At 53.7% G+C, this 45,153-nt stretch carries 32 protein-coding genes; 7 read left to right on the top strand and 25 right to left on the bottom strand.

The genetic code is table 11. The features are described from left to right. Positions 1-474 precede the first annotated feature (474 nt). The 12 genes from BLV85_RS06925 to gspG form a co-directional block, all read right to left on the bottom strand. Entirely contained in the window at positions 475-2,148 is a 1,674-nt protein-coding gene (locus BLV85_RS06925; RefSeq protein WP_245725116.1) for a tetratricopeptide repeat protein, read from the bottom strand. A 149-nt stretch (positions 2,149-2,297) separates the two neighbouring features. Beyond that, complete coding sequence (locus BLV85_RS06920; protein ID WP_090413634.1) at positions 2,298-2,918, bottom strand: hypothetical protein; 621 nt, start codon at positions 2,916-2,918, stop codon at positions 2,298-2,300. Beyond that, the gene (locus tag BLV85_RS06915; protein WP_090413632.1) at positions 2,918-3,292 is read right to left on the bottom strand and encodes a type II secretion system protein; all 375 of its coding nucleotides are present in this window, start codon (positions 3,290-3,292) and stop codon (positions 2,918-2,920) included. The genes BLV85_RS06920 and BLV85_RS06915 overlap by 1 nt, the downstream gene beginning before the upstream one ends. A gap of 97 nt (positions 3,293-3,389) precedes the next feature. Next, the gene (locus tag BLV85_RS06910; RefSeq protein WP_090413630.1) at positions 3,390-3,926 is read right to left on the bottom strand and encodes a type II secretion system protein; all 537 of its coding nucleotides are present in this window, start codon (positions 3,924-3,926) and stop codon (positions 3,390-3,392) included. Positions 3,927-4,041: 115 nt separating this feature from the next. Then, complete coding sequence (locus tag BLV85_RS06905; RefSeq protein ID WP_090413627.1) at positions 4,042-6,330, bottom strand: secretin N-terminal domain-containing protein; 2,289 nt, start codon at positions 6,328-6,330, stop codon at positions 4,042-4,044. Next, positions 6,327-6,893: a hypothetical protein gene (locus BLV85_RS06900; protein ID WP_090413624.1), complete on the bottom strand. Its 567-nt coding sequence runs from the start codon at positions 6,891-6,893 to the stop codon at positions 6,327-6,329. Before BLV85_RS06900 ends, BLV85_RS06905 begins: the two co-directional genes overlap by 4 nt. A 77-nt stretch (positions 6,894-6,970) precedes the next feature. After that, positions 6,971-7,489 carry a hypothetical protein gene (locus BLV85_RS06895; protein ID WP_245725115.1) on the bottom strand — a complete coding sequence of 173 codons (519 nt, stop codon included), beginning with the start codon at positions 7,487-7,489 and terminating at the stop codon, positions 6,971-6,973. A 17-nt stretch (positions 7,490-7,506) separates the two neighbouring features. Then, complete coding sequence (locus BLV85_RS06890) at positions 7,507-8,043, bottom strand: hypothetical protein (RefSeq protein ID WP_090413620.1); 537 nt, start codon at positions 8,041-8,043, stop codon at positions 7,507-7,509. Next, positions 8,036-8,896, bottom strand: a complete 861-nt coding sequence (locus BLV85_RS06885) for a hypothetical protein (RefSeq protein ID WP_090413618.1) — start codon at positions 8,894-8,896, stop codon at positions 8,036-8,038. The genes BLV85_RS06890 and BLV85_RS06885 overlap by 8 nt, the downstream gene beginning before the upstream one ends. Beyond that, complete coding sequence (locus BLV85_RS06880) at positions 8,877-10,565, bottom strand: GspE/PulE family protein (RefSeq protein ID WP_090413615.1); 1,689 nt, start codon at positions 10,563-10,565, stop codon at positions 8,877-8,879. The genes BLV85_RS06885 and BLV85_RS06880 overlap by 20 nt, the downstream gene beginning before the upstream one ends. Continuing rightward, positions 10,565-11,749, bottom strand: a complete 1,185-nt coding sequence (locus tag BLV85_RS06875) for a type II secretion system F family protein (RefSeq protein WP_090413613.1) — start codon at positions 11,747-11,749, stop codon at positions 10,565-10,567. Before BLV85_RS06875 ends, BLV85_RS06880 begins: the two co-directional genes overlap by 1 nt. 19 nt (positions 11,750-11,768) lie before the next feature. Further along, positions 11,769-12,203, bottom strand: a complete 435-nt coding sequence (gene gspG, locus BLV85_RS06870) for a type II secretion system major pseudopilin GspG (RefSeq protein ID WP_090413611.1) — start codon at positions 12,201-12,203, stop codon at positions 11,769-11,771. A gap of 962 nt (positions 12,204-13,165) precedes the next feature. On the opposite strand from gspG, the gene dapF reads away from it, so the two are divergent. Continuing rightward, positions 13,166-14,020, top strand: a complete 855-nt coding sequence (dapF, locus tag BLV85_RS06860; RefSeq protein ID WP_090413608.1) for a diaminopimelate epimerase — start codon at positions 13,166-13,168, stop codon at positions 14,018-14,020. Positions 14,021-14,242: 222 nt separating this feature from the next. Beyond that, positions 14,243-15,991 (top strand): ABC transporter ATP-binding protein, encoded by a 1,749-nt coding sequence (locus BLV85_RS06855; RefSeq protein WP_090413606.1) that lies wholly within the window; start codon positions 14,243-14,245, stop codon positions 15,989-15,991. On the opposite strand, the gene BLV85_RS06850 is transcribed toward BLV85_RS06855, so the two are convergent. From BLV85_RS06850 to gltX, 7 genes are all read right to left on the bottom strand, one after another. Next, on the bottom strand, positions 15,951-17,204 hold the full coding sequence (locus BLV85_RS06850; RefSeq protein WP_090413604.1) for a multifunctional CCA addition/repair protein: 1,254 nt from the start codon (positions 17,202-17,204) through the stop codon (positions 15,951-15,953). The two genes, BLV85_RS06855 and BLV85_RS06850, sit on opposite strands and share 41 nt — an antisense overlap. A gap of 11 nt (positions 17,205-17,215) precedes the next feature. Continuing rightward, positions 17,216-19,123, bottom strand: coding sequence for a transglycosylase SLT domain-containing protein (locus BLV85_RS06845; RefSeq protein WP_090413602.1), 1,908 nt, complete (start codon positions 19,121-19,123; stop codon positions 17,216-17,218). A gap of 240 nt (positions 19,124-19,363) precedes the next feature. Continuing rightward, positions 19,364-20,707, bottom strand: coding sequence for an NADP-specific glutamate dehydrogenase (gdhA, locus tag BLV85_RS06840; protein WP_090413642.1), 1,344 nt, complete (start codon positions 20,705-20,707; stop codon positions 19,364-19,366). A 239-nt stretch (positions 20,708-20,946) separates the two neighbouring features. Continuing rightward, entirely contained in the window at positions 20,947-22,173 is a 1,227-nt protein-coding gene (locus tag BLV85_RS06835) for a hypothetical protein (protein ID WP_176973961.1), read from the bottom strand. 131 nt (positions 22,174-22,304) lie between these two features. After that, positions 22,305-24,098 carry an SLC13 family permease gene (locus tag BLV85_RS06830; protein ID WP_090413597.1) on the bottom strand — a complete coding sequence of 598 codons (1,794 nt, stop codon included), beginning with the start codon at positions 24,096-24,098 and terminating at the stop codon, positions 22,305-22,307. 108 nt (positions 24,099-24,206) lie between these two features. Next, complete coding sequence (metH, locus tag BLV85_RS06825; RefSeq protein WP_090413594.1) at positions 24,207-27,920, bottom strand: methionine synthase; 3,714 nt, start codon at positions 27,918-27,920, stop codon at positions 24,207-24,209. 574 nt (positions 27,921-28,494) lie between these two features. Further along, on the bottom strand, positions 28,495-29,886 hold the full coding sequence (gltX, locus tag BLV85_RS06820) for a glutamate--tRNA ligase (protein ID WP_090413592.1): 1,392 nt from the start codon (positions 29,884-29,886) through the stop codon (positions 28,495-28,497). A 538-nt stretch (positions 29,887-30,424) separates the two neighbouring features. Between gltX and BLV85_RS06815 the strand changes: the two genes are divergently transcribed. From BLV85_RS06815 to mgtE, 5 genes are all read left to right on the top strand, one after another. Further along, a complete protein-coding gene (locus tag BLV85_RS06815; RefSeq protein WP_176973960.1) occupies positions 30,425-32,281 on the top strand; it encodes a ribonuclease catalytic domain-containing protein in 1,857 nt (618 codons plus the stop codon). 24 nt (positions 32,282-32,305) lie between these two features. After that, entirely contained in the window at positions 32,306-33,181 is an 876-nt protein-coding gene (locus BLV85_RS06810; RefSeq protein ID WP_245725114.1) for an energy transducer TonB, read from the top strand. A gap of 66 nt (positions 33,182-33,247) precedes the next feature. Continuing rightward, positions 33,248-34,081, top strand: a complete 834-nt coding sequence (aroE, locus tag BLV85_RS06805) for a shikimate dehydrogenase (protein WP_090413584.1) — start codon at positions 33,248-33,250, stop codon at positions 34,079-34,081. Beyond that, positions 34,078-34,812, top strand: a complete 735-nt coding sequence (gene mtgA / locus BLV85_RS06800) for a monofunctional biosynthetic peptidoglycan transglycosylase (RefSeq protein WP_090413581.1) — start codon at positions 34,078-34,080, stop codon at positions 34,810-34,812. The genes aroE and mtgA overlap by 4 nt, the downstream gene beginning before the upstream one ends. A 465-nt stretch (positions 34,813-35,277) precedes the next feature. After that, positions 35,278-36,714, top strand: a complete 1,437-nt coding sequence (gene mgtE, locus BLV85_RS06795) for a magnesium transporter (RefSeq protein WP_090413580.1) — start codon at positions 35,278-35,280, stop codon at positions 36,712-36,714. Between the two features lie 54 nt (positions 36,715-36,768). Here the strand turns inward: mgtE and BLV85_RS06790 are convergent, their stop codons facing one another. The 6 genes from BLV85_RS06790 to BLV85_RS06765 all read right to left on the bottom strand — a co-directional run bounded on the left by BLV85_RS06790 (position 36,769) and on the right by BLV85_RS06765 (position 44,803). Next, a complete protein-coding gene (locus BLV85_RS06790) occupies positions 36,769-37,887 on the bottom strand; it encodes a nucleotidyltransferase domain-containing protein (RefSeq protein WP_090413578.1) in 1,119 nt (372 codons plus the stop codon). Next, positions 37,880-38,785, bottom strand: a complete 906-nt coding sequence (locus BLV85_RS06785; protein WP_090413576.1) for an HprK-related kinase A — start codon at positions 38,783-38,785, stop codon at positions 37,880-37,882. The genes BLV85_RS06790 and BLV85_RS06785 overlap by 8 nt, the downstream gene beginning before the upstream one ends. Then, positions 38,782-39,072 carry an HPr-rel-A system PqqD family peptide chaperone gene (locus BLV85_RS06780; RefSeq protein ID WP_090413573.1) on the bottom strand — a complete coding sequence of 97 codons (291 nt, stop codon included), beginning with the start codon at positions 39,070-39,072 and terminating at the stop codon, positions 38,782-38,784. Before BLV85_RS06780 ends, BLV85_RS06785 begins: the two co-directional genes overlap by 4 nt. A 180-nt stretch (positions 39,073-39,252) precedes the next feature. Continuing rightward, positions 39,253-39,651 carry a hypothetical protein gene (locus BLV85_RS06775; protein WP_143032297.1) on the bottom strand — a complete coding sequence of 133 codons (399 nt, stop codon included), beginning with the start codon at positions 39,649-39,651 and terminating at the stop codon, positions 39,253-39,255. Between the two features lie 371 nt (positions 39,652-40,022). Then, positions 40,023-43,190, bottom strand: coding sequence for an efflux RND transporter permease subunit (locus BLV85_RS06770; protein ID WP_090413640.1), 3,168 nt, complete (start codon positions 43,188-43,190; stop codon positions 40,023-40,025). Positions 43,191-43,282: 92 nt separating this feature from the next. Beyond that, the gene (locus BLV85_RS06765) at positions 43,283-44,803 is read right to left on the bottom strand and encodes an efflux RND transporter periplasmic adaptor subunit (RefSeq protein ID WP_245725113.1); all 1,521 of its coding nucleotides are present in this window, start codon (positions 44,801-44,803) and stop codon (positions 43,283-43,285) included. Positions 44,804-45,153: the final 350 nt, after the last annotated feature.

Below are 45,153 nucleotides of genomic sequence, written 5' to 3'. Positions count from 1 at the left end.
GCCCTGACGGGCAACTCCAAATGTATCGGTAATCTTGCTTTTTTACACAAAAACCCTGTCAAGCACTTTTTGCATTTTTTTCGCTGAATAGTTACGATTATTCAAGCAATACTCCCCTCCCACCCACAATGTATCAAAGATACAAAACCAGGTCAAAAAAGCTATAGTAAATTAGGAAAGTACCCGCCTTACCTCGAAACCCAGGCACAAATGGCCTTGTTCAAACATCTGCTCATCCCACCAGCAAGCAAAGCCGCACTTCCATCAGCCACGCAGTAAAAAGCTCAGATCGGGTGAATTCATCTTATCCCAAATAATGAGGATTTGCAGCCGGCTACACCCATTCGCTGCAATCATATGGGCGATCGTCTGATTTCTTACTGATACTTTTCATGGTACTTCCGGTTCACAGCCGCTTGTATGCCTTGCATCCTCCTCGACCGAGAACAGTGAATTTCTGCTTTCACCGATCAATCACCTGCGTGGCTGCAGGAACCGTTGCATGGTATCCAGCAGGACTTCATTGCCAGGATAGGCTTCCAGTGCCGAGCGCCACACTTTCTCAGCATTGTCCTTTTCGCCATTCATCCATAGCAGCTCCCCCAGATGGGCCGCAATTTCCGGATCCGGGCGCGCGGCGAAAGCCAGATTCAAATAATTGAGTGCTTTTTTCAAGTTGCCCATGCGGTAATACACCCACCCCAGGCTATCCATGATATAGGGGTCATCCGGCGACAGTGCAATCGCCTTCTGGATCAATTCCAGCGCTTCCGGCAGGCGTTGGCCACGCTCGGCGAGACTGTAGCCCAATGCATTGTAGGCATGCGCACTCTCCGGCTTCAATTCGATCAGCCGGCGCAAATCCCGCTCCAGCACATCCAATTTGCCGATTTTGTCGGCCACCAGGGCCCGGTCGTAAAGCAAGTCAGCTTGATCGGGATTTTTTTGCAAGTGTCTGCTCAACAAATCGTAGGCCTCATGATCCGCATGGTTCTCCCGCAACAATTGCGCTTCTGACAGAACCAGTTGCATATATTGCTGCTCGTCACTCGCGCGCACTGTTTGCAAATGCTGCCTGGCTGGTGCAATACCATCCCGTTTGGCCAATAAGAACGCATACCGGATCTGGGCTGGAATATAGCGCTCTCCGCCCGTTACCCTGCGGTATGAATCCATCGCGGCGCTATCGCGTTGAGTGATCTCATTGACTCGCCCCAAATTGAAATTCACACTATTCGTGTCTTCAAAACCAAGCTGCAGCGCCTGTTTGAAATATTTTTCCGCGCGATCGAAATCATTCAACTCTGCAGACAACAAACCGATGGCCAGTGCGATATCGGGATTGGCAGGGTTTTCCTTTTCCAACTTCTGGAATTGCTGCCGTGACTGACTGTAATCCTTATCTTCCATGAGCATGCGGATATAGGCAATGCGCATGTCATTGGCCTTGGGAAATTGCTTGAGATATTGCTCATAGAATGCAAACGCTTCCGCATTGGCAATTCTCTGCAGAATTCGTCCTTGGTGAATCGCCGCCAGTTCCCAGTTTGGACGCAGTCTGAGCGCCTGCTTCATGGCATCGGATGCAAGTTCAAGCTGGTTGGCAGCCCATGCTGCCTGGGATACGGCGAAATGCGCCTCCGGCAGCTTGTTATGCGCCGAGGCAAGTTGCCGAATGAGTTTCAAGGTTTCGTTCTTGTCGCCGTGGCGGGAAAGCAGCTTGTTGATCTGCATGAAAGCCTTATCGATCGATTCCGGCTCGGAAACCAGTAATTTCTCGAGGTGAGGACGCGCGCGATCAAGCTGGCCAGCGCCTACGTACAGCACCACGGCAGCCTGACGCGCATGAATTGAATCAGGCTCCAGTTCTACCCACAAATTGATTGATTCCCGGGCTTCGACAAACCGCCGTGCATGCAAAGCGATATCGGTTGCGCGCTCGGCAATTCTTGGATCGCGCGTATGTCTGGCCAGCCGGGTGTAGCTTTCGACCGCAACATCCAGGTGATCGCGCTGCAGCGCAACTTCCCCCACTAAAAAATCAAACAGGATCTCGGCAGTCAGCTCTGAAGGCGCAGTAGCCTGATCCGACACCGCCACACTGGATGGGCTCGAATTTGTCGTGGCACTGTTTCCCGTCTTCGGCATTTGGGTACATCCCACCACGCTTAACAACAACATTACGCTAATCAATATGACATTCATCTTGTTTCAGCCTTCTGCAACCATAAATAATATTGAGACTCCCGGACAGCAAGCCTAGTTCTCACCTGCTGGCAGTCTAACTGATTTTGGCGCTATTCTTGAATAAAAGGGTTGCCACCAGCAGGGGACTGGTCTGGTGCAAAGGGATTGGCATCCGCCGCAGGTTGACTTTGGGAGAAAGGATTGAAAGGTGTCGCCGACGAACCAGATTGTGGTGTTGCCGTGGATGGATCAGCTTGTCCTGCGGCCGCACCCTTGGCATGAGAAAATTTCCAATCCTGATAATTCTTGGCCTTCTCGAAAATGGAATATTCCTCTGGAAAATTGGCACGCTTGAGTGGTGTCCCGGTAGACAAGCTATACACACCAGTAATGCCACCATCCTGTTGCTCGATCAATCCCCACTCATGACTGTTGGTCATTGGATCGATAAAAATTTTTCGAAGATGCCGCCGGATGGCCGGCGAACGTTCATCTTTGAGTAATTGCTCGAGTGATTCCGGGTAGCGACTGGTCCTCCCGGCCTGGGAGCTATCGTAATAGGATTCGATTGCCCGCCGGAACTGATCCCCCACGAAGAGCAGCTCCAATTCTTTCTCCCGTTTTGCTGCAGTTTGCCACATTTGCCCGGCACCGGCCAGCATGACCCCGGCCAGCATGACAGCAAACAAGGTCCACAAATAGATATATCCCTGAACTGCAGACCGTTTCATCACCACGATTCGTAGAATGTGCCATCCAGCGCCTGTCGATCGGAAAGGGTACGCACATCGTACACACCCTCCATCTCGTCATCGGGTGGTGGAATCTCCACCCAGACAGACTGGTCGGTAATCGGATCAACCGGTATCGCGCGAATATAGCGCTCCTCCACCAACTGATGCAAATCGTCTGGATATTTGCCAGTATCTGCATAATACTTATCGATTGCATCACGCATGATGCTGAGATTCTGCTTGAGTACAGTTTCCTTGGCCCGGTCGACAGAAGTGAAATAGCGTGGCGCAACAATCGTGAGCAAGGTGGCGATAATCGCCATGACCACCAGCAATTCGATCAAGGTAAAGCCGGGCGCACGTAGTCGCATAAAAAATTCACCTACTCACTAATTAATTGCCATGAAAATGAACGGACATCATCCGCTATCGCGCATACCGACCAGAAAGCAATCATATTGCCGGCACTCACCATTGATTATACGGAATCCCATTCAGACCGACCCGTTCCGAAAAGGAGTAGATGTCGTAAACATCATCCCCTTCCTCGGGACTGTCCGGCGCGCTGCCATAACTACGCTTCCCCCAGGTTTCCGCAGCAGGGACATCCGAATCCTGAAACATGGGGTCACGCGGTAATCGGCGCATGAAATATATTTTCTTTTTGTTCGGATCCTTAATATCCGGCACCCCCATATCGAGATCCTCCAGCTTCCGAGGGTAGCCGGTTTCATCGGCCTTTTTCTCCACCTGTCCCTCGTCTGCCGCCAGCTTGTAGGCATCGATTGCAGTCCGGATTTGCCGCAATGCAACCCGCAGCTCACGTTCTTTCTCCCGCTTGACAGCCATCTCCTGGAGGGGCATGGCAGCAGAAGCGAGAATCGCCATGATGGCAACCACGATCATCAATTCCACCAGCGTGAATCCGCGACAGGTTGTGTGCAATGGTCGCGAAAGGCATTTCAGCCATGGCCGGCCGGCCAATCGTGAGTCATTGTGCAACATAGGGCCCTTCTATTCCTTGTTTCAGCGGCAACAATGGCTCTCCATCGAAATATGTATCACCTCACCCTGACGGTTGATCCTGCCAATCGCCCGGCTCGGCCTATCATAGCGTGCCTCACTGGATTTCGACATTGATCGCCGATGGCAGTTCAGTTTCAACCGGTTGGCCTTTCTCATCCTGCACCTGCAGATTCTGGAGAGAAATTTCAGTTGTACCTGGATTGGCGCTGATCGCTTTGAAACGCAGCACGGTCGTCATACCTGTCGGTTGCTCTCGCCCCAGTTTGAGATTGCGCGATCCGGATTTCTCGCCGCCATCCATCAACTCCAGCATGTCCTGATCATACGCCAGATCCATTTCACCGGTCAGCATCGTATTCTGGGTCACCAGTCGAACAGTCGCGGTAAACTCCCGTCCCATCGCCACATTTGTCGGGGCCATCAGGGTCACCGAAGGCGTGGCAGCACGGGCTTGTGCAGCAGCGGCCGCAAATGGATTGAGCGCTGGATCAGAGGCATCGCCAAGCCCGGCGGATTGCACTGCTTGCTCAAACAGCGTACGCCCCCCCTCGCGCACCGCACCAGAAGCTGCCATGGCAAGGGATTGTGGCGCGGTTTTACGAATTTTGACAGGCATTCTGCCAGCCGTGCTGGCTGTCCCGGAATGAAACTCACTCTCGAAATGATTGGGCTGAATGATATTGCGCACTATACGTGGTGTCACCAAGAGTACAATTTCAGTTTTTTCCCGGTTCAAGTTCTGGTTAGAGAATAATCTGCCCAGTACCGGTATATCGATCAACCCGGGTAATCCGGTGAAGCCTTTCCTGTCCCGATCCTGGATCAACCCGGCAAGTATCTGGGTCTCACCATTTTTGGATGAAAGCAGTGTTTCCGCAGTCCGCGTCCCCACAACAGGCACCTGTCCGCCATTATCCAGATTGATGGTATCGGTAACATTGCTCACTTCCAGCGATACCTTGATTGACACTTCATCATTTTGGGAAATAATGGGCTCGACATCCAGCTTAAGCCCCACTTCGACGAAAGTCACCGATTGTGAAACCGTTGCAGCCACACCCGTCACATTGGATGTAATCACCGGGATCCTGTCACCGATCAGGATTTTTGCTTTTTCGCGGCTCTTTACGCGAATCCGCGGATTGGCTAGGATATCGTTCACGGTCAACACTTTCCTGAGATCGATAACCATCTGGCTATTGACTGTAAAACTTTTCAGGCCATCGAATCCCAGCTGATTGAATTGTGCAGGGTTGACTCCACCCCGGTCCAGCACTGCTGGCACGCCGGGCACTGCACTGAAACCGATTCGGTCGGGAATATTCGGACCCAGATTAAGCAAAGTATTCCGGTTGATTTCCAATATCTCAACATCCAGCATCACTTCAGGATCGGGAAAATCATTGATCGCGACCAGTCGCTCCACCAGCCGGACCATTTCCAGCGTATCGCGGATGACAAACAGGTTCAGCCTTTCATTGACGTAGATATCACGTGCCTTGACCAGTCCCCGGATCATGGCCACCATCTGCTTGGCATCCGTATTGGCGATATGAAAACTGCGGATAACCAATTCCTGATAATCCTTATGCTTGGCGGGTGTATCCGGGTAAATCAGCAATGAATTGTCATTGAGCACTTTATAAGCCAGCTGATTGGTCATGAGCAACAATTTGAGTACGTCCTCGATAGGATTGTTGCGTACAAAAATTGAAGTCTTGGCCTCCTGCTGCACGTTGCGATCAAATACGAAGTTAATGCCTGCCGTGCGGGAAATCAGCTCGAAGACTGTTTTCAGCGGGGTATCGCGGAACTCCATGGTAATCGGCTTGCTGAATTCAGAAATCAATGCCAGCTCTGAGCTCTCGGCGCGCGCGATCCGTTCGCTCAATTGTTTAATGAACAGTCTTGCCTCGACCTGCACTGGATTCTCCGCCAACACATGCCGGACAATCTTTTCGGCACCCTCAAGATCATCGTGCGCCAGCAACTCTTTCGCCTGCTTGATCAGCATGCTATGACCGCGGTCCTGATCGATGCCGGACAACCCTATCTGCGCACGCTCGCTTCTCGGATGGATTTCCAACGCGCGCTGGTAGTGCTGCTCGGCCGCTTCAAAATCACCGGCTGCCCGGGCATTGTCCCCTTCGAACAAAATTTGCCCCAGAATCGCGTCCCGCTCCCGGGAAAGAACGGTCCGTATTTCAATATTCTCCGGCTCCTCCTGAGCGGCCTGCTCGAGTTTGCCCAGGCCAGCTTCCAACTTGCCCTCGGCAATCAGCTGTTTCCCTTCGATAAAAGCTGGATTTCTGGTGGTATAGGTCGCACAACTGGCAAGCAGGGCGAACATAAGCAGCATGGAAATATATTTCCCGATAGTCATCGAATCCTTCCCGGATTTTTATCATTAATCAGTAGTGTTTGCTTGATACCCAGCGGGAGATAGGTCAGTTCGATGGTATCTTCCCTGATTCTATCGACCCGATATTTGCCATCGATACGCTCGCCCACTGCGGCCACATGGTTTTTATCCAGCTGAGTGAGAAAAACGCGGGTTTTTTGCCCATCGCTGACTCTGCCAAGATATTTGAGTTGCAAGGGAGGCGCCGTCGGCGCGGGCGGAGGCGCAACAGGCCGCGCAATCAACTGCTGAGCGCCAAATGGGGATGAAGAGGCACTGCCGGCAGGGGGCCGTTTGGGTTCCCAGGAAGTCACCGCAAAAATATCGTCCGCCTCGGCACTGAATGTGCGCTTGCCCAATTGTTCGACGGGTAGCGATTCATGGGATTTTGCCGCTCCAACCGCGTTTCCTGCAGCAGATTTCGCTGGCCGCACCGTCTCGATCGGTGCCTCTATTTCCGGTTCATCTTCCACCCATATCACTGCCAGCAGGGTGAGCGCCAATGCCCCCCAGAGTATGAGTTTACGGGTGCTTTCGCTAGCCATGTCGAGTCATCACAATTTTTGAGATCAAACAAATAGGAAAAGACCATGTGTATTCATACGTCAAGAAAACGCTGGCCTCAATCCACATTCAAGTATAAATGCATGCCCAGGCGGACATCGAGTCGCCCGGCCTGGATCGCCTCACGTTTGAAAGCAACATCAACCAGTGCCAAGGCAGGAATGGCACGCAGCGCATCGGCGATAAATCCGCGAATTTGCGGATAGCTGCCTTGCAACGGCAGCTGGATTTCATAGCGCGCCAACTTCGCATTTTGCTCTGTAACCAGACGGTAATCGCTGCTGCTCAATTCCACGCCCCGTTGCTTGGCGATCTTGTCCAGCTCACTGACCCAGTAAGGTGAAGAATCGCTGCGCGGGAAGAAATCGTAGAAAGCCTGCAAAGCCTGGCTATCATCCAGTTTGCGCGGTCCCGCCACATCGGTTTGTACCCGCTGCATCTTTTCCACTTTGGTGATGAGTTGTTGCAATGCTTGCCGCTGGGGGGCAACTGCCGCAAATAGCAGTATCAAGGCCAGCACGAGCAGTCCAACCCCGATTTTTCCGATATTGCCCAGACGCGCGATATACCAGCGCATCCTGGGCTGCCACTGTTCTAGTATGAATCGCGCCACGTTGTCGTAACAGAAAAAATGATCGGGCGGCGTGGATGATCCCGCCGCACTTTATAATTAAGCAAATGTGTATCCTTGAAAACAGGCTCGCGCTCCAGGGCCTCCACATATGCAACCAGCCCAGTAAGATTTCTCGCCTCGCCCGACATGCGGATCACGCGGCTGGCCACGTTAGGCTGCAAGGACAAAAGCGCCACCTCTTTGCTGGCGGCAAGCTCCAAGGAATCAAACAACTTTTCCCACGGCAGGTTGAGTTGGTGCAAAATTTCGCTGGCCAGCTTGATTTCCTGCTGTGTTGTCTGGCTGATGCGCGCAGCCGGGGTTCTGGGCAGTTTGCGATGTTGCTGCTGCTGGGCCATGCGCGCTTCGCGTGCCTCCCAGTAAGTGATGTCTGCCATGGTCGATTTGAGCTGATGGATGACTGCAAGCAATGCCAGCAAACCCAGTGCCAGTAACAGATATTCCACCACCGCACTGCGCTGCCCGCTATAGGGAAATGTTAGCTTGAGCTTACGCATGACTCCGCCCGCTGTGATCGGTCTCTACGGCCTGAGGAAAACAAGCGGGTGCGGATTGTTTCCCGCTCGGCAGATGGATAAATTGCCAGCCGCCATCATCGGCCAATCTCCAATCCATGTACGCGGGTGCGTAGACATACACTTGCTCGATTGATTCCCGCTGGCCCGAAATGATCGCTTCCTGTTCCAGTGCCGACAACAATTCCTCTTCAAGTGGCTGCACGATACGCTGATTGCGTACACAACGCCAACCATCGTTCATCAACAAAACTAGACAAAAGCGGCCCGGCTCGATCAATACAAACCATAGTCGTTTATCCGGCAACTCGCTTGACCAGTGGTCCAGGGCTGCGGCGAGGTAAGGCTCGGTCTGCCGGAGTCTGATGTCGTGGCGCAATGTGAATGCCTCGAGATCCGACAGCAAGTTGAGCGGGACCGCCGCACATAATGCCCCGTGGCAGGGATCCCACAGACTCAGGCTGAGAGCCCAGTCACCCACACGCTCACCATAAGTTTCGCGCATTTGGAAATTTGTATACGCCAGCAGTTCATCAGGATCTGCCAGTGATGATTGTGGCGCAACGATACCGTAGCGGACAAAATGATTCGACAGTGTGAAGGTGCATTCGCTGCCGCGCTTAATGGCGGCCATACCGGTGTCCTGACGGATTTCCCCAATCAGCTCTTCCAACACCTGCAAGGGCGCTTGCCATTGTGCAGGGCCCGCCGCTGGCGTCCATGTTCGTGTCTGTTTGAACAATTGCATGGGCTTGATGCCGGCGGACAGGCCCACAACATTTACCTCGCCCGGTGCCAGAAAAACCTGGATCTGGTTACGCCACAATGGTGACACGATTGGCCTCCTGCAAACTGGTTTGCCCTGCCTTGACCATCTCCAGCGCCGCTTCCCGCAGGAAATGCGTGCCATTGCGCCGCGCTGCCTCCTTGATGCGGCGTATCGGTGCCTGGGCGATGATCAGCTCGCGAATTTCATCATTCAATAACAAGATCTCGGCAATCGCGCTGCGCCCCCGATATCCACTCCCCCGGCACTGACCACACCCTTTCGCCGAACGGAAAATAAACTGCTCCGCTTCTTCCCGTGTGATGCCTGACTCTTCAATCAGCTGATCGTCAGGCCGTTCCGTCACGGTGCAATGCGGACACAGCAGGCGCACCAAGCGTTGGGCAACAATACCGTTCAGAGCCGAAACAAAGCTATAGGGGTCTACACCCATATGGGCAAAGCGCCCAATCACGTCAAATACATTATTGGCATGCACGGTTGTAAAAACCAGGTGGCCTGTGAGGGCGGCCTGGATAGCGATCTGTGCGGTCTCGGCGTCGCGAATTTCGCCAACCATGATTTTATCGGGATCATGTCGCAAAATAGAACGCAGTCCGCGCGCGAAGGTCAGGCCTTTTTTCTCATTGACCGGGATCTGCAACACGCCCGGTAACTGATATTCGATGGGATCCTCAATAGTGATGATTTTGTCGTTGCCGTGGTTGACTTCCGAAATCGCAGCATACAGCGAAGTTGTCTTGCCACTGCCGGTCGGGCCAGTCACCAACAGCATGCCGTATGGCTCTGAGCTGAGGCGACGTATACTGGTGATTGCCGCCGTATTGAATCCCAGCTGATTGAGCGTCAGTCCTTCGACGTGATCGGTCAGTGCCTGGCGGTCGAGAATCCGCAGCACCGCATCCTCACCAAAGATACTGGGCATGACGGATACCCGGAAATCGATTTCCCGTCCCTGGATCGAAACCTTGAAACGCCCATCCTGCGGAATACGGCGCTCGGCAATATCCAGATCGGACATGACCTTGATACGCGAGATCACTTGTTCGGCTAGATCTGCACCCTGCATGACCCCAACTGTGGTCAATACCCCATCGATACGATATTTGATGGACAACGCACCTGGCGCTGTTTCAAGATGAATATCACTGGCCTGCGATTTGTGCGCGTCGTACAAGGTCGAATGAACAAGGCGCACCACTTGACTGGTGCCTTCATGTATCGTCTTGAGCGATAATTCCTCAACACCGGTCCGCATCAGTTGCTCTTGCGCAGAAGGCAGCACATTATCCATCGCGCGCATATTCTGTTCTTGCTGCACAAAGAACGCGGCCAGATCGGCAGGATGCACAAGGTGCCAAAGCACATCTACCGGCACATATTCCTCCACCCAGGCACGCAAACCAGGACGAAATGGATCACCTGTCGCCAGCAGATAGGTTTGCGCTTTTTGCAGCAACACGCACTCCTGTTTGGCCGCTTGCGCAAACGGCAGGTGATCAAAAACCGGTTGCAGGCTGTGCAGATCTTCCATGGTCAAGACAGGCATATGCAAAGCCTGGCCCAATGCGGCAACCAATCCATCCGGTGTGCCCTGGAACGTTTCCTCGAGCGCCTTGATCAACGAGACACCACGCGCCAAAGCTTGCTCGCGTGCCAGTGCGAGCTGACCCGAATCCAAGTGGGGCACTTCCGTAAGCACTACAGTTGTCGGCATCAATTGATACTTCCTGCCAGCTCGAATATTGGAAGATACATGAGGATGATGATACCGCCGATGACCGTTCCAATTACCGCCATCAACACCGGCTCGATCAGCTTGGTCGTCCACTCGACCCAACGCCCGATTTCTTCGTCGTGGAAGTTACCGATACGTTCCATCATGTCACCCATGAGCCCTGTGCGCTCGCCGACCCGCAACATGCGGCTGCCCACTGCAGTGGTCAAATCGGCGCTTTGCATGGCAGTGGAAATCGGCCGGCCTTCCCGAATGAGTGCAGCGGCTATTTTCACTCGGGGCCGAAAATGTGGTTGCAGCAGGTCGCTGACCATTTCCAGCGCCTGGGTAATAGGAATGCCGCCGCGCAATAACATCCCCAGCGTTTTGTAAAAGCGAGCAAGTTGATAAACCCGCATTCTTTCACCGATTGCCGGTATGCGCCACAATGTTTGTAATAAGCGCGCGCGCACTTGCGGCTGCGCCAACGCGTAAAAGCTCGCGGCCAGCAGTACTGTCACGATACCCGCCAACATCCAGCCATTCTCCTGCACAAGATGCCCCCACCGAATCAGCAACATCGACATCCAGGGCAAATCCGAGCCGATATCCTCATAAATGGCGCTAAACTTGGGCACAACAAAAACCAGCAGGAAAATCGCCACCAGCAATCCCAGTACCAACAGCAAGACCGGGTAAATGGAGGCACCTACCAGCTTTTTGCGGACCAAATCCATTTGCGATTGATATACCAGGTAACGTGTCAATGCTTCGGCCAGATCCCCGGTGCGTTCACTTGCCCGAATGGTCGCCACGTATAAAGCGGGAAATACTTGTGGATAGGATTCAAGCGCCCGCGAGAAGGTCACCCCTTCGTATAGTCTCGCCAGCAATTTGTGGAGCAACTCGCGTACCGAACTGTCCTCTTCTTTCTCAGCCAGCGTTTCTATGCTTTCCACCAAACTGAGCCCGGCTGTCAGCAACGCGAGCAGCTCCTGAGAAAAATGGGTCAGCGGGAATCTGGAACCGGCTTGGGGCAGCAGACTGGTAAACTTTCGCCTGATGCTCAATACCACCCCGCCTTGTGCACTGATCTGGCTGCGAACCTCCGCCTCGCTGGCGGCTTCGAGCTCGAGCGACACAGTACCCTGCTTGGCGAGCAGCGCTTTGACCGTATATCGCATGTATCAGGACTACTCGCCGTTACCAGTTAGTGATATCCGCATCCTCGCCGGTGCCGCCCGCTTGACCATCCTTGCCATATGAAAACAAATCGAAGTCATTTTGCTCGCCGGGATATTTATATTGGTATGGTCTGCCCCATGGATCTTCAGGGATGCGCTTACTCAAATAAGGCCCCTGCCATCTGGGTTCATTGCCAGGCGCTGTCACCAAGGCATTCAAACCCTGCTCAGTGGAAGGGTAAGCGCCCACATCCAGTCTATATTGGTGCAAGGCTTTTTCCAGGGAATCGATCTGGGCCTGCGCCATTTTGACCTCGGACTTGCCTACTTGTGAGAAATACTTGGGCCCCACATAGGCGGCCAACAAACCGATAATCACCATGACCACCAGCAATTCCAGCAATGTAAACCCACGCATATGTGCCATACGCGTCTGTACAAATGCATGCTTCATATTTTAACAACCTTTGAATTTAGATTTTTTCTCAGAAAATCTCCCGACGGAGAATGCACAAGCAAAAGAAGTATGATACCGAAATAGACGGGGCTGATCACTTTATTGGAATCCTGGCAAAGCGCTATATCCTGCATCTGCAAGTAACAAAATCGCCAATCTGCAATTGCCTGCTCTGCCGGACATTCCGTCACATACGACAACACAGGACATTCATGTTTGCGCCATATAGTAGAGTTGCGAACAATCCTGGTCAAGCGGGAATAAGACATGATTTTCTGTCCATGACGATTCCATTATTTCGCCGGTTCTGTCCCCGGCGACTCATGCATGCCAGCCCGGTCACCCTGGTCGAGAACAATCACCGCCCACACGGTTATCCAGTACAGCATTAACCGGTCCTGAAAACAAGCGCGTCACTGTCTGCTGATCTGTCTGGGACAACTGGTGATGCAGGCATGTCTTCCCGCACAGAATGGCTTTAGAGGAACTTGATCGTGATTTTCAGAAAGCAAATGCCGATATTTGATTCGACAAGCCTTCCATCCAGCAAGTTCATGGCTGCAACACTTGTGCCAGACAAGCATTTACCCTTGCAAGGCAGCATGTTTGGTTACCATTCGGTTCGATAATGCATGAAACCACTCCACGATCGGTAGCGGTAGTCTACAAGGCAAATATTACCTGATTATTGCACATGTCACGATCACCGCCCCTGATTTCGGCTGTCGGCTGCAGATGGTTGCTTTCACACTCAGCCGTTTGGTGATGACGCTACCAGCTGGACTGCACAGTTACCAAGAAACTACCTGGAAAAAATGACCGCCGCCCTGGCGAGACCCAACGAGCTGTGGCCATCCAGATGGATTTCTGGCAACCATATCGCGCCACAATGGCTATGATTTTGAAAACCGCATATTTTTCAGTCCGTCCAACCAAAATTCTAGGATAGAATCCCTCCCATGAAACTAAAGTTCACGAAAATGCATGGAGTGGGAAATGATTTCGTTGTGATCGACGCCATCAGCCAGTCCGTCTCACTCTCCCCCGAAGTCATCCGGCAGCTGGCAGACCGCCACCTGGGAATTGGTTTTGATCAATTATTGCTGGTCGAAAGAGCCAGGGGAAATGCAGACTTTCGTTACCGTATATTCAACGCCGACGGGGGCGAGGTTGAGCAATGCGGAAATGGCGCCCGCTGTTTTGTCCGTTTTGTACATGACCATGGCCTGACCGACCAGCAGACCATTCGCGTCGAAACCATCCGAGGTATCATCACACCCACGCTCGAAGAAAATGGCGAGATTACCGTGAATATGGGTATTCCGCGCTTAGATCCTGCAGAAGTACCCTTCACCGCCCAACAACGCGCACTCACCTATCCCCTGCAAATCGATGACCACAGCGTCGAGATCACTGTGCTGTCGATGGGAAACCCGCATGCAGTGCAAATCGTGCCCGATATCGAGTTGGCACCGGTAGCGGGCGAAGGGCCGATGATCGAATCTCACCCAGCTTTTCCGCAAAGGGTCAACGCGGGTTACATGCAGATTATCGATCGCAGCCATATCCGGCTGCGCGTATTCGAACGCGGAGCGGGTGAAACGATGGCTTGCGGTACAGGCGCTTGCGCAGCAGTTGTCAGCGGTATCTTGCGCGGCGTATTGGATAACCAGGTCCTAGTCAGCATGCGCGGTGGCGATCTCCGGATTTGCTGGTTGGGAGAGAATCAGCCGGTCTGGATGACCGGCCCGGCGGTCACTGTATTTGAGGGTGTCATTGATTTACGGGACAGCGGACAACGCCGGCGCGATTAGCTTGTCAATCCACATCACCCTGAGCGGAACCTGGATCGCCCGGTTAACCGCCCGCTGGCGTTGGTCTAAACCGCTTATTGCGATGAAAAGAATAAGCACTTGTTTTCATTCTCTCTCCATGAGCGAGTCATCAACCAACCAGCCATACCTGCTTTTTCCTGCAAATAGCTGTAAAATTCCGGCCAGTCTTCTGAATATAGTCAACAAACCTCCACGCCCGTCATGCGCACTCTGATTACCTATATCATGGTTTTTCCCAAGCGTAGTGCATTTGTACTGATTGCACTGCTGCTGGCAGGCGTCGCAGAAGCACTCAGCCTGACCGCACTGCTGCCGCTGCTCTCCATTGCTGTGGGCGAATCGATAGATTCCGATATCGGGAAATTCATCGTTCAAATTTTCCATCGGGTTGGCATCGAACCCACACTGGAATTCATACTATTGTTCATCGTCAGCGGGATGTTGGTCAAAGGCTGCATCCTGCTTTTGACCAATCGACAGGTGGGCCATACGGTGGCGCATGTCGCGACTGCTTTGCGGTTGAATCTGATCGAAGCGCTGCTCGCCAGCCGCTGGCAATATTACCTGCGCCAGCCTGTCGGTGCACTGGCCAATTCGGTCGCGACCGAAGCCTATCGGGCGGCCAACGGTTTTGAGCACAGCGTCAATGTTCTCGCGCTGGCCATCGAGGTCCTGGTCTATAGCATCGTTGCCCTGTTCATATCCTGGGAAGCGACCCTGGGTTCACTGATTATTGGCATGATTCTGTTCATGGTCTTGCATCGCCTGGTCAGGGCGACCAAGCGGGCAGGGACGAAACAGACGCAACTTCTGCGCCATTTGCTGACTTATTTGTCCGATGTGCTGGGATCAGTCAAATCCCTGAAAGCGATGGCCCGCGATAATGTGGCCGATGCCATTTTGCATGATCAAACCCAGCAACTGGAAAAGGCCACCCGCAAAGAGGTTACCAACCGGGCTGCGCTGCTTGCCCTGCAAGAACCCATACTCGCAGCTCTGACCGCCAGCGGCCTGTATATTGCGCTGATAGTCTGGAATCTCTCGTTGCCTGAAGTCATGGTCATGGTATTTTTACTGACGAGAACCCTGGGATTGCTCAACAAGATGCAACGCCGCTACCAGCAACTCGCAGTTCAGGAAAGCGCCTACTGGGCTTTGCGTCATGCAGCCGAAGATGCGCGCAAAGAAGCCGAGCGCACTACCGGCACACTAACCCCAACCCTGGAACGGGGGCTGAGTCTGCGTCATATCGCCTTTTATTACGACCAGAAACCCATCTTCAAGGATTTAAGTATCGAAGTGCCGGTCAGATCTTTTACCGCTGTCATTGGTTCGTCGGGAGTAGGCAAAAGCACGCTGCTTGATTTGCTCTGCGGACTGGCCGAACCCAAATCGGGCGAAATCCTGGTCGATGGCGTCGCGCTGCACAATATTGATCTTCGCCAATGGCGGCACATGATAGGCTATGTCTCCCAGGATACCGTATTACTGCACGATACCATCCTGAACAATATCATCGTTGGCGAACCCACCCTCCAGGCTGAAGATGTGGAACATGCGTTGAAACAGGCTGGCGCCTGGGATTTCATCAGTGCATTCCCGGACGGGATTCATACCATCGTTGGCGAGCGGGGCGGATTGCTCTCGGGCGGACAGCGGCAACGCATTGCCATTGCCAGGGCGCTTGCCCACCGGCCCAAACTGCTATTGCTCGACGAACCCACCAGTGCGCTGGATCCAGAAAGCGAGCGCGTCATTTGTGAAACACTGCAAAAATTGGCGCAAGAACTTACAATTATCGCCGTTTCCCATCAGCCTGCGGTCATTCAAGCGGCAGACCGGGTGTTCATCCTTTCTGACGGCCGGGCGGAATTATTGTCAAATGCTCATCCCGACGCCAATCCTGCACTCAGTGAGCTGGATGCGGCGCAGGGTGAAGAAACGATCTGATTCTTTCGATACGCGCCTCGCGCACGCGTTGATTGATCAGCCGGGGCAAGGCTCGATCATCCGGATGCTCGCGGCCTAATTGCATGGCGATGGCACCCGCATCGACGCTATGTGCAGCGAGGAAAGCTTGTTTCAGACGCTCCGACTGCGGATAAGATTTTTCCGCATAACCGGGGCGGCCATGAAAATCACTGGCACAGGCTTGCAAGAATATCTTGAAGCGCTCTTGCTTGCGATAGGCATCGGTTGCCTGCAGCATATCGGCTATCGTGACCGGACAAAGCTCCAATGCGTGATGCACGTCGCCATGATAACGCGCCACCAATAAAGCAAAATCCCGCACATCCTTAGGCACCCGCATGCGTTCGCACAATGCCGCCACCAACGCCGCGCTACGCGCTTCGTGGTCGGTATGCCGTGGCCATTCATCGGGCGGCGTGATGCCTTTGCCCAGATCATGCATCAATCCTGCAAACCGGACTTCAAGCGGATAGTCCTGCGAGGCCGCATAATCGATGACCATCATGACATGCAGACCAGTATCGATCTCGGGATGTACCTGCGCAGGCTGCGGCACACCGAACAGGGCATTGACTTCGGGCAGGATGCGCGCCAGCGCGCCGCATTCCCGCAGCACATAAAACATGCGCGATGGATGCCGCTCCATCAATCCGCGGGCAATTTCCTGCCAGACACGCTCTGCCACCAGCGCCTCAGTCTCGCCGTTATGCACGATCTCGCTCATCAGCGCGAGCGTCTCCGGTGCAACCTGGAACCCAAAACGCGCGGCAAAACGCGCGACCCGCAACACGCGCACAGGATCCTCGACAAACGCCGGGCCAATGTGACGCAGAATACCGGCCTGCAGATCGGCAACCCCTCCAAAGGGATCGACGATATTGCCCGCCTCGTCCTTGGCCATGGCATTGATAGTCAAATCACGCCGGGCCAGGTCTTCCTGCAATGTGATATCCGGCGCGGCGTAGACCTCAAACCCCTTGTAGCCCCGGGAAATCTTGCGTTCGGTTCTTGCCAACGCATATTGTTCCTGCGTTTCGGGGTGCAGGAACACTGGAAAATCTTTGCCCACCGGACGGTAACCCAGCTGCACCATTTTTTCCGGCGTTGTCCCCACCACTACATAGTCGTGATCTTTAATCGGCAGTCCCAGTAACTCATCCCGTACGGAACCCCCTACTTGATAAACCTTCATAGATGAAATGGCTAATTTTTCGGTGCAACGATGCCCAGTCGCTGTTTCAAAGTCGGCCGGTGCGGCTGTTCGAAATGACTGGCGTAATACATTGAATTACTCAGCACCACTTTGACATAATCCCGCGTCTCATTGAAAGGAATCGTTTCTGCGTAGATCGCGCCTTCCAACGGCGTCGAATCCCGCCATCGTTTGGCCCGGCCCGGGCCGGCATTATAGGCAGCGGCAGCCAGTAACGGCTGATCATCAAACTGGGTCAGTACATGTTTCAGATAATAAGCACCCAATTGCAGATTGGTATTGATATCGGCCACCGTATTGACCTTGAAATGCTTCACCCCAAGTTTGCCAGCCACCCACTTGGCCGTGGCCGGCATGAGCTGCATCAGACCGATGGCGCCCGCACCCGATTTGATATCCGCGATGAAGCGGCTTTCCTGTCTGATAAGCCCGTACACAAACGCTTCATCCAGCTGATGCTGCTGTAGCACCGCGCGCATTTGGTCGCGGTAAGGTGCAAGATAACGCAAACTAAAATCATGCCGGGATACTGTTTTGATTGCCGTATTGATGGCGCGGTCATAAATGCCGTGGCGCTGGGCTACTCTGGCCGCTGCCAGCAGTTGCTCATCCGTGAAATCCTGTATCGTCCAGATCCACTCACGATTTGCTTCGATCCTCTGATTCAGTTGGTACAATGCCAGAGCCCGGCGGATTCCAGGGACTTTTTCCATGGCACTGACTTCATCCGGCCGAGGCTGATATGCAGTTGCCGGCACGCTGAACATCACGCCGAGCTCTTCCTTGGCCATCTGTCCATAGAAGCCATGTTCATGACTTAAAGGCGCCAGCAACGCGTTGGCCTGCGCATGCTTGCCAGTGGCGCTCAGCGCCCGCGCACGCCAGTAGCGCCAAACATCTTCCTGGCACATCTCGTCCGGCATCTGATCAATACTGTCCAGCAACAATGGCCAGTTGCCCGCACGCAAGGCCACCCGGGCCTGCCAGGCCAATTTGACATCGGAAAGCGGATAAACATGTTGGCCGCGCATGGCCTCCGAAAACCAGTTCAGGGCCCGCTCATCCTGCCTGATCGCGGCCCAATATGCGAGATTGCCCATGAAATAGGATTGATCCACTGCCGGAAAACGCTCGCGAACTTTGTGCCAACGCGCGAAAGCCTGATTAGTCTCGCTACGCAACAGACGCAGCAGCGCAAACAATGTGACCTCCCGTTCAGCACGCGAGCCATAGCCGGCCTGCTTGTCGAAAAAATAGCGGGGATCCTTGACTGCGGCGTTGACTTTTTGCGAATCGAGCGCCAAGTTACGCGGCAAATACTTGCTTGTATATTTAGCCACACCGGTATTGCCAGCTTCAAGCGCCGATCTGATTCTGGACCAGATATCTTCTGTCGATATTTTGCCAGATTTGATCAGCTTATCGAAAGCCGCGATACAACTATCCGGCATATTGCGCCCCGTCAGCCAGAGTGCGCGCACTGCCTCGACAGCCGCCTCATCCTGGTTAAGTAACCGGTGCTGCAAGGCGTAACACCTCAACGTATCATCCTGGTTGACCAGTTTCGGATATTCTTCGGCAAAAACTGCCCAGTGCTGGCGCTTTCCCAGCAGACGCAACCAGTCTCCCCGCAACTTATCGGCCACAAGACTGCCCTCATGCCGCACCAGAAATGCTCTGATTGCACTGACATTGCTGTCTTCCAACGACAAACGCAACTGAAAGTATTCAGCATAAGGCGACAACACATGATGCTTCATGCGGTCTGCGTATTTGGCGACACGCACCGCATCACCCACTCGGAATGCTTCCCGGATCGCTAAAAAATCATCGTCGACACCTGCAACCAGTGTCTCGACCCAGAATATCAGCATAAATCCAGCTAGAATTTTTTTCATCACCTACCCATCGGTTTAAAACCACGACACAAGCCATCACCCAATCCGCCGCCTGCTCGATTGTGGCAGTCTTCGGCCGTCAAGCAAAGACAACTCCGGTCATTCTCCGGGGTTGTCTTTGCTGCACACGTTAGCCTACAGGGAAAATTATGCATCGATGTCTGGATAAAAGCGGTTATCACCAATTTGCTCGGATCAGTTTGATGCAATGCCAGGAAGCTTACAACCAGTCATCCACCGTCAGATGACACCTTGAGCCCGCATTGCATCGGAAACCTTGACGAAACCAGCGATATTCGCGCCATCCACATAATTGACGCTGCCATCGTTTTTAGTGCCATAATCGATACAGGATTGGTGGATGGCTCGCATGATTTCCTGCAATCGCATATCCACTTCTTCATGTGTCCAGAAAAGTCGCATGGCCTGCTGACTCATCTCAAGGCCTGATGTCGCAACCCCACCGGCATTACTGGCTTTTCCCGGAGCGAAAATCACATTCGCATGTTCAAAACGTGCCACAGCTCCTGCTGTACAAGGCATGTTTGCGCCTTCAGCCACACAGCTTACGCCATGCTTGATCAAAATCGCCGCATCGTCATCGCTGATTTCGTTCTGGGTCGCGCAGGGCAGTGCGACATCCACTGGCACATGCCAGGGCTTTTCGCCAGGCAGAAACTTGGCGCCGACCCGCTCGGCATAGTCATTCACCCGCCCGTAAAGGTGGTTCTTGACTTCGGCAAGCACAGCCAGTTTCTCGGGTGTGAAGCCATCTTCATCGACAACGCTGCCACTGGAATCCGAAATCGTAACGACCTTGGCTCCAAATGCCATGGCCTTCTCGATCGCATATTGCGCCACATTCCCGGAACCGGACACCGCAACACGCGCGCCATCCAGAGAACGGCCGGCATGTTTCAACATTTCCTCGACGAAATAGACAACACCGTAGCCTGTGGCTTCCGGCCGCAACAACGATCCACCGAAGCTGAGTCCCTTGCCGGTGAACACGCAATCGGAACGATTGGTCAATTTCCTTACCATTCCGGCCATGTATCCGACTTCCCGTCCGCCCACACCGATATCGCCTGCCGGCACATCGGTATCCGAACCGATATGGCGGAACAATTCGCTCACATATGCCTGGCAAAAGCGCATAACTTCACCCGGACTCCTGCCCTTGGGGTCAAAATCCGCCCCACCTTTGCCCCCGCCCATGGGCAGCGTTGTCAGCGCATTCTTGAAAGTTTGTTCAAACGCAAGAAACTTCAGTATGGAAAGATTGACCGAGGGATGGAAACGCGTCCCGCCCTTATAAGGCCCAATGGCTGAATTATGCTGGATACGGTAGCCGCGGTTGACTTTGACATCGCCATGATCATCAACCCAGGCCACGCGAAACATGATCACGCGCTCTGGTTCGACCAAACGGTCCAATAGACCATGTTCGGCGTACCGTGGGTTATCCGTGATGAACGGCCACAGGCTTTCGATGACCTCGGTAACAGCCTGCAGAAACTCAGGCTGCCCTGGATTCCTGTCTGCCACATAGTTTCTGAATTCTTCGATACTCTTGTATTGCATTCTTCCCTCCCTGATGAAATTGCCTACAAAAAAAACCGGCTTCTGATAACTCATATTGCCGATAACCATGAAATTTCACTGATTTTGCAGAGGATTGCAAGCCATTTCTAAAAATAATCCCGGAATCCGTGCAAATGGTAAATTGTAGCAAACAGTTCTATCCAGGGCGGACAAAACCAGGAGACGAGTCCGGCACGACGAACAAGCACCGGCCAAAGATAATCAATAGAAGCAGAAAATTAGTCCAGAATCCCAGAAGTAAGCTGCATGGTACGTATTCGATATACTGGCGTAGACTCTGTCCACGCCAGTATCAACCCTGCCCGGTTACGAACCAACTGCGGGATACCTGTGCCGCGCCCGGCACTGACAGGCACCAGTGGGATGACAGGCCCCGCCAAGCCGTCGGTTGTCAGCTTGCGTATGGCCAGCTGCGATTGTTGATGCTCGCGGTCGACTGCAGTCAACCATGCCACCAGCACTGCCTGCTGGTCCAGCCAAGCCAGACTGACCCGGCCTATCGGCTTATCGCTATCGACATCGATCGCCCTCGAAAAATGCTGGCCGGCATCACTGGAAAAAGCCACACGAATCCTCGGGCGATTACCTTGTGCAGTATACCATGCGGCCGCCACTTGATCGTCCTTGGCCGCCAAGGCAGGTCCATTTACCGGGCAGCCGTCAATCGACCAGCCTTCGCCTCCGAGTCTAGTAGGTGGCGTCCACCGACCCCCAATCATGCGAGCAGTGTAATGATCCCGGATTTGCCCTGCACGTCGCCCGCGCCAGGCAGCGACTGGTCCGGATGAGGTGGCAACGGCCGCAGTCCAGCAACAAGTGCAGGTGTCATCGTCGATCACCACCTCCGGTCCCAGCACCCCGTTGTCATTGAGTTGTGTGTAGCGCAATGCGAATTTGCCCGGCTGTGATTGTTTATAAGCTCGTCCATCCAGCCAGATGATGCCTGCGCCCCCTTCGACGGGAAAAATCGACACAAATCCGTGCTCGGCCGCAACATTATCTCGATGGGGCGTTTGGGGTTCGCTCCATGTCTGGCCGGCATCCCTGGAAAATGCCAGCTGTATATCGTAATCGTAACTGCGCCCACCAGGCGTCCTGACCAGCCAATGCGCCACCCAGAAAGTCTCGTCAATCACTGCCACGGAAGGAAAGTCCGCCCAATTAATGAACCAGTTCTGACCGCGCGCAACGACGCCCTGTCGAATCCAGTGTCCTTGCTCATACACGGCGTATTTCAGGACATGACCCTCTTCATCATCCTCGATCCAACTCAACAAAGTGGAACCATCCGCCAACGGTGCTAAGCGCGGCAGCCTTGCACCTATCCCGGCAGGATTATCCATAATCAGCGCGCCGTTGCCGGCATGGACCAGCGCATCACTACGAATCAAGACTAAGCAGGATAAGCCAGACACGAGCATCAGTACCTTCATCAGTCGCAGCATTGCCATACCTAATTTGAGTGATCCTGAAAAAATGGCAACTCATTATCACCCCAGAACAACGCGCTGGGAATGCGACAAATTGTCGCAGCCTCTTCTGCGGGATACCGACACAGCCGCCGGCCAATGTGATGTTAAGGCCCGGTCAGCGGCCAGAAGAATGGAATCAAGCAGGCTGCACCCAGTCCCAGCAGCACGTTGAGCGGCAATCCCAGACGCGCAAAATCACTGAATTTATAATTACCTGCGCTATACACGAGCGTATTGGTCTGATAGCCGATCGGTGTCGCAAAGCTCATGCTGGCGGAGAACATGACTCCCACCACGAAAGGCCGCGCATCGACGCCCATTTGTTGTGCAAGACCGATCACGACCGGCGTCATCAGCACAGCCACGGCATTGTTGCTTAACATCTCGGTCAATGCGGAAGTCAACAAGATCACCACCAGCAACATCCACCAAGGATCCAGCCCGACGCCCAGTAATAGCAGGCCACCTGCCACCATATCGGCCAGGCCCGACTCGCGCATGGCAATACTGATTGCCAGCATGCCGAAAATCATCACGATCAGTGGCCATTCGATCGCTTTATAGGCCTCGTCCGAACGAATACAGCCCGTCGCTAGCACCACCGCTACCCCTATGATTGCCAGCGCTTCGATCGGCATCACTTTAAAAGCAGCCAGCAACATGACACCCGCTATCACAGCCAGAGCAATGGGCGCCTTATGTTGACGAGGCGTTGTCACTTTGCCTTCTGTCAATGCAAACAAGTCCCCATTCTCACAAAACCGCCTGATCTGTGTCGCTGTGCCCTCTACCAGCAGCACATCGCCAAACTGCAACTGAAAGTCATCGACCACATCCCCAATACTGGCATCTTTACGATGCACCGCAATCAAATGAATGCCGTAGCGTGCCAGCAAATCCAGATCACGGATCGGCCGTTGCGTATAACGCGAACTTGAGCCCACGATCGCCTCGATGACAATTGCATCCTTGCGCCGCAATGTCTCAAGATCATGCCCCGCGTTACCCTGCAGTCCGACCAGGTCGGACGAGTGCAAATCCATCATGGCACTGCTTTTGCTGTGGACCACCAGCCGATCGCCAACCTGCAGACGGGTGTCGGCCAGCGGAGAGGAAATAATCTCATCGCCACGAAACAACTTGAGCACGGATACACCCGCCTGCCCCAGTTTGGCTTCAGCCAGAGTTTTTCCCGCCAGCCTCGAGTTCTCGGGCACAAACAGTTCGGTCATGAAGGCCCGGTCGCTCACCCCGATAAACTGCTGGGCCAGCGTTTCGCGCACAGGCAGCACTTTGGGCGCAAAAAAGTAAATGAACAGACACCCCAGTAAGCCGAGAAAGGCGGCTGGCACGGTAATTTCAAAAACACCGAAGGCGGCCAACCCCATATCGCGCGCGACACCATCGACCAGAATATTGGTCGAAGTCCCGACCATAGTCATCATGCCGCCCAGGATCGTTGCATAAGAAAGCGGAATCAGAAAACGAGAAGGCGCTGCCTGCAACCTTGTGGCCATCGTAATGATGGCAGGCATCATTACCATCACGACTGGCGTGTTGTTGATGAAGGGAGAAACCAGCAGCGCCGTGAGCATGATGATGGCCAGCAGCTTCTGCTCACTCTTTCCTGCCGCTCCGCCTATCCACTGCACGAGTTTACTCACACAACCCGTCTTCTCAAGCGCCGCGCTGATGATAAACAGTCCTGCAATCGTAATCGGCGCACTGTTGCTGAAAACACTCAGCACCTGGCCGCTGTCCAGCAGGCCCAGTATCAGCATTGCCGCCACTGCAAGAATCACTGCGATATCCGGCTTGGTCCATTCCCGCACAAAAGTCAGCAAAAGAAACAGAATAACCAGCCCCACCAGCAGTGGATTTATCCATTCAGCCGTCAAATTTACCTCTCAAATCATATAGTCAAGTTGGTTTCGTTCTCGACAAATTACACCCGTAATCTCCAGTTGGATGGGCAGCAGCATGACCACCCACCGGGAAGCACGGGATTAACGCTCGTAAGCCAGCGCCGGCGCCAGCCATCTTTCTGCTTCTTCCAACGTCCACCCTTTTCGTTTTGCATAATCCTCGACTTGATCCTTACCGATTTTTCCTACCGCAAAATAGGAGGATGCCGGATGTGCGAAATAAAAACCGGACACTGCGGCAGTCGGCACCATTGCGTAAGACTCTGTCACAATGATACCGGTCCGTTTCTCCGCTTCGAGCAACGCGAACAGTGGCCCCTTCTCGGTATGGTCGGGACATGCAGGATAACCCGGCGCCGGACGGATGCCCTGATATTGTTCATTAATCAGCTGGTCGTTCCCGAGATTCTCCGTGCTCGCATATCCCCAGAATTCACGGCGGACACGGGCATGCATATGCTCGGCGAAGGCCTCTGCCAGCCGGTCAGCCAGCGCCTTCAATATGATGGCGCTGTAATCATCATGCGCAGCTTCGAAAGCCTGCACCCGTTCGTCGATACCGAAACCGGCGCTGACCGCGAACAGGCCGATCGTATCCGCAACCCCCGTCTCGCGCGGAGCGATGAAATCAGCCAGCGCCAGATTGGGCCGTCCGGCTGGTTTGACCGTCTGCTGACGGAGTGTGTGATATGTCATCAAGACTTGACTGCGATGCCGGTCAGCATAGATCTCAATGTCATCCTGGTTGACCGTATTGGCGGGGAAGAGGCCGATCACGGCATTGGCTGACAACCATTTTTGCTCGATAATCTTCTTGAGCATGGCCTGGGCATCTCGGAAAAGATTGCTGGCCGCCTCACCGACAATCTCGTCCTGCAAGATCGCCGGGTAGCGCCCCGAAAGCTCCCATGCCTGAAAAAAAGGTGTCCAGTCAATATAGGGCACCAATGTTTCCAATGGATAATTATTGAGGGTCCGCAGCCCCAGAAAGCTCGGCTCCAGGGGCGTGTATGCTTGCCAGTCGGTTTTGAAGGCGTTGGCCCTGGCTTCCTCAAGCGTCAATAATTTGGAAGGCCCTTTCTTGTTTTTATGTTGCGCGCGGTTTTTCTCCTGCTCGGCTTTGACTTGCCGAATATAGTCGGCATGAAGATCTTCAGACATCAGGTTGCTGCATACACCCACCGCGCGGCTGGCATCAGGCACCCATACCGTCACGCCACTGTAGTGCGGTGAAATTTTGACAGCCGTATGCACGCGCGAGGTGGTCGCCCCGCCAATCAGCAGCGGCATGGTAAACCCTTCGCGCTCCATTTCCTTGGCGACATGCGCCATTTCCTCCAGAGACGGAGTAATCAGTCCTGACAGGCCGATAATATCGGCTTTTTCCTGGCGCGCGGTTTCCAGAATCTGTGCACTGGGCACCATGACCCCCATATTAACGACTTCGAAATTATTGCATTGCAGGACCACCGCCACGATATTCTTGCCGATATCATGCACGTCACCCTTGACCGTGGCCACCACGATCTTGCCTTTGGGCTTGTTATCCCCGGAGATTTTTTTCTCAGCTTCGATATACGGCAACAGATAAGCCACCGCCTGCTTCATCACGCGCGCGGACTTGACCACCTGCGGCAAAAACATTTTGCCCGCCCCGAACAAATCACCCACGACATTCATGCCATCCATGAGCGGCCCTTCGATGACTTCAATCGGCTTGCCGCCCTGCTGCTCGATTTCCTGCCGAATGAGCTCGGTATCCTCAACGATATGGCTACTGATACCCTTGACCAATGCATGCGTCAAACGCTGACGCACCGGTTCCTCACGCCAGGCAAGATCCTCGACCTGCTCTTTTTTCTGTCCTTTGAAATGTTCCGCAAATTCCACTAGCCGTTCGGTCGCATCAGGCCGCCGATTCAACAGCACATCTTCAACATGCTCCAATAAATCTGCAGGAATGTCTGAGTAGACGCCCAGTTGCCCGGCATTGACAATACCCATGGTCATGCCAGCCTGGACAGCGTGATATAAAAACGCGGTGTGTATCGCTTCACGAATCGGCTCATTGCCACGAAACGAAAATGAGACATTGGACACGCCACCGCTAATCTTGGCATATGGCAACGTCTTCTTGATAATCTTGATCGCCTGAATAAAATCGAGCGCGTAGTTATTGTGCTCTTCGATACCGGTGGCAATAGCAAAAATATTGGGATCGAAAATAATATCCTCTGGCGCAAAATCGGCTTGTTCGGTCAGCAGCTGATAGCTGCGTGTGCAAATCTCCACTTTACGCTGCTGGGTATCGGCCTGCCCGCTCTCATCGAAGGCCATGACAATCACTGCTGCCCCGTAACGGCGCGCCAGCCTGGCATGGTGCAGAAACTCTGCCTCGCCTTCCTTGAGGCTAATGGAATTGATAATCGCCTTACCTTGCACGCATTTGAGGCCGGCCTCGATCACCGTCCATTTACTGGAATCCAGCATGATCGGCACCCGGCTGATATCCGGCTCGGCGGCAACCAGATTGAGAAAGGTCACCATCGCTTTCTGCGAATCGAGCATCGCTTCATCCATATTGATATCGATGATCTGCGCCCCGTTTTCCACCTGACTGCGCGCAATGGCCAGCGCTTCGGCGTAATTGTCATTGAGAATCAGGCGTGCGAAGGCTTTGGAACCGGTCACATTGGTACGTTCCCCGACGTTCACAAACAGCGAATCTTCGTCGATATTGAGTGGCTCCAGTCCGGACAACCTCAGTTTCTTGGGCAAATCCGGCAGCTTGCGGGGCGGCACACCATCTATGGCCTGTGCAATGGCAGCGATATGTGACGGCGTTGTCCCGCAGCATCCGCCCACGATATTGACAAACCCTGATTGCGCGAAATCCTTGATCAAACGCGCGGTATATTCGGGCGTTTCATCGTAACCTGTCTCCGCCAGTGGATTCGGTAACCCCGCATTGGGATGCGCGCTGGTATACACTTCGGCCACATTCGACATCTCCTCGACATAAGGACGCATCAATTCCGCGCCCAACGCGCAGTTGATTCCGACCGACAGGGGTTGCACGTGGCGCACTGAATTCCAGAAAGCTTCCGGCGTCTGCCCGGAAAGATTGCGTCCCGATGCATCGGTAATCGTGACCGAAATCATCACCGGCAGATAAATGCCATGGGTCTCAAAATATTGATCGATGGCGAACAATGCTGCCTTGGCATTGAGGGTATCAAATATGGTCTCGACCAACAGAATATCCACCCCGCCATCGACCAGACCACGCACCGATTCGGAATAGCTGTCGACCAGCTCGTCAAAAGTAATTGCACGGAAGCCGGGATCATTGACATCGGGTGAAATGGAGGCCGTTTTGGTGGTCGGGCCGATCACCCCGGCCACAAAGCGGGGTTGACCGGGCGATCGGCTCTCCATCGCCTGGGCCTCTTCAAATGCCAAACGCGCACCAGTCAGATTGAGCTCATAGACCAGATCCTGCATGTGGTAATCGGCCATCGACGGCGCATTGGAATTGAAGGTATTGGTCTCGATGATATCCGACCCGGCTTCGAGATAGGCGCGATGAATCGAACGGATCACGTCCGGTCTGGTGAGCGTCAGCAAATCGTTATTGCCCTTGAGATCGTGCGGAAAATCCGCAAAACGCTCCCCCCGGTAATCCGACTCACTGAGCTTGTGGCTCTGGATCATCGTCCCCATCGCGCCATCCAGCAAGAGAATCCGCTCAGCAAGCAATTGTTTAAGCAAAGCCGTACGTTCATGCATTGTCATAAAAAACCCTTTAATTTAGCTTTCTCAGCCGGAGACTGGCCGGCACGCGCAGACTGTGGGCGCTGATCAAGACATCATGCTCCACCGGGATATGTCTATTGCCAGCTATCGCCAGACAACCCTGGATCTGCCAGATCGTGAGTCTTCACTGCATCCAGCACACTTGCAAGCCAGCATAAGCAATTTCTGCACAGGGTGAATTTATGTTGTTGACGCTTGATGGATTGTTAGCCGAGAAATGTAGGTTTAAAAATTGTATTCAAATGTAACGTTAATCAGAAGCCATGATAGACAGGATCTGGTTCTGGAGAAAACGGCTGGAAATGCTCGAACGCCTTCCAGCCAAAGCGGTATCGAATTCCCGGGTACGGCATGCCACCCGGCGTACTGGGCGGTGATCGCTCCATTTTTCACGCCGCTCACCCTAACAACCTCAGCTGGATAAGATTTAGCGGTAGATTGGCTTTTATTCTGGCAAGACGCAATACGGCATCATGACATTTGAATGAGTCTTTTTGCTTCATGCTTTCAGTCCTTTCCGCTAACGGTCAACCGGGGTTTTCAGGTTTACATATCACTCAGGGAAGTTGTTGAGTTGCTGACGCATGCGATTCAGCGTCTCTTCTCTCCCAAGTAGTTCCAGGACCGCATCAATGGCGGGTGTCTGCGCTTCGCCGGTCACCATTACGCGCAGCGGCATGGCCAGATTTGGAAATTTCAGGCCATGTTGAGCAACGGTTTCCTTGATCTCACCATGAATGACCTCCCGCTTCCATTCAATCGCGGCAAATTGACCGATTAAATGCTGCAGTACCGGATAAATCCCAGCCTTGAAATGGCGTGATCTAAGTTCTTCGGTAGGCTCGATTGGTCGGAAAAAATAAACCGCTGCATCAGCCAATTCCTCGATGGTGCTCACGCGCTCTTTCAATAAATGCATAATCCTGGCTAAATCAAGGTCACCCGCCGAATCGCATCCTCTTGCTTTCAGAAAAGGCATGACCAATTCCGCCAAACGCACATCATCTGCCACTTTAATATATTGCTGATTCAGCCAGCCCAGTTTTTCCGGATTGAATTTTGCAGGCGAATGATTAATTGCAGCCAGATCAAACCAATCTATCAACTGTGCACGACTGAAGATTTCCTCGTCTCCATGTGACCAGCCCAAACGCGCCAGATAATTGATCAGCGCTTCCGGCAAATAGCCTTGATCGCGGTAATGCGTCACAGAAACCGCTCCATGCCGTTTGGAAAGGCGCTCACCATCGGCCCCTAGGATCATTGGCACATGTGCATATTCAGGAATGGACGCACCCAGCGCTTTCAGGATATTGACCTGCCGGGGCGTATTATTGACATGATCATCACCCCGGATGACATGCGTAATACCCATATCCAGATCGTCGAGCACCACACCAAAATTATAGGTCGGCGTGCCGTCGCTTCTCACCAGCACCAAATCATCCAGCTCGTGATTGGCCACAGCGACTTTCCCCTTGACCAGATCATTGAACACCACATGCCCTTCCCGAGGTGTTTTCAAACGAATCACCGGCTTGACCCCTGCTGGAGGAGACTGTTTGCTGTCACGCCAGCGCCCGTCATAACGGGGTTTGAGGCCAGCCGCGCGCTGCTGTTCCCGCAAGATATCGAGTTCTTCCTTGCTGGCATAGCAGTAATAGGCGAGATTATGCTGCAGAAGTTGTTCAGCGACTTCCTGATAGCGGTTCAGGCGCTGCATTTGATAATAGGGCCCTTCATCATAATCGAGACCGAGCCAGGCCATCCCATCGAGAATGGCTTGTACAGATTGCTGGCTGGAACGTTCAAGATCGGTATCCTCTATTCTCAGAATGAATTTTCCACCCTGGTTGCGGGCGTATGCCCAGGAAAATAGGGCGGTACGTGCACCGCCAATATGAAGATAGCCAGTGGGACTGGGAGCAAAACGCGTTCTTACCATCAGCTTAGAATGAGATTGGAGTTTAGAAAAATGCAGTAGAGTAGTTTACTTAATTCAGGAGGCGCTGATCATTGTTCCATGGAAACTGCCATGCGAAAAAGACATCATTGAAATAGACGACAAAGCCATTCATAATTGGGGTATTCGCTTCAGAAGCACATTTCGCCCCTATCATCCGTTTGTTTCCGTCCAACATAGCCGTCACCTACTCTCAATGTTCTGGCAATCTATCTCGAGGCTGCGCCCTGCCTCGATGTCGGTCAGGCAGGACCACTCTGCACCTGCAAACAGCTTACGCCTTTTTGCCATTATGGATTATTTTGTCTCATGACCATTATGTTAACATGAACGGCAGAATTTCTTTTCACTCCTCCGCGCGCAGGGGTGAATTCGACATGTTTCAGCCACTGTAATTGACCTTGCGAACAACGCCACTCCCGCTATGATCTATCTATTGAATCAAACTCGCGTCAGCATCATATGATTAACACAATGACTCACATAACTGCATTTCTAGCCTGCCCCGGGGATTGATCTGGTGAATGTTTTTTATGAAGAAGCCGGAGGCTTCAAGGTTGGCGGCATACTTGCCGACAACACGACCTCGCTACAAATTGAAGCCATGCATGGCAAGCGTTCGAAAATCAAAGCGGCCGCAGTGCTGCTGCGCTTTGAAACGCCGTCTCTGTGCGAATTCATGCAGCAGGCACAAGAGATCGTCGATGACTTGGATGTAGATTTCCTCTGGGAATGTTGCGAGGAAAATCAGGAATTTACTGGCGCCGATCTGGCGACCGAATATTTTGGCCGCACGCCCAGCCCTGTGGAAATCGCTGCCATCATGATGCTGCTGAACGGCCACCCGATCTATTTCCACAGAAAGGGGCATGGCCGCTACAAGGCCGCGCCACCGGAAATCTTGCAGGCGGCGCTGGCCAGCCAGGAAAAAAAACGCTTGGCTGCAGAAAAACAGGCAGGCTATGTGGAGCAATTAACGACCTTCAAGCTTCCCGATGCATTCAAGCCGCTCGTGAACGATCTGCTTTACCGGCCCGACAAAAATACCATTGAATGGAAAGCGCTCGAGTCAGCCTGCAATGCTACCAAATTGAGTGCACCCAAACTGCTGAAGGAATGCGGCGCAATTCCGTCAGCCCATGATTATCATTTCAATCAGTTCGTGTATGAGCACTTCCCGGAAGGGACCGCATTTGATCCGCATGCTGCAGATTTCATCAGAACCGACCTGGAAGATTTACCGTTGGCAGACGTCACGGCATTCAGTATCGATGATGCAGCCACCACTGAAATCGACGACGCGTTCTCAGTCACCCCGCTGAGCTACGGCAGTTTCCGGATCGGCATCCATATCGCTGCACCCGCATTGGGCATCACGCCGGGATCCCCTCTCGACCAAGCAGCTGCCAGACGTTTATCGACGGTCTATCTGCCCGGTCATAAAATCACCATGCTGCCCGAGGAAGTGATTCAGCATTACACATTGGGGGAATCACGCCACTGCCCAGTGCTTTCGCTTTATCTCAATGTTGCAGATGATTTTACCGTCACCGAGACGTTCAGCAAGATCGAAACCATCCAGGTATCCACCAATTTGCGCCACGATACCCTCGAACAGCATTTCAACGAGGACACGCTCAGGGACAACCAACTGGATTATCCCTTTGCCCATGAACTCCGGCTGCTCTGGAATTTTGCCTGCAAAATGGAAAAACTGCGCGGCAAGGAACAGGATAGCAACAGCGATAAAGTCGATTACAGTTTTGTTGTCGAGCAAGATCATGTCATGATTTTCGAACGCCGCCGTGGCGCACCCATCGACAGAGTGGTGTCGGAACTGATGATTTTCGCAAATGCCGAATGGGGCAAACAGCTTGCGAATGCGGGGCTCGCGGGCATTTATCGCAGCCAGGGTAACGGCAAGGTCCGAATGAGCCTCTCTCCCGCACCGCATCAAGGCCTGGGCGTATCGCAATATGCCTGGAGCAGCTCGCCCATGCGCCGTTATGTCGATCTCATCAACCAGCGTCAGCTGATCGCGTTTGTATCCGAAACGCCTCCCCCCTACACCCGGGACAGCGATGCGATATTAGTCGCCATGCGGGATTTCGAATTGGCTTACGCAACTTATGCGGAGTTTCAGCGCGGCATGGAGCGTTATTGGTGCCTGCGCTGGCTATTGCAGGAAAACATCCACATCGCTGATGCTGTTGTCATCAAGGAAAATCTGGTTAAATTTGATCGCTTGCCATTGACAATCCGGGTTCCCTCACTACCGGACCTAGCACCCGGGACAGCAGTCACATTAGAAATTTCACAAATCGATTTAATCGAGCGCTCGTTGAATGCCATGTTTCGCGGTAAAAGTGAAAATTGATGCCCCATGTTGCATACGGATATTGTGAATGATTCAGCTCGGCAGCATCGCAGGATTTATATTGCACTGCTGCTGTCCCTGATACTCCATGCATTTGTCCTGCTGAGCGTATCGTTCAAGCTTTCCGAGCCAACATCCACCAAGGTAGCCAAATCGATAGATGTGATTCTGGTGAATAGCCGATCCGGGCCCAAACCGGTTGACACCCATGTGTTGGCCCAGGCCAACCTCGACGGAGGCGGCAACGTTGATGAGGACCGGCATGCCAAAACGCCGCTTCCGGTCTTGCCCGGCGTCAAGCCGGAGATCGAGCTCGCCGAGGCCGAGCAGAAAACCCGGCTGTTGGAAAAAGAAGTCAAGAAGCTGTTGACAGCGGCTGAAAACGCAACCGCTGTTGTGCAAACACCCCCTCAGTCCAAACCTGTGCAAGCACAACCCACCAGCCCGGATAAAGATGTCGATTTGCTGCAACGCAGTCGCGAAATTGCTCGCCTGGAAGCACAAATCGCCAAGGAGCACGAAGCTTACCAAAAGCGTCCCAAGCGCAAATTTATTGGCGCGCGCACGCGCGAATATCGTTTTGCCCGCTATCTGGAGGACTGGCGCCTCAAAGTCGAGCGCATCGGCAACCTGAATTACCCGGAAGCCGCCAGGAAAGAGAAGCTTTACGGCAGTCTGCAACTGACGGTAGGCATCCGTTCTGACGGCAGCCTGGAATCGATAGGCATCGACCGCTCGTCAGGCATACAAATACTGGATGATGCGGCCATCCGGATTGTCAGGCTCGCTGCACGCAATGGCTTCGCCCCCTTTCCTCCGGACATTAAGCGCGATACCGATATTTTGCATATTACCCGCACCTGGGTCTTTTCGCGGGCAGACAAGCTATTGAGCAAATGAACCGGTCCAGCCGCCAGATCCCCATGCATTTTGTATATTCCGACATGTCCAGCTGAGGCCATCAGAATGACTGATACTTACGCCGTCATCGGCAACCCCATCAAACACAGCCAATCGCCCTTCATTCAGCATGAATTTGCACGTCAAACCGGCCAGATCATGCGCTATGAAGCCATCCTGGCAGCGCTGGATAGCTTTGCTCAAACAGTCAAAACCTTTCAGCAGCGAGGCGGAAAAGGTATGAACATCACTGTCCCTTTCAAGCTGGAGGCCTATGCACTGGCCACTCAACTGACCGATCGCGCCCAAGCCGCGCAAGCTGTCAACACTTTCAAATTTGGGGCAAACGGCACGATTCTGGGCGACAATACCGATGGCGCCGGATTAGTCCATGATATCGAATTCAACCTTGGCATTCCGATCGCGGATAAGCGTATCTTGCTGATGGGTGCAGGCGGCGCCGCCCATGGCGCTATTTTGCCGCTACTTCAGCAACACCCCGCGTTACTGGCAATTGCCAATCGCACCCCCGCCAAGGCACTCGCGCTACAACAGCAATTTGCTGGTCACAGCAGCATTGCGGCCGGCCATTACCAGGATTTTGCCGGAACGGATTTCGATATCCTGATCAACGCCACCTCAGCCAGTCTGCAAGATAAGCTGCCCCCCCTGCCAGCGGGATTGTTTAAAACCACTGCGCTCGCTTACGACATGCTTTACAGTAGCAAGCTCACCCCGTTTCTGATATTTGCCCAGGCCCAAGGGGCTCAGCACTTGGCAGATGGAACAGGTATGCTGGTCGAACAGGCAGCCGAGTCCTTTTTCCTGTGGCGCGGCATCCGTCCAAAAACGCAAACAGTTATCAAGCAGCTCCGGGACAAGTTGCACCATGCCTCGTGAGTGCTGCAAAGGTCCCCCGCCCGTCCGCGCACCGTTCAGGCTGGCTCAGCCGATGGCTGCTGCGATTAGTGCTATTTCTGCTGGCGGGCATTCTGCTCTACCAAGTCTGGTTCCTGCTGCATATTGTTTACTGGCGTACCCATAATCCCGTTTCTAGCGCTTTCATGGAGAATCGGCTGGCTGTTCTGCGTCAACAGAATCCTGATGCCGGGTTGCGTCATCAGTGGGTGACCTACGCACAGATTTCGGATCATCTCAAACGCGCGGTGATCGCATCCGAAGACGGCCGGTTTCTGCAACACCAGGGATTTGATTTCGATGCCATCCAAACTGCCTGGAAAAAAAACCTCAAACAACGCAAATGGGCGGCCGGTGGCTCGACCATCAGTCAGCAGCTAGCCAAAAATCTGTTTCTATCGGATAAAAAAACGCTATGGCGCAAACTCCAGGAAGCGATCATCACCCTCATGCTGGAGAAATTGCTTTCAAAACAGAGGATCCTGGAAATCTACCTGAATGTTATTGAATGGGGAGAAGGCGTATTCGGAGCCGGTGCCGCTGCGCAGCACTACTTCGGAATTCCGGCCGCATCTCTTACCACCAGACAGGCAGCCTGGCTCGCGTCAATGATACCCAACCCACGTTACTACGATGCCCACCGCAACGCGCCGAAACTACTCGGCAAAACGCGCATCATTCTGGCGCGCATGCCTGCTGCCAAGGTTCCGTGATAGAATATTTTCGCGTAAACCACCAGATTCTCTGTTGCTGGTGTTCTGTACGCTCTTGGCTAGCTGCCATATGGCATCAGCTTCCAGGAGGCTATCCGAGAATAGCGATCGTAGCAGGGCGAAGCTGACTGAGCGGGATTTTTCGATCATTTGAGGTGAATAGTGGTTCTATTCAACGAAAAGGATCGAAAAATCCAGCCTGGCATGGCAGGTTCGTCCGCGGTAGATCAGTCTATTCTCGGACAGCCTCCTAGCCTGACAAGCAATAATAGTGAAGCGCGCTGGATCATGCGACAAGAGCACAACAACAAGATCTGCCGCATGGATGCCAGGGCACAAATTCCCTGGATGTAAATCTCGCCATCCGGCACACGCAGCAGCATCTATACCGACGCGCCCGGTACAAGCATCACAGCGCATGCTTTCTCCACTGGCCCCTAATCTCGACGACTACTGGTTTCTGTCATGACAGCAGAAAATTACGAAAACGAAAACCTGGAAGACAAACTGCAAAAAGTCATTTACTTGCTGCACAAATACAAGCTGGTAGACGGATTAGTGCGCCTGCAAGATACGCCTCGCCCGGATTTGGTTGAATCCGTCATACAAAAACAGAATCTCGCCAGTTTGCAGAACATGCTTGACAAGCTGCACCCTGCCGATATTGCGTATATTCTGGAAGCGCTCCCACTCGATGATCGCTTGATTATTTGGGGACTGGTCAAGGCAGAGCATGACGGGGAAGTCTTGCTCGAAGTCTCCGACGCGGTCCGCCAAACACTGATCGAGGACATGAATAGCAAGGAACTGGTTGCTGCGGCGGAACAGCTCGATGCCGACGAAATTGCCGATCTCGCACCGGATCTGCCCAGCTATGTCATGGAGGACGTGTTCCGCTCGCTGCCCATGGAGGAGCGCGAGCATTTGCGGGCCGCCATGTCCTATCCCGAGGATGCAGTCGGCGCATTGATGGATTTCGATGTCATCACCGTGCGCGAGGATGTGCGCATAGAGGTCGTGTTGCGCTATCTGCGCCGGCTGGGCGAGCTCCCCGATCACACCGATCAATTGTTCGTGGTGGATCGCGACGAACACCTGAAGGGCGTTTTGCTGCTAAACCAGTTATTGGTCAGTGATCCGGAGACGGCCGTGGTTGAGGTCATGAAACGGGAAATGGTCAAGTTTCACCCCGATGACAAAGCCGAACAAGCCACACAGGCCTTTGAACGCTATGATCTGGTATCGGCTTCGGTGGTCACGCCCGATGGCAAGCTCCTGGGCCGGGTCACGGTCAACGCAGTCATTGATTTTATGCGTGAACGCGCTGATTATGAAGCCCGGAACCAAGCCGGCCTGAGTGAAGAAGAAGACCTGTTCGCCCCGATCTGGAAAAGCGTCCAGAACCGCTGGGCATGGCTTGCCATTAACCTGGTGACAGCATTCATCGCGTCGCGTGTGATCGGTCTGTTTGAGGATTCGATAGAAAAACTGGTGGCTTTGGCCGCATTAATGCCCATCGTCGCCGGGGTTGGTGGCAATTCGGGCAATCAAACGATCACCATGATCGTGCGCGCCATTGCGCTGGGCCAAGTCAATCAGGACAGCACCTTCAAATTAATCACCAAGGAAATCGGTGTCAGCATCGTCAATGGCATCGTTTGGGGAAGCGTCATTGGGTTTATTGCCTATATCATTTACCAGAATGCACAGCTGGGCCTGGTTCTGGCGCTGGCCATGCTGCTGAACCTCCTGCTGGCGGCGCTGGTTGGCGTGCTCATCCCATTGGTACGCAAGCAGCTCGGGCGCGATCCCGCTCTCGGTTCGAGCGTCATGATTACCGCGGTAACGGACAGCGGCGGTTTCTTCATCTTCCTGGGACTGGCAACATTGTTTCTGCTGTAAGGGCTCGTTAATGAATAACTTGGGCATACGCTCTGCGCTCGGACATGTTGGCATTCACTGGTTTGCCTGTCGGCTCTCTACAGGCTTGCCCGGGAAAATCGACAAATAAAATTTGTAGGCAAGATGCGGCAACAGCACAGAGAGCGGCATGCGCAGCCAATGGCTGCGCCAATAAAGCCACAAGCGGGCAAGGCCAGCACGCCTTGAAGGCTTGTCCGGATCCAGAGGCAGCAAAGCCAGCGGCACACAAGCACGCATCACTCGGCGCGCCAGTCTGCCCGGACGCTGATGCAACTTTTCTTCCAGTCCCGCCGGCAGCGTGGCTTGAAAAAGCAAGCGGCTGAAATAAAGGCCATAAAACAGCGGCCGCCCCAGACCGAGTTGGTTGGCGCGGTCCACCAGCCTTTGCCAGAACAGCGGCTGTCCGTTGCCAAAAAACTGTAACATTTCGTGAAAATCCAGCAAATGCCGCAGATCATCCAGCAACTCGTTGTTCTGGAATAGATTGAGCGCACAATGCAAGGTCATATCTTCCGGGCATAGCACATACCACCCGCCTTCCACCGGAACGGCCTTCTGCCTGAAATCGGCAGCATTCAGTTTAAGCTTGCCCAGAGGCGAAACCAGCGTATGGTGGATATCCACCTCGGTTTCCCGCTCCCGGTGCACAAAGGCGGGCAGCTCATGGCTCCACTCACGATAATAACGCTCGTCATAGGCCGTCAGATTTTGATGATGTCGCCAGCCTTTCTGTAGCAAGGTGGCTTCGATTCCAGGCAGACTGTCCTTGGGTGCCAACAGATCCACATCTGCGAACAGCCTGCCACGGGCGATCGGCAAATCCGCCAGCAGGTAGGCCATGCCCTTGAGCACGATGAGGGAAGACGCATCATCCTGCAGCGCCAACTGGACACGATTCAACTCCCAGCGCGCCAGTTGCTGGAATTTCCGGGCCCGGATCAAAGCGGAGCGTATCAGATTGGCTGCACGCGCCGGAATCACCTCCAGCAAATTGTGTTCGTCAAGTCTGACTGCCAGGTAGCCGAGCAGCTTCACACGCCGGGCCAGCCGCAGCAGCAGCTCCCATTCCTCGATACTATAAGCGGCGAGCGCCCGAGGATCACGCAGGGCTGCCAGCAGCAGTTGATGGTGAGCGGAGAAATACTCAGTCATCGGTCAGCCGGTCGAGTGCTGCCAGGGCACTGTCGAAATCGGAATACACCAGCCGGCGGCACTCACAGTTACGCACCAAGTGGGCAACGGCATCGAACGCGCTTTCCCCCAGCATCTCGTAATTGAAGGCATTGCTCGCCAGCAGCAGAAATGCTTCGGAACGAGGCAGCGATTCCAGCTGCAGCGCGGCATTGGGCACCCATTTCGGAAACACGATCCAGCGCGCACGCGCGGGCTCATGCATGCGTGCAATACTTTCTTCAGGCGGGCGCACATGCGCGACTGTGCCTTTTTGTGTGCCGTGAATTTCCGGCCCCAATACCGCTTCCGGCAGAAATTTGCGAATGGCATCGATGGCCTGATTTTTGAGCGGCATCAGCCGGGGAATCGGCATGAATTGCGCGGATTGCGGCGCCATCAACCCAAATTCATCGGAAAACAGGCGGTAACCACGATGCATCAACGCCGCGCATAACGTCGTCTTGCCACTTCCGGGCCAGGCTGGCAGGAGCAGGACATGGCCGTTGCGTTCCACTGCCGCGGAGTGAAACAGCAGCAGATGATTGATACGCAGGGCGATGGCCAGATTGATTCCCCATTCCAGGGTCGGCAATGCGTGCGCGGCCGGCGCGGGAGGAAACGGCGCCTGATTGTCAACCAGGAATCGAATCAAAGGTGTGAGCGGACGCCGCAGGGAATGTTTGGGCACCACCTGGGCATGAAACTCGGCCAACTCACCGTCCGCCAGCGGATACCATGCATACAAGGCATGAAGGTTCTTGGCCAGTGACTTGAGTTGGGTCTGAATACGGATATTGAATGGGCCGATTCCTACCCGCAATCCCTCGCCAGCCAATCTGGCCCGGAATTGTCCGAAGGAAAGTTCACCGATCCTCACAAAGGCGTTTTCCAAGTACGGGCGATCAGTCCCAACGCCTCATAACGCTGCAAGGTGACAGCAATTTGTTGCCGGAAATGTGTATTGGCCTGCATGGAAAAAGATTCAGCCAGTTTCATGCAAATGGTATCAAGTGTTAGCGGCGCCTGGTCAAGCAAGACCAGGATTTGTAAGCCCATTGCATTCAGAAAATGCGTTTTTCCAGAGGCTGGCTGGAAAACGGTATACTCCTGATCCCAATTTTCTATTCGCAATGAGGAAAAAAGGACCGAATACCAGTGATTCATAGTGCCAGAACTCCCATTCCGGATTCATTAGACCTTCTATATTCTTTGCAGCAAAGTCAGTACAACCAGGAATCAAGAAGAGTGCATTTACTTAAACTCCATATGCTTTAATTCAACTCAGGTTGCTTTATCCGACTTAAGTCTCAAGCTACGAATATTTTTTGTTCACAAGCATACTGATTAGAGATCAGTAGAAAACCCTCTGCCTTGGAGTGAATTATAAGCGCTAACGGAGATCAGTATTCCGCTCCTCGGCTCATCCAGGGTTCCAAGGCATTCCTCAACATTCTCTACAAGCTCTAATTGAGGAGAATCGCCTAAATCATATTTACCTGACGGATCCAGATCAGCATTATGCGCACAGATATATTGATCACCAATTTTCGCAGTTTCGCTATCCACTGCTGCCCCAACAAGATTACTCGTCCGTGCCAGCGCCGCACCACTATGCAGCGTCATGATAACTGGAACCGCGACCGTGCCTTTCAGTAATTTTCTTCGAATCGGCTGGGGGGTGTTGTGGATCTGGTCATTGGCCAAACTCTGATCTGATGGTTCCTGCATTTTCTTGTCTGACATGTCTGTCACCTCTCGCGCAAAACTTCGGGGAAAATGGAAGTTCATTAGTATAACAACCTGCTACAAAAGCGAAATAGTTTTCATAGCACCTGCTTAATAGGCAAGCATGATCCATGCCAATCCCAATAAAAAGGTTTTATATCCGTAAAAACATGAAGATAAGGAACCAGCCTTCCTTATGCCAGACCATCCGCCACAAAAAGTGTAAAAAGTCTCGACATTCTTCGTGGCCGGTGTGCCTGACGGATCCAGGCAGAGGTAACAAGTCGCTATTGTACGCGCAGCCTTATCCATGGCGAACAGCGAATTCAGGCTGAATACCCCTGCTATTCCACAGGGTCGACACGCCAAACTGTTCCTGAAAAACACACTCACTTCCTGACTCCTGCCCGATAAGCCATATGATACAGCACCGGCAAAACCAGCAAGGTCAATGCCAGCGAAGAAAAAACGCCGCCGATCACCACCGTGGCCAGCGGGCGCTGTACTTCTGCGCCCACCCCAGTTGCCAGCGCCATCGGAACAAAACCGATTGCATCGGTCAGCGCGGTCATCAGCACCGGGCGCAGCCGTGTCAGCGCACCCGTCTGCACCGCCTCTGTCAACGCAACGCCCTGCTGGCGCAATTCACGAATGAACAAAAGCATGACCAGCCCGTTCAATACCGCTATCCCTGACAAGGCAATGAATCCAACCCCGGCGGAAATGGATAGCGGAATATCGCGCATCCACAAGGCCAATACCCCTCCCGTCAATGCAAACGGCACACCGGTAAATACCAGCAACCCGTCCCGGAAATTGCCGAACATGCTATAGAGCAGAATAAAAATCAGCCCCAGTGAAATGGGCACAACTATTTGCAACCGCTGCGCGGCTGAGAGCATTTGCTCGAACTGGCCGCCCCAGGTCATCCAGTAGCCCGGGGGGATTTGCATACTTTTATCTATCAGGCCCTGAGCTTCCTTGACGAAGGAGCCAAGATCCCGCCCGCGCACATTAGCGGTCACCACCACGCGTCGCTTGCCATTTTCCCGGCTAACCTGGTTGGGGCCCTGAACAATCTCCAGCCGCGCAACCTCCCCCAGCGTGACAAAAGCAGTCAACCCGGTTTGCGCCAGCTGGCCAACCCCGATCACCTCTGACCTTTCGACCTGGACCGGCAAACCGATCGGCAAATGCTTGAGAGTCTCGATATCGGCCCGCAGCGACTCGGGTAGCCGCACCTGCAATTCAAAACGGCGATCCCCTTCAAAAATCAGGCCGGCATGCTTGCCGGCGACAGCAATAGATACCGCGTCCTGCACATCGGCAACATTCAAGCCATAGCGCGCGATACTGGCGCGGTCGACATCAATCGACAATACCGGCAAGCCCATCACCTGCTCGACCTTCACGTCGGCCGCGCCCGGCACAGCCGCAAGCAGCGACTCGACACGAGTTCCCAAGGCAAGCAACTGATCAAGATCATCGCCGAATATTTTGACGGCCACATCGGCGCGCACCCCGGCGATCAGTTCATTGAAACGCATCTCGATCGGTTGCGTGAATTCATAATTATTGCCCGGCACCTGCAGAACCGCCTGCTCCATCGCCTGGATCAGCGCATCCTTGGTGCGATACTGGCCGTTCCATTCTGCCTGCGGCTTCAGCATGATAAAAATATCCGCCACACTGGGCGGCATGGGATCGGTTGCGATTTCCGCGGTGCCAATCTTGGAAAAAACGCGCTCCACTTCGGGAAAGGACTGGATGGTCTTCTCGAGCTCGTTCTGCATGGCAATCGCAGTCGAAAGACTGGTGCCTGGAATGCGGATCGCGTGCAAGGCAATATCCCCTTCATTCAGGCTGGGAATAAATTCACTGCCGAGACGCGTCGCCAATAACGCTGACAGTACGATTGCAACTAGCGCAACGGTAATGGTCAGTCCCTGGTTGCGCATCACCCTTTCGAGCATGGGCTGATAACCGCGTTTGCAGCACACGACAATCCAGCTTTCCCGCTCGGACACCTTTCCGGTCAGGAAAAGCGCAAGCGCTGCCGGCACGAATGTCACCGACAAAATCATCGCACCCAGCAATGCGATCACGACAGTGAATGCCATGGGATGAAACATTTTGCCCTCGACACCGCCAAGGGCGAAAATTGGCAGATAAACAATCATGATGATGATCTGCCCATAGATCAGCGCACGCCGCGTCTGCCGGGTTGCCGTGAACACCAGCGCCAGCCTTTCTGCCCGTTTCAGGCTGCGTCCCAGCCGGGCTTGCGCCTGTGCTAGATGGCGAATGCTGTTTTCGACAATCACGATCGCGCCATCGACGATAATGCCGAAATCGAGCGCCCCCAAACTCATCAGATTTGCACTGACCTGGTTGGCGACCATGCCGCTAAACGTAAACAGCATCGATAATGGAATCACGAGTGCGGCGATAACCGCTGCCCGGATATTGCCCAGAAACAAAAACAGCACGACAATCACCAACGCGGCGCCTTCGATCAGATTGAAGCTGACCGTACGGATCGTGCCATCCACCAGTTTGGTCCGGTCATAAACCGGCCTGGCGACAACGCCGGCCGGCAGCGTGCGATTGACTTCCGCCAGTTTCTCGGCAACCGCGCGCGCGACGGTCCGGCTGTTCTCTCCGACCAGCATATGGACCGTACCCAGCACGACCTCATCGCCATTCTGGGTGGCCGCACCCGTGCGCAACTCCTTGCCAATCAGGACCTCGGCCAGATCCCTGATATGCAGCGGCGTTCCCTGCCTGCTGCCTAGCGTGATCTCGCCAATCTCTTCGAGATTGGCAACCTGCCCCGGCAGGCGCACCAGATACTGCTCACCCCTTTTTTCAATATAGCCCGCGCCGAGATTGACATTGTTACGCTCCAATGCGGTAACGATATGCTGTAGCGTAATCCCGTAGGCGATCAGTTTTTCCGGATGAGGCGTCACATGAAATTGCTTGACATACCCCCCCACGGTATTGACCTCGGTCACGCCTGTGACCATGCGCAATTGCGGGCGGACGATCCAGTCCTGGATCTCACGCAAATCGGTCGGTGTATAGGCCGTGCCATCCGGCTTGCGCGCCCCCTCCAGGCTTTCGATTGTCCACATGAAAATTTCACCAAGACCGGTAGAAATCGGTCCCATTTCCGGCTCGATACCGGGTGGCAAGCGGCCTTTCGCTTCCTGGATGCGCTGGCTGACCAATTGACGGGCGAAATATACGTCGACCGCATCCCGGAACACCACCGTCACCTGGGATAGCCCGTAACGCGACAACGATCGGGTATAGTCGAGCCCGGGCAATCCGGCCATGATCGTCTCAAGTGGAAAAGTGATCCGCTGCTCAACTTCTATCGGCGAGTAGCCTGGCGCGGCCGTATTGATTTGTACCTGGACATTGGTAATATCCGGCACTGCATCGATCGGCAGTCTTTGATAATTGTAGACCCCCAGCCAAGCCATCGCCAGCACTGCCAACAGCACCAATCCACGATGCTCGATTGTCGCTTGTAAAATGCGCTCAAACATGCGCGCCAGACCCAGTCCGCGAACAGCCCCAGCGCAATGAACCGCTGCACCATGATGCAGCTGGCAGGGACAGGCCGCTGCAATTTGTTGCTTCAATGGTCATGCGCCACCCCCGCCTTGACCAGCTCCGCCTTGATAATAAAACTGTTGCTCACCGCATAGCGCTCGCCCGCGGACAACCCCGAGATCACCTCGACCATCTGTCCATCGCTGCGTCCCAGTTTCAGTGGACGCATTTCAAAGAACTCGCCATAACGGCCAAATACCACCAATTGATCCTCTATTCTTTGCAGGGCAGCCAATGGCACTGCCAGCGGCACTGCGATGTCCTCATCCAGCAAGTCTGCCTTGACAAACATGCCAGGCCGCCACGCCTGGTCGTGATTATCGAGCTCCACGCGAGCGGTGGCAGTGCGCGTCAGCTCATCGAGCAGCGTTGTGATATAGATCACTTTTCCTGCGCGCACGAGTTGATGCGCGTCAGCGTGAACAATAGCGCGCTGTCCCACGTGGATCCGGTGCAGATCCCTGGGAAAAACTCTGATGGCCGCCCAGATCGTAGATACATCCGCGACAATAAAGACGGTTTTGTCCGCCTTCACCGCTTCGCCCGTGACCACTGCCTTATCGATGACAATGCCGCCGATCGGAGAGCGAATTTCGTAGCGCGCCAAATTCTTGCCGGACAAACCGGATTCCGGTCTGACGCCGAGCGCCTGCAAACGCTCGGCAGCTAGCTGCGACTCGATCCGAGCTTCTTCCCATTGCTGTTTTGCGACCAGGTAATCCTGCTTGGCGGTTATTTTTTCCTGCCACAGTTGCTTTTCCCGGTCGTGGACCGTCTGTGCCAATGCCAGGCGCTGGCGGGCAACCAGATACTGACTGCGCAAATCGGCCAGCATGGCGCTTTCCATGATAGCCAGCACTTCGCCTTTTTTAACCGCCTGTCCATGATGGCGCTCGACCGCCACGACCATGCCCGGCAATCGCGGCACAACATGCACAATCGTATGCTCGTTGAAAATGATTTCACCTGGCAAGGTGACGCGGGGCTGAATGACAGCAGACCCTGCGGCTGCCAATTCAATGCCATTGCCATGCATCGATTCATCGCCCATCTGCACTCGCCCTTCAACCTGACTGTAACCCCAGCGATAACTTGTATCCTGCCATTCGGCAGTGATAACCAACTCAAACGAGTGCGGTTCTTCGACTTCGTCATCACTGATCAAATAATTGTCTTCGGGTCTGAAAGCGTAGAGTTTCGCCGGCTGACCAAGCCGCATCAGCGCAATCGTCACTTGCATGTCGGCAGGCGGCAATGGCTGGCCCTGATGATAGGGATAGAGCCTGAAATGTGGATAAGCAGCCGTTTCATGGATAATCAGCTCAAGGCCGATATCATCCTGCACAAACAGCCTCCCGCCCTGCGGGCCCGCCATTGCTGCAGAACCATCCTCCTCACCGAATTGCGGTCGCTCAGCAGTACCCGGTAAATCAGATTCATTCCAGGAAATGATCCAGACCCCCAGCAGGACACCGACCATGATGGTTGCCAGAATCGGCAGGCTGCGCCTGACGTTCATCCCCGCAACCTCGACAGAGTCTGTCATGACACGAGGCGCCCGCACTCTACTGGCATGCAGCGCAGCCTGTGCCCCAAAAATCCATGCGGATTGGCTTGCAGCCGATTCACTTTAAATATGAAACTCGATTTGTGCATGTGTTTGATGAAAATACGATATGCCTCTATACAATTTACAGCAGGATGTATGAAGCCCGGGACGAGCTCTCGTCAGCGCCATGGCTGCTGCCGCAATACTACCTGCAGGGTGCATTGCAGGCGCCGGGATATCGCTGCATGTTATTTTATTAGTCCGAAGTAAGGTTAAAACCACCGCCTTTAAGGCGGTAAGATTTATCTTTTAAAATTTTGGACGTACCATGATGCTAAAAGTAGGGG

It is taken from the genome of Nitrosomonas halophila (assembly GCF_900107165.1).
Taxonomy (GTDB): domain Bacteria; phylum Pseudomonadota; class Gammaproteobacteria; order Burkholderiales; family Nitrosomonadaceae; genus Nitrosomonas; species Nitrosomonas halophila.
The sequence above is the reverse complement of the archived record's forward strand: the minus strand, read 5'-3'. Positions and strand labels throughout refer to the sequence as shown.

Coding starts and splice junctions, on each gene's coding strand:
- BLV85_RS06925 (WP_245725116.1), bottom strand. CDS start 2,148: ATGCCGAAGACGGGAAACAGTGCCACGACAAATTCGAGCCCATCCAGT.
- BLV85_RS06920 (WP_090413634.1), bottom strand. CDS start 2,918: ATGAAACGGTCTGCAGTTCAGGGATATATCTATTTGTGGACCTTGTTT.
- BLV85_RS06915 (WP_090413632.1), bottom strand. CDS start 3,292: ATGCGACTACGTGCGCCCGGCTTTACCTTGATCGAATTGCTGGTGGTC.
- BLV85_RS06910 (WP_090413630.1), bottom strand. CDS start 3,926: ATGTTGCACAATGACTCACGATTGGCCGGCCGGCCATGGCTGAAATGC.
- BLV85_RS06905 (WP_090413627.1), bottom strand. CDS start 6,330: ATGACTATCGGGAAATATATTTCCATGCTGCTTATGTTCGCCCTGCTT.
- BLV85_RS06900 (WP_090413624.1), bottom strand. CDS start 6,893: ATGGCTAGCGAAAGCACCCGTAAACTCATACTCTGGGGGGCATTGGCG.
- BLV85_RS06895 (WP_245725115.1), bottom strand. CDS start 7,489: ATGCGCTGGTATATCGCGCGTCTGGGCAATATCGGAAAAATCGGGGTT.
- BLV85_RS06890 (WP_090413620.1), bottom strand. CDS start 8,043: ATGCGTAAGCTCAAGCTAACATTTCCCTATAGCGGGCAGCGCAGTGCG.
- BLV85_RS06880 (WP_090413615.1), bottom strand. CDS start 10,565: ATGCCGACAACTGTAGTGCTTACGGAAGTGCCCCACTTGGATTCGGGT.
- BLV85_RS06875 (WP_090413613.1), bottom strand. CDS start 11,749: ATGCGATATACGGTCAAAGCGCTGCTCGCCAAGCAGGGTACTGTGTCG.
- gspG (WP_090413611.1), bottom strand. CDS start 12,203: ATGAAGCATGCATTTGTACAGACGCGTATGGCACATATGCGTGGGTTT.
- dapF (WP_090413608.1), top strand. CDS start 13,166: ATGAAACTAAAGTTCACGAAAATGCATGGAGTGGGAAATGATTTCGTT.
- BLV85_RS06855 (WP_090413606.1), top strand. CDS start 14,243: ATGCGCACTCTGATTACCTATATCATGGTTTTTCCCAAGCGTAGTGCA.
- BLV85_RS06850 (WP_090413604.1), bottom strand. CDS start 17,204: ATGAAGGTTTATCAAGTAGGGGGTTCCGTACGGGATGAGTTACTGGGA.
- BLV85_RS06845 (WP_090413602.1), bottom strand. CDS start 19,123: ATGAAAAAAATTCTAGCTGGATTTATGCTGATATTCTGGGTCGAGACA.
- gdhA (WP_090413642.1), bottom strand. CDS start 20,707: ATGCAATACAAGAGTATCGAAGAATTCAGAAACTATGTGGCAGACAGG.
- BLV85_RS06835 (WP_176973961.1), bottom strand. CDS start 22,173: ATGCTGCGACTGATGAAGGTACTGATGCTCGTGTCTGGCTTATCCTGC.
- metH (WP_090413594.1), bottom strand. CDS start 27,920: ATGACAATGCATGAACGTACGGCTTTGCTTAAACAATTGCTTGCTGAG.
- gltX (WP_090413592.1), bottom strand. CDS start 29,886: ATGGTAAGAACGCGTTTTGCTCCCAGTCCCACTGGCTATCTTCATATT.
- aroE (WP_090413584.1), top strand. CDS start 33,248: ATGACTGATACTTACGCCGTCATCGGCAACCCCATCAAACACAGCCAA.
- mgtE (WP_090413580.1), top strand. CDS start 35,278: ATGACAGCAGAAAATTACGAAAACGAAAACCTGGAAGACAAACTGCAA.
- BLV85_RS06790 (WP_090413578.1), bottom strand. CDS start 37,887: ATGACTGAGTATTTCTCCGCTCACCATCAACTGCTGCTGGCAGCCCTG.
- BLV85_RS06780 (WP_090413573.1), bottom strand. CDS start 39,072: ATGAATCACTGGTATTCGGTCCTTTTTTCCTCATTGCGAATAGAAAAT.
- BLV85_RS06775 (WP_143032297.1), bottom strand. CDS start 39,651: ATGTCAGACAAGAAAATGCAGGAACCATCAGATCAGAGTTTGGCCAAT.
- BLV85_RS06770 (WP_090413640.1), bottom strand. CDS start 43,190: ATGTTTGAGCGCATTTTACAAGCGACAATCGAGCATCGTGGATTGGTG.
- BLV85_RS06765 (WP_245725113.1), bottom strand. CDS start 44,803: ATGACAGACTCTGTCGAGGTTGCGGGGATGAACGTCAGGCGCAGCCTG.